The following is a 57,548-nucleotide window of genomic DNA, read 5'->3' as shown; positions in this document are numbered from 1 at the left end:
GCATTGCTTTAATCACACGGCCGCGAGTGTAAACTTTTTTGCCATCTGCGAAGTACGGAGCTTCTTTACCTCGCATCACAATGACCATATCACCCTTTTTGATGTGCATACCGGGCACCTCCTTACCTGCAGAAGTGTTCTGTTTTCATCTTCATGAAATCCTTAGAGTACTTCCGGTGCTAAAGAGATGATTTTCATGAAGTCGCGGTCACGCAACTCACGGGCAACGGGTCCAAAAATCCGTGTACCGCGAGGGCTTTTATCATCTTTGATCACAACCGCGGCGTTTTCGTCAAAGCGGATGTAAGAACCGTCCGGACGACGTACGGAACGGACCGTGCGTACCACCACGCACTTCACGACATCCCCTTTCTTGACAACGCCACCGGGTGTAGCTTGTTTTACAGAAGCCACAATCACATCACCGATACCGGCCGATGATTTTTTCGATCCACCAAGTACACGAATGCACATTACTTCCTTCGCACCAGAGTTATCTGCCACACGCAAACGTGTTTGAGGTTGAATCATGACATTCCCTCCTTCCCGCTTCAATCATGCGCTTGTCATTAAACAATCACTGCTTCTTCAACGATTTCAACCAAACGCCAGCGCTTATCTTTTGAAAGCGGACGTGTTTCCATGATTCGTACAACATCTCCGACTTTTGCACGGTTTTCTTCATCATGCGCTTTGAACTTTTTGGTGTATTTCACGCGTTTTCCGTACAATGGATGCTTTTTGTAGGTTTCAACAGCGACGACGATCGTTTTATCCATTTTATCGCTGACCACTTTGCCGACACGTACTTTACGGCGACTTGTGCGCTCGTTCATCCCTGTTTCCTCCTTTCAATCCCTAGTTCGCGCTCCCGCAATACGGTTTTACAACGGGCAATATCCTTGCGAACCTGACGCAACCGGGCCGGGTTTTCCAATTGACCGGTTGCCGATTGGAAGCGGAGGTTAAACAGCTCTTCTTTGTACTGTGCGAGCTTTTGCTCGATTTCGGCGGTGGTCAATTCGATCAGCTCTTTTGCTTTCATTCGTTACCACCCGCTTCTTCACGTTTTACAAATTTGGTTTTGATCGGAAGTTTGTGAGCTGCAAGACGAATCGCTTCACGGGCCACTTCTTCCGGAACCCCTGCTACTTCAAACATCACTTTGCCAGGTTTCACAACCGCCACCCACTTTTCGGGCGAACCTTTCCCGCTTCCCATCCGTACTTCGAGGGGTTTTTGAGTGATCGGTTGATCCGGGAAAATTTTAATCCACACTTTCCCGCCACGTTTCATGTAACGGGTCATGGCAATACGGGCAGCTTCGATTTGACGGTTGGTGATCCAAGCCGGTTCAAGCGCTTGTAAACCAAATTCACCGAAAGCGACTTCCGTACCGCCTTTTGCCCTCCCTTTCAAACTGGGGCGATGTGGACGGCGGAACTTCACGCGTTTTGGCATCAGCATAGGTTACTCGCCTCCTTCCGCTGCTCCTTCTTTATTTTTTTGCGGCAAAACTTCGCCACGATAAATCCATACCTTCACACCGATCCGGCCGTATGTGGTATGTGCTTCGGCAAAACCGTAGTCAATATCAGCACGCAATGTGTGAAGCGGAACCGTTCCTTCGCTGTAACCTTCACTGCGTGCAATGTCTGCACCGCCAAGACGGCCGCTCACCAAAGTGCGAACCCCTTTTGCTCCGGCACGAACCGAACGCTGAATGGCTTGTTTCATCGCACGACGGAATGAAACACGGCGTTCCAGTTGTTGTGCAATGTTTTCAGCTACCAGATATGCATCAAGCTCCGGGTTTTTCACTTCGCTGATGTTGATGTGAACTTTCTTGCCGGTCAATTTGGTAAGAGCCTGACGAAGTGCTTCCACCTCAGCTCCACCTTTACCGATCACCATTCCGGGTTTCGCGGTATGAAGGGTGATGTTAATGCGATTTGCAGCACGTTCAATCTCAATTCCAGACACCGCTGCGTCTTTCAGGCGTTTTTTGATATACTCACGGACTCGAATGTCTTCGTGCAAGAGATCTGCATAGTCTTTATCCGCATACCATTTGGATTCCCAGTCGCGGATCACGCCGACACGCAGACCCACCGGATTTACCTTTTGACCCAAAGCTTCATCCCTCCTTATTCAATCATTCTTTTTCAGAAACAACTACCGTAATGTGGCTTGTGCGTTTGTTGATACGGCCCGCGCCACCCCGAGCACGTGCAATGTAACGCTTCATCGTCGGCCCCTCATCTACGAAAGCTTGCTCTACATAAAGACGATTGGTGTCCATATTGTAGTTATGCTCCGCATTCGCTACGGCGGAGTTCAACACTTTCTCAATAATCGGAGAGGCGGCACGAGGAGTAAAGCGTAAAATGGCAAGTGCCTCTTCTACAGATTTGCCGCGAATCAAGTCAATCACCAGACGTGCTTTACGGGGAGCGATCCGCACGTAACGAGCAACTGCTTTTGCTTTCATCATTTAACCTCCTCTCTTAACCGAAACCTCTACCGTCTTTTCGTTTTCTTGTCATCACCGGCATGCCCTCTGAAGGTCCGGGTCGGTACGAATTCACCCAATTTGTGGCCCACCATGTCTTCTGTCACATAAACCGGCACATGTTTGCGCCCGTCATGCACAGCAAACGTATGACCCACAAATTCGGGGAAAATGGTGGAACGACGAGACCATGTTTTGATCACACGTTTTTCGTCTTTTTTGTTCAGTTCTTCCACTTTTTTCAAAAGATGTGCATCGGCAAATGGCCCTTTTTTCAAGCTGCGGCCCATAAGTTCGACCTCCCTTCGAGTGAGGCTATTTCACAGCCTTTATTTACCTTTACGGCGACGAATAATATATTTGTCAGACTGCTTGTTTTTCTTGCGGGTTTTGTAACCCAGCGTCGGTTTTCCCCACGGGGTAACCGGAGATTTGCGTCCGATCGGTGCACGACCTTCCCCACCACCATGCGGGTGATCCACCGGGTTCATCACCGAACCGCGAACCGTCGGCCGTTTACCCATCCAACGGGAACGTCCGGCTTTCCCCACACGGATCAATTCATGATCAATGTTTCCGACTTGACCAATCGTTGCACGACAGGTGAGAAGGATCATCCGGGTTTCGCCGGAAGCCAGGCGAATGATCGCATATTTTCCTTCTTTCCCGAGCAGTTGTGCAGAAGCACCTGCAGCACGCACCAATTGACCGCCGCGGCCCGGTTTCATTTCGATGTTGTGAATCACCGTACCCACCGGGATGTTTTTCAGCGGCAAGGCGTTTCCGACACGAATGTCCGCATCCGGACCGGAAACCACGGTCATTCCGACTTTCAATCCGTGCGGTGCCAAGATGTAGCGTTTTTCACCATCTTTATAATGGATCAGTGCAATGTTTGCAGAACGGTTCGGGTCGTACTCGATTGTGGCAACTTTGCCTGGAATGCCATCTTTATCACGTTTAAAGTCAATGATACGGTATTTCCGTTTATGTCCCCCACCTTGATGGCGGACCGTTAATTTCCCTTGATTGTTGCGGCCGGCTTTTCTCACCAGCGGAACAACCAATGACTTTTCCGGCTTATCCGTCGTAATCTCATCAAATGCCGAAACGGTCATATGACGACGGGACGGGGTCGTTGGCTTAAAAGATTTAATAGCCACTGCTCTTTCCCTCCTTCTTGCTTAATATCAAACCTCAAATACTTCGATGGCCTTGCTGTCTTCCGTGAGCGTTACAATCGCTTTTTTCCGTTCGGGTCTGCGACCGCTGTAACGACCGTAACGTTTCACTTTTCCTTTTACGCGCATTGTGTTTACTTTATCCACTTTCACGCCGAAGATCTCTTCGATCGCTTTTTTCACTTCCACTTTGTTTGCGCGGGGATCGACTTCAAATACATATTTCTTTTCTTCCATCAGGTCTGTGGACTCTTCGGTGATGACCGGTCGACGAATAATGTCACGTGGGTTTTTCACTGGCCAAACACCTCCTCAATGCGATTCACAGCCCCGCGGGTGAGAATGAGTTTGTCATGATAAAGCACATCAAGAACATTCAAGCCTTCAGCCGGGATCACTTTCACTCCCGGAATGTTACGGGCGGAAAGCTCTGCATTTTCTTCCACTTGATCTGCAACGATCAACGCTTTGCGATCCACACCCAGATTTTTGAGGACTTGAACCATCTCACGGGTTTTGGGCTGTTCCATTTTCAATTCATCCAGAACGATCAGCTCGCTGTCGTTCACTTTGGAAGAAAGCGCCGATTTAATGGCAAGACGCCGTACTTTTTTCGGCAATTTGTAAGCATAGCTCCGTGGTTGCGGACCAAACACGGTGCCACCGCCAACCCACAACGGGGAACGAATGCTGCCGTGACGTGCGCGTCCGGTTCCTTTTTGTCTCCAGGGTTTTTTACCGCCACCGCTCACAGCCGCACGATTTTTGGTTGCATGGGTACCGCGGCGCAAGGATGCTTGTTGCATGACAACGGCTTCGTGCAACACAGCTTCATTCGGGGTGATGCCAAAAACATTTTCAGAAAGCTCAATGTCCCCGACTTGCTTACCGCTCATATCTAAGACCGTTAACTTTGGCATGGATGCTCCTCCTTTCTTCACTCAATCAGTTGCCTGCTTTCACAGCAGATTTGATCACTACATAACCGTTTTTCGGTCCCGGAATGGCGCCTTTGATCAAGAGCAGATTTTTCTCGGCATCAACACGAACCACTTGCAGGTTTTGTGTTGTCACCTTGTCTCCGCCCATGCGTCCGGGCAATGTTTGTCCTTTGAACACACGGCTCGGACCAACCGCACCCAAAGAACCGGGTCTGCGATGATAACGGGAACCGTGACTCATCGGACCGCGGGATTGGTTATGCCGTTTAATGGCACCGGCAAATCCTTTCCCTTTGGATGTTCCAGTGACATCCACGATGTCCCCTTCAGAGAAAATATCCGCTTTGATGGTGCTTCCCAATTCATACTCATCCAAGTTCACACCGCGGATCTCTTTGATGAATTTTTGGGGTTTGACGCCGGCTTTTTTCGCATGACCGAGTTCCGGCTTGTTTGCACGATGTTCTTTCTTTTCGTCAAAACCGAGTTGAACGGCCTCATATCCGTCGGTTGCGACTTCCTTTTTCTGCAACACGACACAGGGACCTGCTTCAACCACCGTAACCGGAGTGACCACTCCGTCTTCATTGAAGACCTGAGTCATCCCGAGTTTTCTACCGAGAATCCCTTTCACTTTGCACACCTCCTGCCATTACAGAATCAGAGATTACAATTTGATTTCAATGTCGACACCAGACGGAAGATCCAATCTCATCAACGCATCCACGGTTTGCTGAGTTGGATTCATGATGTCAATGAGACGTTTATGAGTGCGCATTTCGAATTGCTCACGAGAATCTTTGTATTTGTGAACCGCGCGCAAAATCGTATAAACCGATTTTTCCGTCGGCAGCGGGATCGGGCCGGAAACGCTGGCACCTGTCCGCTTGGCGGTATCCACGATTTTAACCGCAGATTGGTCCAAAATGCGGTGATCGTAAGCTTTCAACCGAATGCGAATCTTTTGTTTTGCCATCTTTACCCCTCCTTCTCGCCCATTTTGAAAATGAACTTCTCCACGAAAATTTCCCGCCCGGCCATGGCAAAGGGGCCGGGTGTGTCGGCAACCTTTCGCTTCATCGCGTTCATGACAACATTCACGATTATAAAGAAAAAACAATAGATATGCAAGTTTTTTTCTTGTTTTGATTGCATCGGGGAGCCATTGTCGCATTTTTGATGAAAAAGCTCCCGGAATAAAAGAGTACGGGAACCGCATGGCGATTTCCTGCCGGACGTCACGGATTGACTTTTTCCGCTTCCCGTGCACGCCGGAGGAATGCCGCAATCCGGCCGGCAGCCTGCTCCGTGTCTTTCCGGTTCGTGATGGCAATGCTTGCATGATTCAATGCATACTGACGCCTTCTTTCAAAAAACAACCGTTTGATCTCTTCCATCGTTTTGTCTTGCAAAACCGGACGGTTGTCGCGGATCCGCGGATAACGTTCCTCTTTCCAATATTCCCAGGATACATCAAGGAAAACGACCAGCCCGTGCTTGAGACAGACACGGCGCACCTCTTCCTGCAAATACGCACCGCCGCCAAGGGAGAGCACCTTCCTCTGCTCCCCCGCACACAACCTGACGATCAAATCCCGTTCCTGCCGCCGGAACCAGGCTTCTCCTTTGCGGGCAAACATTTGCGGGACAGACATGTGATGCACTTTTTCCAATTCCCGGTCCGTATCCGCAAAATCAAAGCCCAACATCCCGGCCACCTGCTCCCCGACCGTCGTCTTTCCCGCTCCCATAAAACCAATCAGTACAAGATTTTGTTCCTGACACGAAAGACCATCCGGCACTTTCATCTCCGCTTTCACCCTTTTTCCGCCAGCTTATAAACCCGTCAAAAGGAAGACCGGCACAAATTGGCCAAACCACATCCATCTTCTTCCATCCGGGCCCTTTTTAATTAACTAAGAGTATAAAGCGCGCCCGCAAACCGTGTCAATCTTCGCCCCGGGTATACTTTTGAATGACTGGCAACAGATTTTGGACTTCTTCAACCGGCATCTGTCCCGGAGCTGAACTTCGGGATCCGGAGGCAAACGTGACGGCGGACCCGTATGCCCAACCCGCCAGCCGGGTAATCGTACCCAATCCGCCCATCGACATGGTGATTAAGGGAATTCGCACATGATGCCGCGCTTCTTCGGTTGCTTCCATTAAAACGATCACATCTTTGAAAGTGGCGGGCATCACGGCCACTTTGGCAATATCCGCCCCGAACTCAACGGCTTTGAAGATTTTATCAACCAGTACTTCTTTTGCCGGCGTCTGATCAAAATCATGGAAAGACAAAATCAAGCGGACCCCGTATGCTTTGGAAACGTTGCGGATAACCGGGATGTTCCGCTCGTCCCGCAACTCGTGGTCGATCAGATCCACCTGACGGGTTTGACAGACCCGCTTCATCAGGCGGATTTTATCGCCATCCGTCAACGGGATGGGTTGCCCCCCTTCTTTTTCGGAACGAATCGTGAACAAAAGCGGAATCTCCCCGACAATCCCCCTCATCTGATGAACAACATCCAACACCTTTTCCGGATCGCCGATCTCTTGAAAAAAATCCGCCCTCCACTCGATCAGATCCGGCTTTTTCCGACAAAGTTCACTTGTCTGATTTCGGATCTCATCCGCATCTTTGCCGACCACCGGGGCACAAATACAAGGCTGTCCGCCCCCGATTTCAACCTTTCGGACCGTGACGACGGTTGGCGAAATCTTCATTCTCCCCTCACACTCCTCTCCGCTTCTTTCAGGATGGATGCATGCGTATTGAATTTACTATACTATATCCACTCTGAAGAGAAAAACTTGCATACTGATGGTACTGCTCCGGCCGGTATGAAACCGCCCCCGCCTGCATCATCGATTCCCGTGAAACACGCCGGTCATCCACACACTCCGCCTTTCAAAAATTCCTCATGAAACACACCAGTCCCCCACACGCTCCACCTTTTAAAAAACACCGTCCCACGCAACCATTTCCCCGTGTATCCCAAAGCCGGGTGCCGCATATCCGCTCCTTTCGGCCCATAAAAAAACCGCTGCCTGAAATCAGGCAGCGGTTGTGCCAAATTCACCATTGATCTTACTCAATGATTTCGGTAACGGCACCTGCACCAACGGTACGTCCACCTTCACGGATAGCGAAGCGGGTACCATCTTCAATAGCGATCGGTGCAATGAGTTCTACTTCCATTTCTACGTTGTCGCCAGGCATGCACATTTCAACGCCTTCCGGCAGTTTGATAACACCGGTTACGTCCGTGGTGCGGAAGTAGAATTGCGGACGATAGTTGGAGAAGAACGGGGTATGACGACCACCTTCTTCTTTGGACAATACGTAAACTTGTGCTTTAAATTTGGTGTGCGGGTTTACGCTTCCCGGTTTAGCGAGAACTTGACCACGTTGGATTTCTTTGCGGTCAATACCACGCAACAATGCACCGATGTTGTCACCAGCTTCAGCGCTGTCGAGCAACTTACGGAACATTTCAATTCCGGTTACAACCGTTTTACGGGTTTCATCCAAACCAACGATTTCCACTTCGTCACCTGTGTTCAAGATACCGCGTTCCACACGACCGGTAGCAACGGTACCACGACCGGTGATGGTGAACACGTCTTCCACAGGCATCAAGAAGGTTTTGTCGGTGTCGCGTTCCGGAGTCGGAACATATTCGTCGATGGCTTTCATGAGTTCATGAATCGGTTGAGCATCTTCTCCGGTCGGGTTTTCCAGAGCTTTCAATGCAGAACCGCGGATAACCGGAATGTCATCTCCCGGGAACTCGTACTCGCTGAGCAACTCGCGAACTTCCATTTCAACGAGCTCGAGAAGCTCTTCGTCGTCAACCATGTCGCATTTGTTCAAGAATACAACGATGTACGGAACGCCTACTTGGCGGGACAGCAAGATGTGTTCACGGGTTTGCGGCATCGGACCGTCAGCTGCGGATACAACCAGGATGGCTCCGTCCATTTGAGCAGCACCCGTGATCATGTTTTTCACGTAGTCGGCGTGACCCGGGCAGTCAACGTGAGCATAGTGACGATTTTCGGTTTCGTACTCAACGTGAGCGGTGGAGATGGTGATTCCACGTTCTCTTTCTTCCGGAGCTTTGTCGATTTGATCGTAAGCTTGTGCTTCAGCACCACCGGATTGAGAAAGAACGGTTGTGATTGCAGCGGTCAAAGTGGTTTTACCATGGTCTACGTGACCGATTGTTCCGATATTTACGTGCGGTTTCGTACGCTCGAATTTGGCTTTAGACATATCGAATAATCCTCCCTTTGCTTAGGAATCAGTAATATTTTAATAGATTTATTGGAATCAGGGAAGCGGACATTTTTCCGCTTCTCCAGGTAGTTTAGCAGGGTTTGCCATTAAGCGCCAGTTGCTTTTTTGACAATTTCATCCGCGATGTTTTTCGGCACTTCTTCATAATGGTCAAACACCATTGTGAAAACACCGCGTCCTTGTGTGCGGGAACGCAATGTGTTTACGTAACCGAACATCTCGGCAAGCGGAACCATCGCACGGATGACTTGGCCTCCGGAACGGGATTCCATTCCTTCCACACGTCCGCGGCGCGAGTTGATGTCACCCATGACATCTCCCATGTATTCCTCCGGAACCACGACTTCCACTTTCATGATGGGTTCGAGAAGTACCGGGTTACATTTGTCCTTGGCTGCTTTCAACGCCATGGAACCTGCGATTTTAAAGGCCATTTCCGACGAGTCCACATCGTGGTAAGATCCGTCGAAGAGTGTTGCACGGATGTCCACCAACGGATAACCCGCCAACACACCGTTTTGCATGGCTTCTTCGATACCGCTTTGTACGGCCGGGATGTATTCTTTCGGTACAACCCCACCGACAATTTTGTTGACAAATTCGAAGCCGGCGCCTTCTTCCAGCGGCTCGAATTCGATCCATACGTGACCGTATTGACCGCGTCCACCGGACTGACGCACGAATTTCCCTTCCACTTTCGCGGAAGAACGGAAGGTTTCCTTGTAGGCAACCTGAGGTGCACCCACATTCGCTTCCACTTTGAATTCGCGTTTCAGACGGTCAACGATGATGTCCAGGTGAAGCTCTCCCATTCCGCTGATGATGGTTTGACCCGTTTCTTCATCCATTCTCGTTTTGAAGGTCGGGTCTTCTTCAGCCAGTTTGGAAAGAGCCACTGCCATTTTATCCTGGTCGCTTTTGGACTTCGGTTCAATGGCAATGGAGATCACCGGTTCCGGGAATTCCATCGATTCGAGAATGATGGGGTGTTTTTCATCGCACAGGGTTTCACCGGTGGTGGTGTCTTTGAGTCCCACCCCTGCAGCGATGTCACCGGCATAAACGGTGCTGATCTCTTCACGGTGGTTTGCGTGCATCTGCAGGATACGACCGATGCGTTCACGTTTTCCTTTGGTTGAGTTCAGTACATAGGAACCGGATTCCAATGTACCGGAATACACACGGAAGAACGTCAATTTACCTACATACGGATCTGTCATGACTTTGAACGCCAACGCTGCAAACGGCTCGTCATCCCCGGATTTGCGGGTGGCTTCGGTGCCATCCGGCAAGGTTCCTTGGATGTCCGGCACGTCGAGCGGGGACGGCAAATAATCAACGACAGCATCCAGCAACAATTGAACCCCTTTGTTTTTGTAGGAAGAACCGCAAAGAACCGGTGTGATTTCCACGTTACATGTTCCTTTGCGAAGTGCCGCTTTGATTTCATCAACGGTCAATTCTTCCCCTTCGAGGTACTTCATCATCAACTCTTCATCCAACTCAGCAACCGCTTCGATCAATGCCGTACGGTATTCTTCCGCTTTTTCCTTATACTCTTCAGGGATCTCGCGGGCCTCGGACCGGGTTCCCAGGTCATCGAGGTAAAAGACCGCTTTCATGTTGATGAGGTCGATGATGCCTTCAAACGTGTCTTCAGCGCCGATCGGCAACTGAATCGGAACGGCATTGGCGTTCAAACGTTCACGCATTTGCTCCACGGCGCCGTAGAAGTCAGCACCGATGATATCCATTTTGTTTACGTAAGCAATGCGCGGAACACCATAGGTGTCAGCCTGACGCCATACCGTTTCGGATTGCGGCTCAACGCCACCTTTCGCACAAAAAACCCCTACAGCTCCATCCAATACACGCAGGGAACGCTCAACTTCCACGGTAAAATCAACGTGACCCGGAGTATCGATGATGTTAATCCGATGTCCTTTCCACTGAGCCGTGGTTGCAGCGGAAGTAATGGTGATTCCGCGTTCCTGCTCTTGTTCCATCCAGTCCATCGTGGCGGCACCTTCATGGGTTTCCCCGATTTTGTGCACACGACCGGTATAGAACAGAATCCGCTCGGTGGTCGTTGTTTTACCCGCATCAATGTGAGCCATGATTCCAATGTTACGTGTATTTTTTAAGGAGAATTCACGGGCCATCGGAAATTTCTCCTTTCATGTCGGCAAATTTAAATTACCAGCGATAATGTGCAAAAGCACGGTTTGCTTCTGCCATGCGGTGAGTATCTTCTTTCTTCTTCACTGCAGCTCCTGTGTTGTTTGCTGCATCCATGATTTCGTTGGCCAAACGCTCTTCCATGGTCTTCTCACTGCGAAGACGGGCATAGTTCACGAGCCAACGCAAACCAAGGCTGGTACGACGCTCCGGCTTGACTTCAACCGGCACCTGGTAGTTGGCACCCCCAACACGACGTGCCTTTACTTCCAATACTGGCATTACGTTTTTCAGTGCTTGTTCAAACACTTCCATCGGATCATTTCCGGAACGCTCGCGGATGATATCAAAAGCATTGTACAAAATGCGCTGAGCAACTCCTTTTTTACCGTCATACATCAGCCGGTTGATCAGACGGGTAACCAGTTTGCTGTTGTAAATCGGATCCGGCAGCGCATCCCGACGAGGTACTGGTCCTTTACGCGGCATGCTTCTCCCTCCTTTTTATCCCATTTTGTCAAATCTTATGCTTCATTATTTTTTCGGACGTTTGGTACCGTATTTGGAACGGCCTTGTTTCCGGTCGGTCACCCCGGCCGTGTCCAAAGCGCCACGCACAATGTGATAACGCACACCAGGCAAGTCTTTAACACGTCCGCCACGAACCAGAACCACGGAGTGTTCTTGCAGGTTATGGCCGATTCCTGGAATGTACGCCGTCACCTCGGTTCCGTTTGTCAAACGGACACGGGCATATTTACGCAAAGCGGAGTTCGGCTTTTTCGGCGTCATCGTGCCCACACGGGTACATACTCCGCGTTTTTGCGGTGCACTTTGGCGTACAACCTCTTTTCTCAGCGTGTTGTAGGTGTATTGAAGCGCTGGTGATTTGGATTGAGATTTTTTGCTTTTACGACCTTTACGCACGAGCTGGTTAATTGTCGGCATTCTTCAGGCACCTCCCTTTGGCGCGGATTTAACTTGTTTACAAGACCACAGATCCAGGTGTTCCATCTGTGGTTATAAAAATGGGAACGACTTATATTTCAGGAGGCCGGCCGCGCAATCACCATACGCGGCCAACCGTTGATATCGTCGCTCACACTTCTTTTAAAATCGCTGCCGTCGCCGCGCCGACTTCAATCCCGCAAGCTTTTCCGAGCTTTTTCATGGAGTCGACATGCTCCGCAGCAATTCCTTTCTCTTTGCAAAGCGTAACAATCGGTTCTGTGATTCGCGGATCCGCATCATCAGCCACAAACACCCGGGTGGCAATGCCCTGTTCAATGGCTTTTTTCGTTTGCTTGGCACCAATCGTTAACGAATTTGCTTGTTTCACTTTTTCATAAGACATGCTTGCTGCCCTCCAAAGTGAATGATTTACATCCAAGCACACGAGGATATATTACCACCATGAATGAGCAAAGTCAATAAAAATCACTACTCAATCGTTACCTTTTCCTTCTCCTGTTTGTCGCTGCCCCCGACTTCATTCGCCAACTTGTATCCCATGGAACGGTAACGGTCCATACCGGTACCGGCCGGGATCAATTTCCCGATAATCACGTTTTCTTTCAATCCCAACAGACGATCCACTTTTCCTTTGATGGCGGCATCGGTCAAGACGCGGGTGGTTTCTTGGAACGACGCTGCCGACAGGAAGGAATCGGTCTCCAGTGAAGCCTTGGTGATCCCGAGCAAAACCGGACGACCCACTGCCGGATCCCCGCCCGACAACAGTTCTTTCCGGTTGGCATCTTCATAATCGTGAATATCCACGATGGACCCCGGTAACAAATCCGTCGTACCGGCATCGGTGATCCGGACTTTGCGCATCATTTGGCGCACCATGACCTCAACGTGTTTGTCATTAATTTCCACCCCTTGCAAGCGGTATACTTTTTGTACCTCACGCAAGATATAATTTTGAACTCCGCGGGCGCCTTTGATGCGGAGCAGATCTTTCGGATCCACCGAACCTTCGGTCAGTTCCATACCGGCTTCCACGACATCGCCCACGTCCACTTTCAGCCGTGCGCCGTATGGTACGACATGAACTTTGGATTCCACCGCTCCTTCGATTTCAATTTCACGGCGATCCTTGGTTTCGCGGATGTCTTTCACCGTACCGGCAATTTCACTGATGACGGCCTGACCTTTCGGATTCTGGGCTTCAAACAGCTCTTGAATCCGCGGCAAACCTTGGGTGATGTCGTCTCCGGCCACCCCGCCTGTATGGAAAGTACGCATCGTCAGCTGGGTACCGGGTTCACCGATCGATTGGGCGGCAATGATTCCGACGGCTTCACCGACTTCCACCGGCGTACCCAAGGCCAGGTTGCGACCGTAACATTTTTTGCACACCCCGTGCCGGGTCCGGCATGTCAGCACCGAACGGATGACCACTTCTTCGATCCCCGCATCCACAATTTCTTTGGCGATGTCTTCATCGATCAATTCATTCCGGCGGACAATCACTTCACCTGTTTCAGGATGACGAACCGTTTGGAAAGCAACCCGTCCCACGATCCGGTCATACAGTTCCTCAATCACTTCATTGCCTTCGGCCAGTTTGGTCACGGAAATTCCTTTATCCGTGCCGCAGTCGTCTTCACGGACAATCACATCTTGGGCCACGTCGACCAGACGGCGGGTCAAATAACCGGAGTCTGCCGTTCTGAGAGCGGTATCCGCCAAACCTTTCCGCGCACCGTGTGTTGAAATAAAGTACTCCAACACGGTCAAACCTTCACGGAAGTTCGTGCGAATCGGCTGCTCAATGATTTTACCGGCCGGGTTCGCCATCAGACCGCGCATTCCGGCCAGCTGGGTGATTTGCGACACGTTCCCCCGCGCACCGGAGTTGGCCATCATGTAAATGGGGTTAAATTTGCCCATTTTCTTCATCAGGACGTCCGTGATTTGGTCTTTGGCCTGGCTCCAGATCGAAATGACGCGTTCATACCGTTCATCGTCGGTGATCAAACCGCGACGGTATTGCTTGAGGACTTTTTGGACCTCTTCGTCTGCTTTGGCCAAAATGTCTTTCTTTTCTTCCGGAACCGTGACATCGGAAACGGAAATCGTGATTCCCGCTTTGGTGGAATACTTATATCCCAACTCTTTGATTTTGTCCAGAACCTGGGAGGTGACCGTGGTTCCAAAACGGCGGAAACACTCGGCAATGATCGTTCCGAGGTGTCCTTTTTTCAAAGCAGACGGTTCCTCTATGTTCTGGATGAACTCTTTCACGTTGGTTCCTTTTTCGAAAATGAAATACTTGTCCGGAGTGCGTACCATGTTTTCTTTGGACGGTTCATTGATATACGGGAAATCTGCCGGGAAAATTTCGTTGAAAATCAATTTCCCGACGGTTGTCACCAAGAGCGCGTTCTTTTGTTTTTCCGTAAAGACGTTTTTGCCCACGTTTTTCGCCGGAATCGCAATCCGCGAATGCAACGTGACATAACCGTGATCGTATGCGTTGATCGCTTCGGAAATGGAGTAGAACACACTTCCTTCTCCGGGATCGTTTCGTTTTTCCAGCGTCAAATAGTAAGAACCAAGAACCATGTCTTGAGAAGGCGTGACAACCGGCTTGCCGTCTTTCGGGTTCAAAATGTTTTGCGCCGCCAGCATCAACAGCCGGGCTTCCGCTTGCGCCTCGGCCGAAAGGGGCACGTGAACCGCCATTTGGTCCCCGTCAAAGTCCGCGTTATAAGCCGTACATACGAGCGGGTGCAGACGGATGGCACGCCCTTCCACCAAGACCGGCTCAAACGCTTGGATCCCCAAACGGTGCAACGTCGGAGCACGGTTTAACAGAACCGGATGTTCCTTGATGACGTCTTCCAGGACGTCCCAAACTTCGGGATGGACGCGTTCCACTTTCCGTTTTGCACTTTTGATGTTGTGGGCCAGCCCTCTTGCCACCAGCTCTTTCATGACAAATGGTTTAAAGAGCTCCAAAGCCATTTCTTTGGGCAAGCCGCATTGGTACATTTTCAAGTGAGGACCGACGACGATTACCGAACGGCCGGAATAGTCGACCCGTTTTCCGAGCAGGTTTTGACGGAAACGTCCTTGTTTCCCTTTCAACATGTGCGACAACGACTTCAGCGGGCGGTTTCCCGGACCGGTCACCGGACGACCGCGCCGGCCGTTATCGATCAAAGCGTCGACCGCTTCCTGCAACATCCTTTTCTCGTTTTGTACGATGATGTCCGGAGCACCCAAATCCAACAAACGTTTTAAGCGGTTGTTCCGGTTAATCACCCGGCGGTACAAATCGTTCAGGTCGGAAGTGGCAAACCGTCCGCCGTCCAGTTGGACCATCGGTCTCAATTCCGGAGGAATCACCGGCAAAACATCCAAAACCATCCATGCCGGATCATTTCCGGAGGTGCGGAATGCTTCCAGCACTTCCAAACGTTTGATCGCACGGTTGCGTCTTTGTCCTTGTGCCGTTTGCAGTTCCTCTTTCAGTGCCTCGACTTCTTTATCCAGATCAATTTCGGAAAGCAACCGTTTGATCGCTTCGGCCCCCATCATGGCCGTAAATGCGGAGCCGTATTTTTCGCGGTAAGTACGGTATTCTTTTTCCGACAACAATTGTTTTTTCTCCAACGGGGTCGATCCCGGGTCCACAACCACGTAGGAAACGAAGTAAATCACTTCTTCCAGCGAACGGGGAGACATATCCAGAACCAGACCCATCCGGCTGGGAATTCCTTTGAAGTACCAAATATGGGAGACGGGTGCGGCCAATTCGATATGCCCCATGCGTTCGCGGCGCACTTTCGAACGGGTTACTTCCACACCGCACCGGTCACAAACAACCCCTTTGTACCGGACCCGTTTGTACTTTCCACAGTGACACTCCCAGTCCTTGGTCGGACCAAAGATTTTTTCACAAAACAAGCCTTCTTTTTCCGGCTTTAACGTACGATAGTTGATCGTTTCGGGTTTTTTCACCTCACCGCGGGACCAGGAACGGATCTTTTCGGGCGAGGCGAGACCAATTTTCATAAATTCAAAGTTATTTACATCGAGCATTGGGCGATTCCTCCCTCAGGATTCATCCCGTTGTGCGTAAGGAGAGCGTTTCTCACGCTCCCCCTTTCGCACTACGAAGAAGAGTTGGATTTATTGCCTTCATCGACCGACAAATCAAATCCTAACTTTTCATTGGCCGGTTCATCTTCTTCATCCAGTTCGCGCATCTCAATTTCCTGCTCATCGCCGGCAAGGATCTTGACATCCATTCCCAGACTTTGCAGTTCTTTGATGAGAACTTTGAATGATTCGGGAACACCCGGCTCTGGCACATTTTCGCCTTTGACAATCGCTTCATACGTTTTCACGCGACCGACGACATCGTCCGACTTCACAGTGAGAATTTCCTGCAAGGTGTGGGCTGCACCGTAAGCTTCCAGCGCCCATACCTCCATCTCACCGAACCGCTGACCGCCGAACTGCGCTTTACCGCCGAGCGGTTGCTGGGTAACCAGCGAGTACGGTCCGGTTGAACGGGCGTGAATTTTATCGTCAACCATGTGGGCCAGTTTGATCATATACATGACCCCGACCGTGACACGGTTTTCAAACGGTTCACCCGTCCGGCCATCGTACAGGATGGTTTTTCCGTCCCGGCTGAGTCCGGCTTCTTCCAACGTGTCAAAGACATCGTTCTCGGTCGCGCCGTCAAAGACCGGTGTCGCCATATGAAGCCCCAGCGCTTTCGCGGCCATGCCGAGGTGGACCTCCAGAACCTGTCCGATATTCATCCGCGACGGAACCCCGAGCGGGTTCAGCACCACTTCAACCGGCGTGCCGTCGGGCAAAAACGGCATGTCTTCTTCCGGCAGAACTTTTGCGATAACCCCTTTGTTTCCGTGGCGTCCTGCCATTTTGTCCCCTTCGGAAATCTTCCGTTTTTGAGCGATGTACACGCGAACCAGTTGGTTGACGCCAGGCGGCAACTCATCTCCGTTTTCCCTGGTAAACACTTTTACATCGACAACGATTCCGGATTCCCCATGGGGAACGCGCAGTGAGGTGTCGCGAACTTCCCGCGCTTTTTCACCAAAGATGGCGTGCAACAGGCGCTCTTCCGCAGTCAGTTCGGTCATTCCTTTCGGAGTGACTTTCCCCACGAGGATGTCGCCGGGTTTGATTTCAGCCCCCACGCGGATGATTCCGCGTTCATCCAGGTTTTTCAGCGCATCTTCCCCGACATTGGGAATATCCCGTGTGATTTCTTCCGGACCCAATTTGGTATCCCGTGCTTCGCTTTCGTATTTTTCAATGTGAATCGATGTGTAGACATCTTCTTTCACAAGCTTTTCACTTAACAGGATCGCGTCCTCGTAGTTGTAACCTTCCCATGTCATGAACGCGACCACCACGTTTTGTCCCAGTGCCAATTCCCCTTGTTCGGTGGAAGGACCGTCTGCCAGCGTGTCACCGGCTTTCACTTTCTCCCCGTACTTGACAACCGGACGCTGGTTGATACAGGTTCCCTGGTTGGAACGGGCAAACTTCGTCAACTTGTACTTGTCGATGTCCCCTTCAACCACGCGGCCGTCTACTTCTTCCTCATGGCGGACCCAAACTTCATCCGCCGTCACCCGCACAACGGTGCCGGGCCGTTTGGCACGAACCATGACCCCCGAATCCCGGGCGGCAATATGCTCCATGCCGGTCCCGACATACGGCGCTCTCGGGCGGAGCAACGGAACGGCTTGACGCTGCATGTTCGATCCCATCAACGCACGGTTGGAGTCGTCGTTTTCCAAGAACGGAATACATGCCGTTGCCACCGACACGACCTGTTTCGGGGAAACGTCCATGTAGTCGACCCGATCCCGCGGAACGGTAATCGTTTCATCTTGGTAACGGACGGTCACCGTTTCATGGGCAAAGGTTCCGTCTTCGTTTAATTCAGCGTTGGCTTGGGCAACGTAAAAATGGTCTTCTTCATCCGCAGTCAGATAATCGATTTGATCCGTGACCCTTCCGGTTTCGGGATCGACCCGGCGGTACGGCGTCTCAATAAATCCGTACTCATTGACCCGTGCATATGTCGATAACGAGTTGATCAGCCCGATGTTCGGACCCTCAGGAGTTTCGATCGGACACATCCGACCATAGTGTGAGTGGTGAACGTCACGCACTTCCATCCCTGCGCGCTCCCGGGTCAAACCACCGGGACCCAATGCTGACAAACGGCGTTTGTGCGTCAACTCAGCCAGCGGGTTGGTCTGATCCATGAATTGGGACAACTGGCTGCTGCCGAAAAATTCTTTGATCGCGGCAATCACCGGACGAATATTAATCAGCGCTTGCGGTGTGATGGCATTGGCATCCTGGATGGACATCCGTTCACGCACAACACGCTCCATCCTGGACAAACCGATCCGGAATTGGTTTTGCAACAATTCCCCGACGGAACGCAGACGGCGGTTTCCGAGATGGTCAATGTCATCCGTTGAGCCAACCCCGTGCAACAAGTTGATAAAGTAGTTAATGGAAGCCAAAATATCCGCAGCGGTAATGTGTTTGACCGAGTCGTCCACTTCCCCGTTCGAAATGACTTTGATCACTTTTCCGTCTTCCGTCGGGGAGAAAATATTAATGGATTGCAACTCAATCGTTCCGTCTTCCGGCACGCCACCACGCACTTTGTAAGACTTGTAACCGTATGCCTTTTCCCCGGTGAGATAAGGCATCAACTTGTCCAACACGCGGCGTTCCAGAACTTGTCCGGCTTCGGCCAAAATTTCACCGGTTTCAGCATCCACAATGGGTTCAGCCAGTTTTTGATTGATCAAACGATTTTTGATATGCAGTTTTTTATTGATTTTATAGCGTCCGACACTTGCCAAGTCGTAACGTTTCGGGTCAAAAAATCTCGCATAAAGCAGACTGCGGGCATTTTCCGCGGTTGGCGGTTCTCCCGGACGCAAACGTTCATAAATTTCAATCAGCGCTTTTTCAGTATTCCCCGTGTTGTCTTTGTCCAGGGTGTTACGGATGTATTCGTCATCCCCCAACAAATCGAGGATTTCCGCATCGCTGCTGAATCCAAGCGCACGCAAAAGAACCGTCACCGGAATTTTCCGTGTACGATCAATGCGAACATAAATGATATCTTTGGCATCGGTTTCCAACTCAAGCCAAGCGCCACGATTTGGAATTACTGTGGCAGTATAAGTCGGCTTCCCGTTTTTGTCCACTTTCGTGTTATAATACACACTGGGCGAACGAACCAATTGGCTTACAATGACTCGTTCCGCGCCGTTGATGATAAAGGTTCCGGTTTCCGTCATGAGCGGGAAGTCACCCATAAACACTTCCTGTTCCTTGACTTCACCGGTCTCTTTATTGATCAGGCGAACTTTCACACGCAACGGTGCTGCATAGGTAACCTGGTGATCTTTTGCTTCCTCCACAGTATACTTGGGTTCCCCCAAGCTGTAATCGATAAATTCCAACACCAGATTCCCCGTGAAATCTTCGATGGGCGAAATGTCGCGGAACATTTCCCGCAAACCTTCGTCCAAAAACCATTGGTATGACTTCAGCTGAATCTCGATCAGATTCGGTAATTCCAAAACCTCGTTAATGCGAGCATAACTACGACGTTGCCGACGACCACACGGGATCATTTTACCAGCCAAATAAACTCCCCCCTCGCACCCAGTCAAAACCGCTTTCCAGATGCGGTTGTCAAAGTAAAAAAAGAAAATGAGTGATATTGAACCTCATTTTTACCTAGAAGCAGTCTATTTACCTATTTTATCCAGTTGGATCGCGCAATAAACCAACCGGTTTTCACACAACCGTTTTCAATGATTCTATGAGTTCAAAGACACTTTCTGCAATTTAATACACTATCATAACGAAAATTTAGTGTCAATCTTTTCGTGAGCGGATAATGACATACCCTTTTTTCTTCCGGACCACTTCGACATCTGCAAATAATTGTTCCAACTCTTTTTTGGCCGATTCCGCTCCCTGTTGTTTGCGGATGACGATCCACAAAGATCCCCCTGGATGAAGGGCATCAGACGCTTCTTTAAACAGACGGTAAATCGTTGATTTCCCCGCGCGAATGGGCGGGTTCAGCAAAATATGGTCAAACTTCCTGCCTTGCAGTTGAGAGAACCCGTCACTGACCAAAATTTCCACACGGCCATCCGCCTGATTCAAAGCTGCATTCGCTTTTGCCAGCTGAACAGCCCGTTCATTCACATCCACCATAGTCACTTTGACATCCGGTACCGTTTTGCTCACCGCAATTCCAACCGGTCCGTAGCCGCAGCCCAAATCAAGAACGGCCGATTCCGGTTCGATCTCGGCGCTTTCAATCAAAAGGCGGGAGCCAAAATCAATTCCCTTTTTCGAGAACACACCGGCATCCGTTTGAAAACGGAAGGATATGCCCGACAAAACGGCTTGGATTTCGCGCTCTTCACTTTTCGACTCAGGTTGACGGGAAAAATAGTGATCAGCCATGGATAACGGATCTCCTTTTTTGAAGAGAAGACCAGTCCTTCTCATCTCAAATTTCGGATCGTCTGCTTTAAAAAGAGAACCCGCCGACCGTATGACGACGGGTTAGCCGGATCCAAACGATTACTTCACTTCTACAGTAGCACCGGCTTCTTCGAGTTCTGCTTTGATTTTGTCTGCTTCTTCTTTGGAAACTCCTTCTTTGATCGGGGACGGAGCGTTGTCAACAAGTGCTTTTGCTTCTTTCAAGCCGAGGCCGGTAATACCGCGAACGGCTTTAATGACGTTGATTTTGGAGGAGCCTGCATTGGCAAGCACAACATCGAATTCAGTTTTTTCTTCAGCAGCATCTCCGCCGCCGGCAGCACCAGCCACTGCAACCGGAGCCGCAGCCGTTACACCGAATTCTTCTTCAATTGCTTTTACAAGATCGTTCAGTTCGAGAACGCTCATTTCTTTAATCGCTTGAATGATTTCTTCTTTAGACATAAAGGAAACCTCCTTGCATTCTGTTAGATATCAATAATTTTTTAAGCTTCGGCAGCTTCTCCATCTTTGTCAGCCACTGCTTTGACAGCCAGTGCAAAGTTGCGCACAGGCGCTTGCAACACGCTAAGCAACATGGAGAGCAAACCTTCGTAGGACGGAAGTTCTGCCAGTTCCTTGATTTCATCAAGGCTGACGGCTTTCCCTTCCACCAAACCGCCTTTGATTTCCAGCTCTTTGTTCTCTTTGGCAAAGCCATGGAGAATTTTGGCCGGAGCCACTACATCTTCGTAGCTGAATGCAACTGCGGTCGGCCCGGTCAGATGCTCGGTCAGGTCGTTGGCGCCGACTTGTTCGCAAGCACGGCGGGTCAGCGTATTTTTGAGCACCTTGAATTCAACGCCGGCTTCGCGCAATTGTTTGCGCAGCTCGTTCATTTGTTTTACATCCAAACCGCGATAGTCAGCTACAATGGTGCTTTTGCTCTTTTCCAGTTTTTCTGCGATTTCTGCGACAACTTGTTTTTTTCTTTCAATCGCTTTGGACACGCGGCACACCTCCTCATCAGGAGTTTTTAAAAATAGAAAAAGCCTCCGTAGACAGTCGAAGGCTTCAGTTACTCATATGGATTCCGCGGCACACACCACATCCATGCATGTATCCTTACCTCGGTAGGATATTAAGCAGCAACTTGGCACCTACTGTCTACGGTAAAAAGCTATATCCAATTATTGCGGATTCACCACATTCGCGGCAGACCCCCCTGCCGCCGGCGAATCACATCATGACTCGGATTATATCAAAAAAGTCATCACCGGGCAATACTTGTTCTCTTCATTGCCCCGTGCAAAAGATTTCCAGATGCAAAAATTAACGACCGACCAATTGTTGTGCGCTGACGGCAACGCCAGGTCCCATGGTCGAAGAAACGGTCACGCTCTTCATGTAGGTTCCTTTGGCAGCAGCCGGTTTGGCTTTCATCAAAGCTTCAGCCAACACTTGCAAGTTTTCACGCAATTGATCTGTCGTAAAGGAAACTTTACCGATCGCAGCGTGAACAATACCGGCTTTGTCGGCACGGTATTCAATTTTACCGGCTTTGATTTCTTTGACGGCTTTCTCGATTTCAAAGGTAACCGTACCGGTTTTCGGGTTGGGCATTAATCCTTTCGGTCCCAGGATCCGTCCCAAACGTCCGACTTGTCCCATCATGTCGGGAGTGGCCACAACCACGTCAAAATCGAGCCAACCTTGGCTGACTTTGTTGATCGTCTCTTCATCTCCGACATAATCGGCACCGGCAGCTTCAGCTTCTTTTGCTTTCTCCCCTTTGGCAAAGACGAGAACGCGTTTGGTTTTCCCGGTACCATGCGGCAACACCACCGCACCTCTTACTTGCTGGTCAGCTTTTTTGGTGTCGATTCCCAGACGGAACGCTGCTTCGACCGTTTCATCAAACTTCGCAGTGGAAATTTCTTTCACAAGTTCCAAAGCTTCTTGAGGGCTGTAGAGTTTTTCGCGGTCCACTTTTTTAAGCGCCTCAAGATATTTTTTGCCGTGTTTTGCCACGTTCATTTCCTCCTTTCGTGGTCTTAGCGGAAGATCCTCCCACAAGCTTCAAGCTGCTCGTGGCAGAGCAGCCCGGCTCTTCGCCCGATCAGTCTTCAATCTGAATGCCCATGCTTTTTGCCGTGCCTTCCACCATGCGCATGGCGGCTTCCACGCTTGCGGCATTCAAATCGGGCATTTTCATTTCAGCGATCTCACGCACTTTATCCCGTTTAATGGTCGCTACTTTGTTCCGGTTCGGTTCACCGGATCCGGATTCAATTCCGGCTGCTTTCTTCAAGAGAACGGCAGCTGGAGGAGTTTTGGTGATAAATGTAAAGGAACGGTCCTCATAAACCGTGATTTCAACCGGAATGATCAGTCCGGCTTGTTCAGCCGTGCGGGCATTGAACTCTTTACAAAATCCCATGATGTTCACACCAGCTTGACCCAATGCCGGACCCACAGGCGGTGCCGGATTGGCTTTCCCAGCCGGAATCTGCAGCTTGACCACTTTAATGACTTTTTTGGCCACGCGAATCCAACCTCCTTCAAACATGTGGTTTTCTCGGGTATTACCCTCCCACGGAAAGGCAAGCTCCCTTTCAGTCAGGCTTGCGCTCGCCCCAAAGATGGGGGTAACATACAACAAACAGTTATACTTTACCACACACAAAAAAGAAACGAAAGCTTTCGGTTCGCTAAATTTTTTCCACTTGGTCAAAATCCAGTTCAACCGGCGTCTCCCGGCCGAACATATTGACCATTACTTTGATTTTTGAACGGCTGGCATCAATTTCGTCAATTCTTCCGACAAAATTAGCGAACGGTCCTTCCTTCACTTTGACATTTTCGCCAATCGAAAAATCAACCGTCACCTTAGACTCTTCCATGCCCATTTGACGCAGGATGGCATCAACCTCATCCGGCATAAGGGGAGTTGGCTTGGACCCTGCCCCTGATGAACCCACGAATCCTGTCACTCCTGGTGTGTTTCGCACGACATACCACGAGTCGTCGGTCATAACCATCTCTACCAACACATAACCCGGAAAGACTTTTCGCATTACCGTTTTCTTTTTTCCGTCTTTGTGCTCGATTCCTTCTTCCATTGGTACAAGAACGCGGAAGATCTTATCTTGCATGTCCATGGAATGGACACGCTTTTCCAGGTTGGTTTTCACTTTGTTCTCGTAGCCGGAATACGTGTGAACCACATACCAATTCTTCTCCATTGCTCATCAGGGTTTGACCCCTGTCCCCCCCTTAAAAAATGACTGCTATTTAGTAATCAGTTTCACCAACTGATAAATCCCAGCATCCACGACAAAGAAAAAGACAGCCAAGAGTATCACAATCAGCAAAACCACAACGGTGTAGTTAAACATTTCCTGCCGGTTTGGCCAGCGAACTTTTTTCAGTTCCTGAATGCTTCCCCGGAAAAAGCCGGCTGTACCGGAAACGCTTTTCCGGACTCCACGTCTAAGGCCTTGAAAAGCAGCCATATTGTCACCCCCATCTTCTATCAAGCAGCTAAAACCTGATTACTTGGTTTCACGATGGATTTGATGCGAATTGCAACGCGGACAATATTTGCGTAACTCCATGCGATCCGGATGTTTGCTTTTGTTTTTGGTCAACGCATAGTTGCGCGAACGACACACGGTGCAAGCCAGTGTAATGTTCACCCGCATCTTCCGACACCTCCTCTTCATCATGTCGCCGTTCAAACGGAAGGAAACGATAGAAAATACCCAAATTACATTATCACACTGGCTCCCTGCTGTCAATGTAAAGCCGTTTGTAAAACCATTATTGACACAAATTGCGGCGATCAATAACCAGCCTGTTTTTATCCATGAATCAAAATCCCCTTATTTTAAATAATGATAAACCGGTCCGTCCCCTGCTTTTTTCCATCTGCTGCCTTCAGCGGGCCCACTTTTTCGTAATCAGCCGATAATGCTTCTTTGGATTTGCGATCAAGCAACCGGAATCTGTCTTCAATTTGTTTTTTTCTAAGCGGCGCAACGATCAACGAGTCATCATAAGTCCCCTACACAACCCATTTCTCTTTTTTTCCATTTTCACCGCATAAAAATAAGTCTGGTTTTGTGCCGTATACAAACCGGTTTTATAGGCAAATAAGATGATAATCAGCGATAACAGAACTATCATTCAAAGCATTTGAGCCGTACTTGGAAAATACCGATAAAACTCAAAAACGGTTCTTTGCTCTTTTACAATGCGAAGATAAAGCTTTTTATACCGTTGCCATCGGTATTTCCATGGTATTGGGGGGTTGAAAGAAAAAATGACTTTTTTTATCATGCTTTGCAACCGAATGACTCCCTTGTGAAAATAGAAAAATATTGAAATGAGAAAAGGGACAACATACTGATTATCGCCAACCACCCGAAACATCCCCACGACACTATACAAAATAAAATAACGATAAATAACGGACATCAATGTTTTAGCCGATTGATAATTCCGCTCATTATAAAACTTCGCCCGACGCACAGACCGGAGCACTCCATCCTGGATCCCACCCGACCAAACGGTCGCGATAATCACAATCATCATGATCGGAATCATAATGGCAGATTACAAATAATAATCCAAAGTGAATTCCGAGTAGTAAACAGGGATGTGAAAGTACAATTTATAGGCAGTATCCGTAAAGAAGCTGATAACATAGAGCAGAAGAGTGAAATAAGAAACGGTCAGAGCATCTCCCAATTTTCGTTCTTGCTCATCTTTGTGTTCCATGAGATCCCTCTCAGTAATCATCAGGGCTTTTGGTTTTATTATAATACGAATACTCTGCCATGATCTAAAAATTCAATGTATTAAGAATAGGAGAACCGGAAATCTTCCGGCACTTTCCAACACCTCTTTTGCAATCCCCTTTATTCACCGGATACAACGGGCATAAAATAGATTCCCAAGGCATTCAAACTGCGAAACCAAATACAATCAGTACAAATTTTTAATACAATTTATCTTAAACGAAAAGGAATCATGATGTTTTTTGTCGAACCCAAACAAAAGAACAGGTACGAAACCTGTTCTTTTGTGAACCGGTGCTTTTTTGCATCATAAAGAAAGTTCACGCACTTCAAGGTATCTTTCTAATTTCCGTTTCACTCTCTGCAAGGCATTGTCGATCGACTTCACATGTCGATTTAAGTCGACCGCGATTTCCTGATAAGAACGTCCGTCCAGATACAACATCAATACTTTCCGTTCCAAATCACTAAGAATTTTCGCTATTTTATCTTCAATATCATTATATTCTTCCTGGCTGATGTAGATCTCCTCAGGGTTTGATAGACTTCCGGGGATTTTATCCAGCAACGTCCTGTCCGTATCGTCATCGTAAGCAGGCTTGTCCAATGACACATAAGAGTTGAGCGGAATGTGTTTTTGTCGGGTAGCCGTTTTGATCGCTGTGATGATCTGGCGCGTGATGCATAATTCGGCAAATGCTTTAAACGAAGCCAGCTTGTCCCCCTTAAAGTCCCGAATCGCTTTAAATAGCCCAATCATCCCCTCCTGCACGATATCTTCGTGATCGGCTCCGATGAGAAAATAGGATCTCGCTTTCGCCCTGACGAAATTTTTGTACTTATTAATCAAATATTCCAGAGCCTGATGATCTCCCACGCGTACGCCATAAACCAGCTCTTCGTCGGCCATGTTTTTGTAATCAGCATTTCTGTCGTAAGTGACAAAATTACTGGATTGAAGATTTACACTCACCGCTTTCCCTCCCGACCAAGTAGCCTATAAACCCTTATATTAACCCACAGTAATGTTATTATATCCGAAGTGAAACAAAAACGTCAAATTTTAACCTATTTTTTCCTTCTCCATTTTTCAAATATCTGTTTGAGATCGATACTTATTCTTTCTTCCAAGGTGTTTCTTTGCTTTTGTTGCTTCTCCCGTTTCAATTTTTTGTTTAATTTCTCCTTGGCGATCCGGATCTCCTCCAACAGCTCCCTGGAAGAGATGCGGTAGGCCCCTTGCCCAAAAACCATCCGTTGCTCCAGATAATCTGACGTTGCCACATAAATGGAACGGTGCGGGTTTTTATGCTTCTTGACAAAGCGTTCGATAAACTCATCCGCGGTTTCGTCGCGGCGGGTGTAGTAAACCAAAATTTTCTCTTCGTCGGTTTTCACATCAATCCCTGGTGTGGAATGCGCATCAAACACAAGATGGACCTGCCGTCCGGTCATCGCCTGATATTCAGACAAATCGCGAATCAGCTGAACCCGTTCCTCCTCAATTGAAACCGGATTCCAGTGCACCCCCGACTTGGCACCGATCACGTTATACCCATCCACCACCAGCCATTCTTCATGCTTAACCATCGTTCATCCGGCAGCGCATGACTTCATACATGAGAATTCCCGCCGCAACCGATGCATTTAACGATGAAACCTTCCCTCTCATCGGGAGCTTCACCAAATAATCGCATTTCTTTTTCAACAACGAATGAATCCCGCGCCCTTCGTTCCCGATCACCATGGCAACCGGCATTTTGTAATCGACCCGGGTATACTCCTGTTCGGCCGATCCGTCGCTTCCGACGAGCCAGACTCCCCGCTCTTTCAACTCATCGGCAACACGGTTCAAATTGGTCACCCGGACAACCGGCACATGTTGCACCGCACCAGCCGAAGTTTTTGCCACCACGGAAGTCACCCCTGCCGCCCTCCGCTTCGGAATGATGACCCCATGCACCCCCGAGGCATCAGCTGAACGCAAAATCGATCCGAGGTTGTGGGGATCTTCAATGCTGTCCAAAAGCAAAAAAAAGGGTGCCTCCTGTTTCTGCTCCGCCCGCTCAAAAAGGTCTTCCAGCGAAGCGTACTCAAAGGCAGCGACTTGGGCAACGACTCCTTGATGGTTATTCCCTTCCGCCAATTGATCCAAACGGGTACGGGGCACCCATTGGAACGGAACGTTTTGTTTTTTGGCGTGTTCAATGATCTCATTCACGCTGAATTTGTTGATGTTTTTTGCCAAAAGAATTTTTTCCACCGGGCGCCCGGACTTCAAAGTTTCCAAAACGGCGTGTTTCCCGTATATCCAGTCAATCATTTTTCTTGTACCCCTTTTCGACAATCTCTATCGCTGAATTCATTAATTCATGCAAACGTTGTTCATCTTTTTTCAAATACAGGTAGCCCATCAACGCTTCCAATCCGGTGCTTTGCCTGTAATCCGTCACCTTGGCGTTTTTGGGGACACTTCCCGACTTGGCATTGCGGCCGCGTCTTAAGATGTCCCGCTCTTCTTCCGTCAAATCATTTTCAATCGCTTTGTACACTTTGGCCTGGGCCAAAGCAGAAACAAACTTGGACGCCTCTTTTTGCAAGTCCTGAGGCCGGGCAATGCCGCGGGCCACCAGGTGATGCCGGATAAAAATCTCATACACGGCATCACCCAGATAAGCCAGCAACAACGGATTATATTCCCGCGGGGTTTTGGTCAGCGGTCGAAGCATTCCGAACATGTTTTCACTCATTTTCTTCTCCATCGAACTCCTTGTGGTGTGTCTTCCAGCACAATTCCGCGGGCCAAAAGCTGGTCCCGGATCGCGTCAGCTTTGGCAAAATCCCGGGCTTTGCGCGCTTTTTGCCTTTCTTCGATCAAGGCTTCCAGCTCCTGCTCCAGGCGGTCTTCCGATTCGGTTGTGACAAGGCCCAAAATTTCTTCTCCATGCGTTTTCAGCCAATCCAGGATTGCTTGGACCGTTTCCTTGGACACGACCGGTTTTGCCACCGTTTCATTCGCCAATTTGACCACTTCAAACAGCACACTGATGGCATTGGCTGTATTGAAATCATCGTTCATCTCGGCTTCAAACTGCTCTTTGTACCTTGACAGCTTCGCGGCCGTTTCCGGATCTTCTTCGCCGGGAAGAGCCGAATCCAACCGGTGTTTTAAATTTTCCACCGCGGTTTGGATCCGTTCAATGCTTCCTTCCGCCTGCCTCATTACTTCGTCGCTGAAGGAAATCGGATGCCGGTAATGGGCGGATAAAAGGAAATACCGGATCGCCTCCGGGGAATAGGTCTTACGCAATTCAACCACGCGTTTGACATTCCCGAGCGATTTTGACATCTTTTCATTTCCCATATTAATATACCCGTTATGCAGCCAATAACGCACAAATGTTTTGCCCGTCCATGCCTCGCTTTGTGCGATTTCGTTTTCGTGATGGGGGAAGCAGAGATCGGCTCCGCCTGCATGGATATCCAACGTGTCCCCCAGGTATTTGCGCGCCATCACGGAACATTCGATGTGCCAGCCGGGCCGCCCGCGTCCCCAAGGCGTTTCCCAGCTGATTTCCCCGGGCTTGGCAGCTTTCCACAATGCAAAATCCAACGGATGTTCCTTTTGTTCATTGATTTCGATCCTGGCCCCCGCCTTCAATTCCTCCAGCGATTGATGGGACAGTTTTCCGTAATCTTTTTTGCGCAAGGAGCGGAAGTAAACATCCCCGTTCTTTTCATACGCATATCCTTTGTCGATCAGATCCTGAATCGCTTCAATCATCTCCTGAATATGCTCGGTTGCCCGCGGATGCACGTCCGCCCGTTGCACCCCCAACGTATCCATATCCTCAAAATAAGCTTGGATGTATTGTTCGGCGATTTCCGGCACCGGTTTTCCCGTTTCTTGGGAGGCCCGGATCAACTTGTCGTCGACATCGGTGAAATTCTGCACATAGGTCACACGATAACCCCGGGAACGCAAGTACCGACGCACCACGTCAAAAAAGACAAAGACACGGGCGTTCCCGATATGAATAAAGTTATATACCGTCGGTCCGCACACATAGATGCGAACCTCATTATTTTGTACTTGAAGCACTTCTTTCTTTCTGGTCAGCGTGTTGTAAAGCCGTATTGTCATCGTCGGTTGTTCCTCCCTGATCCACTGGATTTTCCGTGCACTTTAACTTCGCTTCCAACTCACTCAACCGGGCTTTTAACGCATCCATTTCCACATGCATGGATCGCAATGTTTCCGCAACCGGGTCGGGCAGGTTCACCTGATCCAAATCATCTTTCACCCGTACGCCGTCCTGGATCACCACCCGTCCCGGCACTCCGACAACGGTGGAATTTGGCGGCACATCCCGCAAGACCACCGAGCCGGCTCCGATTTTGGCAAAGCGTCCGACACGAATGGAACCCAAAACTTTTGCCCCGGACGCAATCATCACATGATCCTCGATCGTCGGATGCCGTTTTCCTTTTTCTTTGCCGGTCCCGCCCAATGTGACGCCTTGATAAATCGTCACATAATCACCGATTTCACACGTTTCTCCGATGACCACGCCCATTCCGTGATCAATGAAGACCCCCCGGCCGATTTTGGCACCGGGATGAATCTCAATCCCGGTAAAAAATCGGTTTAACTGGGATATTATACGCGCAATGAGCAACAAACGTTTTTTGTAGAACCAATGTGCCAACCGGTGAGCCCATAATGCATGCAATCCGGAATAAGTCAACACCACTTCCAAAGTGCTCCGAGCCGCCGGATCCCGGTCAAACACCGCTTGAATATCTGCCTGCAGAGTTTGGCGAATTCCACTTTTCTTACTCCACAGCATATCAGGTTTCCCCCTCTTATCGCCGATTTGGAAATAGGAAATAAAAAATCTCTGCAGCACGCAAGCTACAGAGACGGTATATCCGCGGTTCCACTCTGTTTGGGCCTGACAGGCCCCACTTTTTCCCGATAACGGCGGGTGGCCGGATCCTCCTACTCCGGACCGCATCCGTTTCAGAGGTCAGCTCCCGGGTGCATATCAGATGTTCAGGAATGGAGCTTCGCACCAGCCAGCTCCTCTCTGGAATTCCTTTAACATCTGACTCTCCCGATCACAGCCTTGTTACTCGTTTCTGTCTATATTATTTTGGCGGCTTTACAAAACATTGTCAATGACTTGATGCAAACGTTTTATCACTCGGTCCCGGCCGATCAAAGAAAGGCTTCCGCGCAGATCGGGACCGTGTTCCAACCCGGTGACAGCCACCCGGACCGGCATGAACAATTTTTTTCCTTTATAACCGGTTTCTTTTTGCACCTGTTTAAACATTTTCTTGATATCATCCGGTTCAAAGGATGCGCTTTGCTGAACTAGTTCCAAAAAAGCCTTCAAAACGACGGGAACTTGCTCTTCCGCAAGCACTTGCCGGGCTTGTTCGGAATAACTGATTTCATCTTGGAAGAACAAATCCGACAACTCAACAATTTCCGCCGCATACTCCATTTGCTCTTGATACAAAGCGACCAGGCGGGTCACCCAGGCTTTCTGTTCCTCATCGAGCGGCGTTTGGATGCGTCCGGCTTTTTCCAAATGGGGAATGGCCAGCTCGACGATCCGTTCCAAAGGTGCTTTTTTGATATATTGCCCGTTCATCCATTTTAATTTTCCGGTGTCAAAAATCGCCGGCGCTTTGGACACCCGCTCAAGCGAAAACACGTCAACCAGCTCTTGCGGTGTAAACATCTCTTCTTCCCCTTCCGGCGACCAACCGAGAAGCGAAATAAAGTTGACAATCGCCTCGGGCAAATAACCCAATTCCTTATACTGATCGATGAATTGGATGATGCTTTCATCCCGTTTGCTCATTTTCTTTCCTTCGCCGTTTAAAATGAGCGGAATATGGGCAAAGACCGGCGGTTTGAAACCGAGGGCTTCATAAATCATGATTTGTTTCGGGGTGTTGGATAGATGCTCTTCCCCCCGGATCACATGACTGATTTTCATCAAGGCATCATCGACAACCACGGCAAAATTGTAAGTGGGGCGTCCGTCCGGCCGGCGAATGACAAAATCCCCGATGCCGTCGGATTCAAATTTCACCGTTCCGCGAATTTCATCCTCGATGACAATGGTTTTCCCTTCCGGCACACGAAAGCGGACACTGGGAACCCGTCCTTCCGCTTCAAACTTCGCCCGCTGTTCCGGAGTCAAATCCCGGTCCCATCCGCTGTATTTGGGAACTTCTCCCCGGGCAATCTGCTCCTCGCGCTCTTTTTCCAGCTCTTCTTTGGTGGTATAGCTCAAATAAGCTTTTCCCTCTTTGAGAAGCTGGTCAATGTACCGGTTGTAAATTTCCGTTCTCTCCATGCAACGATAAGGACCGTAAGGACCGCCGACATCCACGCCTTCGTCCCACTTGATGCCCAGCCATTTCAGCATGGCCATCTGTTTTTCATCGGCACCCTCCACGTTCCTTTCCGTGTCTGTATCTTCGATCCGGACGATAAAATCACCGCCATGTCGTTTGGCATGCAAGTAACTGAATAAAGCCGTTCTTGCACCGCCGATATGCAAATGCCCCGTGGGGCTGGGTGCATAACGTGTGCGAACCCTGTCCATTGTTTACTCTCTCCTTTTATGCCAGATTCCATTCTTCATCGATTTTGCACGAGACAAACCACCGCCATGGATGCCATTCCTTCTTCGCGTCCGGTGAAACCCAGCTGCTCCGTGGTGGTGGCTTTCACATTCACCTGAGAGGTTTCCGCTTCCAAAATCTCTGCAATTCTTTGCGCCATTTGAGGAATGTACGGAGCCATCTTCGGTTTTTGGGCAATGATCACGGAATCCAGATTCCCCAATGCGTATCCTTTTTCTTTCACTTGCTTCCAAACCTCTTTTAACAACACCGCACTGTCGGCATCTTTGTAAGCATCATCCGTGTCCGGAAAGATTTTTCCGATATCCCCCATCCCTGCGGCACCCAAAATCGCATCCGTAATGGCATGCAATAAAACATCCGCATCCGAATGGCCCATCAACCCTTTTTCGTATGGAATGGTGACGCCGCCGACAATCAGCGGTCTTCCATCAGCAAACTGGTGAACGTCAAATCCTTGTCCAATGCGAATCATTTCTTCTTTCCCCTCATCTGATAAATCGCTTCTGCCAAATATAAATCATCGGGTGTGGTCAGCTTGATATTTGTATATTCCCCTTGAACCACACGCACATCCACGCCCATTTCTTCGACCAGCATAGAATCATCCGTTGCCACCGTTTCCCGGCCGGCAAAATGCTCATGCGCCGACAACAGGACTTCGCGCCGGAAAGCCTGAGGCGTTTGCACCGCCCACAGGCGCTTCCGGTCCGGGGTGTTTTCAACAATGCCCGCATCATCGACCACTTTGACCGTATCCTTCACCGGCACAGCCAATATGGCGGCTCCGTGCATGCGGGCTTCCTCCAGCAAACGGGAAATCGCTTCATGACTGACAAAAGGACGGACCGCATCATGCACCATGACCCAGTCCGTCGAAATCTTTTTCAATCCCAGATAAACACTTTCTTGCCGTTCTTTTCCCCCGGGGACGACATGCGTCACTTTTTGCAGCCCTGCTTCCCTGATCATCTTTTGCGTCCGCCCTATTTCTTTGTGATCAGCGACAACCACCATCTCATCAATTTCGGGAAAAGATTCAAACAAGGTCAAAGTATGTATCAAGATGGGTTGCCCGTGAAAGGTTAAAAACTGCTTCGGTTCACGGGTCCCCATTCTTTTTCCCATCCCTGCGGCAGGAACCACAACTCCAACACTCAAACACCTGTCTCCTTTCGCTTTCCAACAAAATATGCCCGTCCTTGGTTTAGAATATAAACCAATCACGGGCCTCAAGCAACGGCAATTTCATTTTTTCCTTAAAGATTTAAAAAGCCTATAACGCCTTTTCCAAAAGTTTCGGTTTGGCGAAAATCATCCGACCCGCAGATGTTTGCAACACACTGGTGACCAAAACATCAATCCGTTCCCCGATGTATTCACGCCCGCCTTCGATCACGATCATGGTTCCGTCATCCAGGTATGCCACGCCTTGACCATGTTCTTTTCCGTCTTTGATCACTTGCACATTGATCTCTTCCCCGGGCAACACAACGGGCTTCACGGCATTGGCCAGGTCATTGATGTTGAGCACGCTGACTCCCTGTAACTCGCAAACTTTGTTCAGGTTGAAATCATTGGTGACCACTTTTCCTGACAAGACTTTGGCCAATTTGACCAGCTTGCTGTCCACTTCCTGAATTTCTTCAAAGTCACCTTCATAAATCAGGACATCGACATCCAGCTCTTTTTGAATCTTGTTCAGGATATCCAATCCGCGACGTCCCCGGTTCCGTTTCAGCACATCGGAGGAATCGGCGATATGTTGCAATTCTTCGAGCACGAAGCTCGGAATCACCAACGTCCCCTCCAAAAAGCCCGTGCGGCAAATATCAGCAATGCGCCCGTCAATAATCACGCTGGTGTCCAGAATTTTATGCTCAACATAAGGCTTTTCTTCGTTTTTCTGTTTTCCTTCTTTATTTTGACGCCCAAGCGTAAAAACCGAGATCAGTTCATCCCGCTTTTTGTATCCCACTCTGAATCCAAGATAACCGAACAAACCGGAAAAGATAAAAGGCAACACACGGTTTACGCCCGGTATCGGCAGCTGTGCCAACGGTTGTTGAATTAAAAATGCAACAATCAATCCGAAAATTAAACCAAGAGCCCCGAAAAGTCCATCCGCAGCCGGTATTTTAACCAAACGCTCTTCGCTCCAGCGAATCCACTTCACCACATTATTCGACAACCAAAATGTTGCGACAAACATGATGACCGCTCCAAGAACCGCGCCAATATAATGCGGTCCCGGCACTTTGCCAAAATTCAGAGGAGACTCTTGAAGCAACCCGAAAAACTCAGGACCTAAATAGTAGCCAGCGGATGCTCCGACCAAGGTGAAAGCAAGTTCGACAAAACGTTTCAACACGGGGCTTCACCTCCTCCCAAAACGATGCTCGTAATAATCATTATAGACATTCTGCAAAAATGAAAACCTGATATCAAAAATTTTTCTTATGACCTTTTTGTTACAACAGAAAATAGAAACGATTATGAGTCCTTATCAGAAAAGATGCCGTCAATCAACTCCATTGCCTTCTCCTCATTCATGTCCCTTGCCAGCACCAGTTCGCTGATCAAAATCTGCCTGGCATTGTCCAACATTTTCCTCTCTCCGGTGGATAATCCTTTTTCTTCATCGCGGAGCATCAGCGAACAGACCACTTCCGCCACTTCATAAATATCTCCGCTTTTGATTTTGTCCATATTGGCACGATAGCGTCGGTTCCAATTGAGTGTATCATGGTTGTCCCTTTGCCTCATTTGTTTCAGCACTTTGTCAACGGTCGACTCATCGACCACTTCGCGCAAACCGATTTTCTCCACATTACTCATGGGAACCATGACCTTCATATCTCCAATGGGCATCCTCATGACATAGTACTTCTTCCGCTCACCCAAGATCTCCTTCTCTTCAATCGATTCTATGACACCTGCACCATGCATGGGATATACCACTTTATCGCCAACATTGAACAAAAGATCCACCTCCAGAGGCAATATCTGTTTCCAAGATATCACAAAACTTCAACACAGTCAATAAAATAAAAATCATTATCTTAGCATACAAAACTAATTATCGTCAATCCCTTTTTCCATTTGTCCTTTTGTTCCGTCTTGTCAAAAAATTGACACTATAATTCCGCTCCCTATATAATAAAACTGACTTCCATTCCGACCACAAGGCTGATGACACAGGTCATCCCCCGAAGTCTTTCTATAAATCTGCCGTCTCTATCCGAAAAAAGAGGTGAAAGGCATGAGCGAAAACCCTTTTTCTTCCTTTCAGGAACAAGTCGATGAATTACTCATCCGGCATCGCAGTTTTTTAGATGTGACATCAAAATTTCAAGAATCCGGCACACGGATCAACCGGTCTCTCACCAAAGCCGTCACGGAATGCGGTTGCATCCGGATCGATGCACAGAAACAGCCTTACCCCACCGACGCCCCCCGCGGAGAATGGAGAAAACACTTCAAAACACATTTATCCGGCAGGTTGTGCGAACAATGCCTGGAAACCGTTCAGACCGAAATCGGAAAAAACCTCTTCTATCTCACAGCTTTATGCAATCTGTTGGAGATCTCCCTGCCCGAAGTGATGGAAAAAGAATCAAAAAAACTCACAACACTCGGAGTATTCAATCTCCGTTGAGGATTCAAAGGAAAACAACCCTTTTAAAAAAGGGTTGTTTATTTTCCTATTTCCACTCTTCAATCGCTTTTTTACCATCTTCTTCACGTTTTAAGCTCACGGCTTTTTTCACACCATACAAAGCATACAAAAACAAGGGAATAAACAGGACTTTTGGCAATTCGCGCGGGTATAACACGGCTGTCGCCGCAATCACGATCAAAAAAAGCGGGGCCATCCATACGGCAGATTTCGGAATGCCCACCTTTTTAAACGTCGGATATTTGATTTGACTGACCATCAGGAAGGATAAAAAGAGCATGGCCACCATGAGGAAATACGCATTGGGCACATGATTATGATACAAAGCCATGGTCGCAAGAATCCCGCCTGCAGCCGTGATCGGCAATCCGATGAAATACCCCGGTTCACCAGGGTGTACGTTAAAACGTGCCAGCCTCAAAGCTCCGCAAATGGGAAATATTGCTGTCACCAACCAACCTTCCATCCCCATATGTTGAAACGAAGATACATACATGATGACTGCAGGAGCCACGCCAAATGAAATAACATCCGATAATGAGTCCAACTCTTTTCCAAATTCGCTTTGCGTATTCAGCATCCGGGCCACCCGGCCGTCCAAGCCATCCAGGATCATTCCGAAAATCACCATGATCGCCGCATATTCCCACGAATCTTGAAATGCCAAAAGGATTGACACAATCCCGAGTAATAAGTTCCCAACCGTTAAACAACTAGGTAATGCTCTGGCAATCATAAAGGGAACCTCCTAATCAGAAATACCGAAACATCTTTCAAAGTTTTCTAATTTGATGTTCTTTGTAATTTTTTAAAGTGGTTTCATTATAGTCTAGGTTATTTATATATGTCTGTCAATAAATACTTGTTCCTGAATTCGCTTCAATCCTTCTTTGATCATCTTTGCACGCACACTTCCGATCCCTTCGACCTCATCCAGTTCATCGATGGTTGCCACCATGATTCTCGATAAATTTTCAAAGCGCTCAACTAATTTATAAATCACATGGCTTGGCAAGCGCGGGATCTTATGAAGAATCCGGTATCCGCGCGGCAAAACGGCTTCCTCTTCAATGTTGATGGAGGACGGATATCCCAAAATCCGCACCAGATTGGCATGTTCCAACAAATCATCCGACGACAGCTTCTGCAACTCCTCGAAAACCACTTCCGGAGAAACACACGGATCAATGCAATAGTCTTCAATCAACAACTTCGCTTCATCTTCCGTGTCGGCCACCAGTTCCTCCAATTGCATACTGACCAGTCGGCCTTCCGTTCCCAATTCATGAATATATGTTTCGATCTCGCGTTTGATTCTGAGCACCATTTCAACCCGTTGCAAAACCAGTGCCACTTCGCTCAAGGTGACCAACTCTTCAAACTCCAGCGCTGTCAGGTTCGTGGTGGTTTGATCCAAAACGGATTTGTATTTCTCCAGGGTTTGGATGGCTTGGTTGGCCTTGGTCAAAATCACACCCATATCTTTCAGGGCGTAACGAAAGTTTCCTTTATACAAGGTGATAATATTTCTGCGCTGGGAAATCGAAACCACCAATTTCCCGGTCTGCCTTGCCGTTCGCTGCGCCGTGCGATGACGGATGCCCGTTTCCGTGGAAGGGATTGCGGAATCAGGAACCAATTGTGCGTTTGCATACAAAATCCTTTTCCCGTCGTTACTTAAAATAATCGCTCCGTCCATTTTGGCCAATTCATAAAGGTAAGCAGGCGTAAACGGACAATCGATATGAAAACCGCCATCCACGATTTCGCGAACTCCCTCGTCATAACCGATCACGATCAGAGCGCCTGTTTTAGCCCCCAGGACGTTGTCCAATCCTTCTCTCAAGGGAGTTCCCGGAGCGATCATCTGTAAAATACTACTGCTTCCTTGATGTCTGTCGTTTTTCACACCCTACCCTCCCAACGCCACTTCTAATGCTTCTTCCAACGTATTGACCCCGATCAGTTCGATCCCCTTCGGAGGCGTCCATCCCTGACCATTTTTCTCGGGGAGAATGACTCTTTTAAAACCCATGTTATGCGCTTCGGCCACACGTTGTTCAATCCGTGAGACTCCTCTCACTTCCCCGGTCAGTCCCACTTCGCCGATAAACAGATCAAACGGCGAGACGGCCACGTCCCGGAAACTGGAAGCCAGACTGACGGCCACGCTGAGATCGACGGCCGGTTCGTCAATGCGAACGCCTCCGACGACGTTGATATAAGCATCATAGTTTTGCAAGAAAAGCCCCAATCGCTTTTCCAAAACCGCCATGATCATCGTAACCCGGTTATAATCGATGCCGGCTGCCATCCGTTTGGGGGTGGCAAAACTCGTCGGCGCCACCAATGCCTGCAATTCGACCAATACCGGGCGGGTTCCTTCCATGCTTGCCGTCACCGCCGTCCCCGGCGCTCCCACCGGACGCCCCGACAAAAACAACTCCGAAGGATTTTCGACTTCCGCCAATCCTTCTTCCTTCATTTCAAAAACACCAATTTCATTCGTGGAACCAAAGCGGTTTTTGACCGCACGCAAAACCCGGTATGTGTGATGGCGTTCCCCCTCAAAATATAAAACGCAGTCCACCATATGTTCAAGCATCCTCGGACCGGCCAGTGACCCCGATTTGGTCACATGCCCCACGATGATGATCGTAATGTTTTGCTCCTTGGCCCACCGCATCAATTGTCCGGTGCATTCGCGAACCTGGGCGACACTTCCCGGCGCCGAAGCAATATCCGGATGAAACATGGTTTGAATCGAGTCGATCACCATCAATTTCGGCCGCACTTCATCCATCAACAATTCAACAGCCGTCAAATCAGTTTCAGACACCACCAACAAACGTTCGCTCAACGCATCCAGCCGGTCGGCACGCAACCGGATCTGTTCCGCGGACTCTTCTCCGGACACATATAAAACGGACAATCCCCGCTTGGCCAGTTCATGCGTCGCCTGCAAAAGCAATGTTGACTTTCCGATTCCCGGATCTCCACCCACCAAAACAAAAGAACCCGGCACCAATCCTCCGCCCAATACCCGGTTCAACTCTCTGATCCCGGTATCTGAACGAGGCTGATCCAGCTTCTCCACTTGTGTAATCGGAATGGCTTTTTCCCGTTTGCTCTTTCTGTGCATTCCGGTACCGGGAACGGTTGAACTTTCGCTGTTGAGCTCTTCCACCATGGTATTCCATTCATGACAGCCAGGGCACCGGCCCATCCATTTCGGCGTTTCATAGCCGCATTCCTGACAAACAAACTTTGTTTTTTTCTTCGCCATGGCTTTTTCTCCCACTTACAATGAATCATGATCTTCAAACATTATAACAAATCACTCTTTAAAAATTTATGGAGACTTTTTCACCGGCAAAATCTCTTCCTATTAAGGAATTTTTTCCCTATCCGGGCAAATTTCAACCTCTTTTTAAAAAAATAGTGACAAACAAAAGCACCCGGCCGCTGATACAGCCGGGTGCTGTTTGTTGATCATTGGGTTGCGGACCGGGCATCTTCTTTTTCGACGACCAATTTCCCGTCTTTCACATCGATGACCACCGAATTTCCGCGTGCGACATTGCCGCGCAACAACTCTTCGGACAAACGGTCTTCGATGTTTTTCTGGATGGCCCGGCGCAACGGGCGGGCGCCGTAGCTCGGGTCAAATCCTTCTTTCGCCAAGTACCGTTTGGCTTCATCCGTCAACCGGAATTCGATTCCCTGTTCGGACAGGCGTTTGCGCAATTGGTTCACCATCAGGGAAACGATCTCTTCCAGATGCTCTTCTTTCAAAGGATGGAAGACGATCACGTCGTCGATCCGGTTCAAAAATTCGGGACGGAACGTTTTCTTCAGCTCTTCCATGACATTTTGCTTCATGTGTTCATAGTCATCTTCCGATTGATTGCCGCCAACGTTAAATCCGAGGCGTGACGTTTTCTTGATGGTGGATGCCCCCACGTTGGAAGTCATGATGATGATGGTGTTGCGGAAATCCACCACCCGGCCTTTTCCGTCCGTCAACCGGCCGTCTTCCAGCACTTGCAACAGGATGTTGAACACTTCCGGGTGAGCTTTTTCGATTTCGTCAAACAGGACGACCGAATAGGGTTTCCGGCGGACTTTTTCCGTTAATTGTCCTCCTTCTTCATATCCCACGTATCCCGGCGGCGAACCGACAAGGCGGCTCGTCGCATGTTTTTCCATATACTCGGACATGTCAATCCGGGTCATCGCATCTTCGTCACCAAACATGGCTTCTGCCAAAGCCCGGGCCAATTCGGTTTTTCCGACTCCGGTCGGTCCCAGGAAGATGAAGGAACCGATCGGCCGCTTCGGATCTTTCAATCCGGCACGGGCCCGGCGGATGGCACGGGAAACGGAACGGACCGCTTCCTCTTGGCCGATGACGCGGTTATGCAGGATGGACTCCATATTCAACAAGCGTTCTGATTCTTCTTCCGCCAACTTCTTCACGGGAATTCCCGTCCAGCTCGAAACGACATCGGCAATATCTTCGGCAGTGACTTCGGAATCGGTTTTTCCTTGGTGTTGTTTCCAGGAATTCCGGTTGATCTCGATTTCCTCGCGCAGTTTTTGCTCCGTATCCCTCAAAGAAGCCGCTTTTTCAAATTCCTGGCTTTGCACGGCCGCGTCTTTTTCTTTTTTCACTTCTTCCAGCTTTTGTTCCAGTTTTTTCAGTTCCGGCGGCATCATGTAAGATTTCAACCGCACTTTGGATGCCGCTTCGTCGATCAGGTCAATCGCTTTATCCGGCAAATACCGGTCCGAAATATAGCGGTCGGATAATCTCACCGCTTGTTCAATCGCTTCATCGGTGATTTTCACCCGGTGATGGGCTTCATAGCGATCCCGCAATCCTTTCAGGATCAACACCGCTTCCTCAGTGCTCGGCTCTTCCACCAAAATCGGTTGGAAACGGCGCTCCAAAGCAGCATCTTTCTCGATGTATTTCCGGTATTCATCCAAGGTTGTCGCACCGATGCATTGCAATTCCCCGCGGGCCAGCGCCGGTTTCAGGATATTGGATGCGTCAATCGCGCCTTCGGCACCTCCCGCCCCGATCAATGTGTGCAACTCATCGATAAACAAGATGATGTTTCCGGCTTGGCGGATTTCATCCATGATTTTTTTCAACCGGTCTTCAAACTCACCGCGATATTTCGTTCCGGCCACCACAGTTCCCATATCCAGGGTCATGACCCGCTTGTTGCGCAAAGTTTCCGGAATTTCCCCGTCCACAATGCGCTGGGCCAAACCTTCGGCAACCGCCGTTTTTCCGACTCCCGGCTCTCCGATCAAAACCGGGTTGTTTTTAGTCCGGCGGGACAACACTTGAATCACCCGTTCAATCTCTTTGCTGCGTCCGATCACCGGATCCAGGTTGCCATCATGCGCAGCGGCCGTCAAGTCGCGGGCCAAGCCGTCCAATGTGGGCGTGTTGACCTGATGATGGGGGCTGGAGTGGTTGGAAAAGGTTTCGCTGTTTCCCAAGAGTTGCAAAACTTGCTGGCGGGCTTTGTTCAAGCTCACACCCAGATTGTTGAGAACGCGGGCCGCCACGCCTTCCCCCTCGCGAATCAAACCGAGAAGAATGTGCTCGGTGCCGACATAGGTGTGCCCCAACTTGCGGGCTTCATCCATGGACAATTCGATCACTTTTTTCGCCCGTGGCGTATAAGCAATATTTATGGGTTGACCCTGTCCCCGTCCAATCAAATTCTCAACTTCTTTTTGGATTTTTTCCAATCCCAGGCCCAAACCGATCAAAGCCTTGGCTGCAATCCCTTCCCCTTCGCGGACCAATCCAAGCAAAACATGTTCCGTTCCGATGTTGGTATGTCCCAGACGCACGGCTTCTTCCTGAGCAAGGGCGAGAACTTTTTGCGCCCGTTCTGTAAAACGTCCAAACATCATAATCCCTCACACCTCACTTATGCATGGATTTGTCAGGACTTCTGTTCCATGGCCAAACGTTCGCGAATCAACCGGGCCCGGCGGATGTCCCTTTGTTCGGCATTCAACCGTTCCCCGGCATACTGTTGCAAAAATCCGGGTTGAATCATTACCATCAATTCATTCATGACACTGGCCGAAACGCCACGGATAAATCCCAAATCAATTCCCAACCGGACATCGGAGAGAAGGCTCATCGCTTCTTTGGAATCAATGATGCGGCAATGGGCCAAAGTGCCGTATGAGCGATGGACACGGTCTTCCAGCTGAATCAAAGAAACCTCCTGGAGCCGTCCGCGGGCCGTATGTTCATGTTCAATCATTTGCCGGACTACCCCTTGCAGGTTTTCCAAAATCTCATTCTCATCCAACCCCAACGTTACTTGGTTGGACACCTGGTACAATTGCCCCAAAGCCTCACTGCCTTCGCCGTAAATTCCGCGGACCGCAAGCCCGACTTGCGTGATCGCCGGCAACAGCCGGTTTAACTGCTGGGTCATGGCCAACGCCGGCAAGTGAAGCATCACCGAAGCCCGGATTCCCGTACCAACATTGGTCGGGCAACTGGTCAAATAGCCGCACTTTTCATCAAAGGCAAAATTCAAGTGGCTTTCCAACCAATCATCAATCTCATTGGCCAGTTCCCAGGCTTGCTTCATTTGCAATCCGGGGAATAACACCTGGATACGGATGTGATCTTCTTCATTGATCATAATGCTGACAGATTCATCCTTATTGAGCAAAACGGCGCCATGCCGCGATTCTTCCGCCAACATCGGACTGATCAAATGCTTCTCGACCAACACGCTTTTTTCCAAATCGGACAGGTCCTTCATGCGGATCAATTCAGCACCTGCCAGGAAGGAATACTTCGACTGATCTTGTTTCAATGCCTGCTCGACTTTGCGAATCACTTCTTCCGCCTGGGATGCGGTACTCAGCATGGGAAACGGAAATCCGTCCAAATTCCTTGCGACCCTGATCCGGCTGGAGAATACCACATCGGACAGAGGACCTTTCACCCGCATCCATTCACTGATGGCATGGTTCATGAAATGTTCGAGTGACATGGTGTTTCCTCCCTATTTCTTGAGTCGATCCTGTAATTCTCGGATTTGGTCACGCAAACGGGCCGCTTCTTCAAACTCTTCCGCCTGAACTTTCTGCGCCAATTGTTCACGCAGCTGTTCCAATTGTCTCTGCAGTTTTAATTCACCTTTGGCACGGGACGGGATTTTCCCGTTATGCGATGTATGGCCGTGTATCCTTCTCAACAAAGGTTCCAAACGGTCTTGGAACGTATGATAACAATCACCGCATCCAAAGCGACCGACTTTGCTGAATTGATTATAAGTCAACCCACATGTGGGACAGCGGAGCAAATTCGTTTCATATCCTTCATGTCCGCCGGAAGAAGAAGAATCAAAGTTCAACAGCCCGGATAAGAGCTGATGGAAAGAAAACCCGTTGTCAAAGCCGGGCATGTGTTCTCCTTTTTCCTGTGCACAAACTTCACATAAATGAAACTCGGACTTTTCGCCGTTGACAATCTTGGTGTAGTGAATCGTTGCCGGCCGTTTACCACACTCGGGACAGAGCATCGGCCGTCACTCTCCTTTGCTGGTTAATAATGTGGTCAGTAAAACTTTCATCATCCTTGCCCTTACCGGATCCCGGAGCGGAATCGGCAACTGCAAGGTTTCGCGGGAAATCAACCGCTTCATGAGCAACCCTTCCCGCTTTGTCATCAAATCTTCTTCCATCAATCTGAAAATCACATGTTCCGCCGTCATCTGGGTGACGGCATCCCCGATATATGACAACATTTCGTCAAAAATTTCGTGACGATTCTTATAACGTACTTTCTGGATACGGATAAATCCTCCTCCCCCTCTTTTGCTTTCCACGATGTACCCTTTTTCCACCGTGAAGCGGGTACTGATCACATAATTGATCTGAGAGGGGACACATTGGAAAATATCCGCCAATTCACTGCGCTTGATCTCAATCACGCCGTCTTCGCTTTCATTGATTATTTTTTTTAAATAGCGTTCAATTATGTCCGAAATACTACTCATTCGGACAACCTCCTGCTGACCTTGACTAACTTTGACCTTCTGATATTCATTATAAGAAAAAAACTGCCATTTGCCAAGTCCCTTGCGTTCATTTTCAGTATTGACCAATCTTTACCTTGACATGTACCGTTTGTTTTTAATCCGCACGAACCGATTTGACCCCGTCAAGCTGACGGACTTCCTCCACCAATTGGGGAATGGGGACGTTTTCATGGATGCGGATGGTGAAAGTGATCTCCAACAGACGTCCCTCATCCTCTTCTTCCTGTTCCTCCATGTGCACCCGCCGGATTTTTCCGCCAAACCGTCCGATCAGCGAAGCCAGCTCGCCCAGTTTGCCAGGTTCATCCTCGACAATGATGTGAAGCAGGCAAAGGCGTTTCTTTTTGATCCACATACTTTCCAACCGGTTTAAAAGCTCCAGGCTTACCAGAACCAAAATGGTGGTCAGGATGGCGCCGAAGATAAACCCGGTTCCGACCGCCAGCCCGATTCCCGAGACCACCCACAAAGAAGCCGCCGTCGTCAATCCCGTCACGGAAGCACGGTGGCGCATGATCGTTCCCGCTCCCAAAAAACCGATTCCACTCACCACCTGTGCACTTAACCGGGAAGGATCAAACCGGACATTCTGTTCCGCCATATAATCCTTAAAACCATAGATGGAAATCAACATAATCAAAGCCGAACCCACACTGACCAAAATATGTGTGCGAAAGCCTGCAGGATGGTTATGCCGTTCACGTTCCCAACCGACCAACCCTCCCAAAAGTGCCGCCATAAACAAACGAACCGCCACTTCCAGGTAAGAAACCATCCATACACTTTCTCCCATTTTTCACCCTCTTTTCTTTCGTGGTATCTCCCGGAACAAAAAGAGATTTCCTTCCTTTTGACTTCATTTTTCCCCGACTTGAAAATCAAAAGGTTGGAAACCTCATCCATCACTTTCACCTGTTCATTTTTTTAATGCTTCAACCACTTGCTTCAGTTCCGGAAAAGAATGAATGATTGCATCGGCTTCGTCCAATTCATTTTCTTGACCAAAACAGGGATATCCGGTATAACGGCATCCAACCGCAAACAGTTGATTCTCCTTGCCGGCTTTGATGTCTGAACTGCGATCCCCGACCATCCAACCGTCCGTCACCCCGTGATCATTTTTTAAAATGCGGACAAGATCCGATTTATCAGCCGTTTGATACTCTCCTGCTGTATAAATTCCCTTAAACAGAGAAATTAATCCTTTTGTTTCCAAAGCCGTGCGCACGTAATCACCGGCTCCGTTGCTGGCCACAAACAACGGCCATCCGTCTTCATAAAACTGCATCAATGTTTCCATGACCCCGGGAAAAATCTCCCCTTTCCCCTTCCGGAACAATTCCAGCTCTTTTTGCAGCATGAACCGATCCGCTTCTTCTTTGACAGCACGGTCAGCCCCCGGCAGCAAAACCTCCCACAATTCCTGATGCGTCAGTCCGAAAACGGATTGGATTTTTTCCTCATCGGGAATGTCTCCTTGAAACTTGCCCGTCGTCTGTAAATGGCGAAAAGTTTCTTGAAATGCGGGAACGGCCACTTTTTCGGTTTGAAATAATGTTCCATCCAAGTCAAAGATGATTGCTCTCATGATTCCCCTTCTTTCCAGTGATGTTCTTTTCATTTTACAAGATCGCAAAAAGGATGTTCGACAGTTTGTTCATTTTTTTTCATTTATTTTCGTGTAAAGTAAATTTTGAAATGGATTTTGGAGTGATCCCGTTGACTTATAAACAAATCAAATGGCTCATTTTGACGATCCCCACGATCGCGGTGGGGCTCTGGGAATATATCCGTCATAAATACCTGTTGCCTTATATCTCCATGGAATTGGGCAACTGGCTCACCCCTCTGATCGTTTTGGGGGTCACCTTAACCCTGCTGGTGCATTTATTTATGATTTATGAAGAAATCCAAGAAGCTTTAAAAAAAGAGCGGGAAGAAAATGCCGTTTTACAGGAACGGGAACGAATCGCCCGCGAATTGCATGACGGCATGGCCCAAACGTTGTTTTTGTGTTCGGTGGAATTGGAATCCCTGCGGGAAAAACACCCCGATCCTTCATTAAACCGGGTTCATCAACACTTGCAACAATTGCACGATGATGTCCGGCAAGCGATCGCCAGTTTAAAAAATCCGGAACCCCCCGCTCCTTTTCTTTTAAAGGATAAATTGATGCATTTGTTCCGCGAATTTGAAATCGATACCGGGATCCGCGTATCCGCCCGTTTTGACATGGAAACCGGCTCCCTTTCCGCCAAAGAAAAAGTGGAACTGTATGCCTGTATACAGGAAGCCCTGACCAACATCCGGAAACATGCGCAGGCCACTCAGGTCCAAGTCTCTTTCAAACCGTTCCGCCAAGGATGGCGATGCACGGTGGAAGACAACGGAATCGGGTTTGAAGGCGATGTGTTTTCCCACCCGGACCGATACGGGATGCGCATCATGCAAGAGCGGGTGAAAAGCATCGGCGCCGGACTTCAATTGACGCGACAGGACGGAAAAACCTTTCTGACCATCCAAAAAGGGAGGGAAAACGAGTGAATCCCCTTTATCGCATTGTCATCGGAGATGATCATGAACACGCGCGCCAAGCCATGCGTTTGATTATAGAGAGAGATCCCCGGTTTCAAATCGTGGGCGAAGCGGCTGACGGAAAGGAAGTAATCGAACTCGCCGAATCCACCCGCCCCGATCTTATCTTAATGGATATCAACATGCCAAAGGTCAACGGCCTTGCCGCCACCCGCATCATCAAAGAACAATTCCCGTCCGTCAAAATCGTCATCGTCACGGTTTCCGATGATGCTTCTGATCTGTTTGACGCTTTAAAACAGGGTGCTCAGGGATATCTGTTAAAAAACCTGAAGCCTTCCTTGTGGCTGGAATATTTGCAAGCTGTTGCCGCAGACGAAACTCCCATGCCCAAAGAAATTGCCCGCCGGATTTTGCATGAATTTCATACAACCCCCGTCCCTTGCAAACAATCCAATCTGACCCAACGGGAACAAGAAATCTTAACATGGGTGGCCCAAGGTTACAGCAATAAAGAAATCGCACGCCGGTGCCTGATATCGGAATACACCGTCAAAAACCATCTGAAAAATATTATGCAGAAGCTCCACTTGAATAATCGTGTCCAACTGACCCGCTATGCCTATGAACAAGGATGGATGGAAGGGAACAATCTGGGAGAGAATAGCTCCAAAGAGGGATAGTCATTCCTGCCGCTTTTGCTACAATGAGCATGATACAGACCGGAAGCTACGGAAGGAGTCCGCCATGATGAAGCGTTATTGGTTCTTTTTTCATTTGGTTCTTTTTATCCTTGTTGCCGCCGGATGCGGGCAGTTAAAACCCGAAACCAAGGAGCCGCACAACCAGCCAACTCCGGCCCGGTTGGATATCACTTTCCAATCGTCACCGGACCACCCCGGAAAAAATCAGCCGGTTGAGTTCAGTTCCGTGATAACAGCCGAAAACAAACCGTTTCCGAATGCCAATGTTGAATTTGAAGTCTGGCAACAAGGGAAAGAACACCAAACGATCAAAGCATCCCATCAGGCCGATGGAAAATACACCGCGGTACAGAAATTCCCTGAGGACGGGGAGTATCATGTGGTGGTCCATGTCACCGCCCCCGGCATCCACCAGATGATCAGTGGTTCGTTTACCGTCGGATCTGCCCAAAATGACTCCCACGCACACCATGATTCCGGGGTGCACATGCATCTGGAGCTACCGGACCCCGTCCAAGCCGGGCAAACCATTGAAGCATCGGCACACGTCGGGCTGGATCAAAAAGCTTTAAGCGGTGCCAATGTCCGGTTGGAGGTCTGGAAACAAGGCAACGGACAACATGAGTTTATCGAGACCTCTGAAAAGAAACCCGGCGAGTATGCTGCCACCTTGTCCTTTCCGGAAAAAGGAACGTATCATGTGAAATTGCATGTGGAAAAAGACAAGATTCACGATCACCAGGAAAAAACCGTAACCGTGCAGTAATTAAAAAAGGAGCCCGGATCCGGAGGCCCCTTTTTTTTACATCAATCCCATTTGTCCGATTTGATACATCATGAAGCCGATAAATACGGCCAGCCCCACGTAGACGGTTCCGTAAATCAACCGCAACTTTGGAGGCACGCTGTAATACTTCTCATCCTGTTTAATGCCTCCCACGCGAAGAGGCGTATAAACCCCTTTTATCTTCATTTTCACTTCCGGATCTTCCGGAGAAGGAGGAATCGTCTGCACCAACGTCATCTCGTGGATTTGCCCCATCATCTCAAACTGCAGGATCGTCCCGAGGCCGGGATAACCCACTTCCGCCATTTCCCGCTGGTCTTGGATGAAACAATATTGGCGAAACGGCAAGGAACGTTGGTGATATTCACCCGGAATCCACAACCCGGCTTCATCAAAACGACCCTTTTTCACCCTGGCTTCAATCACAAACTCTCTTTTTTTCGGCTTTTTCTTCCGGTAAGCCCCCCATAAATCAATCAAAAACATAATGTAAATAATTAACAGCAAAATACTTCTCAAATAAACGATCAAAAAAAGCCCCACAATCAAACCGACCACCCACAGCCAACGGGTAATCGCCACGACAATCCTTCCGCCATCCAAGGGATGAATGGGGATCAGGTTAAACAAATTTAAAAACAAGCCGATATAGGCGATGGCAATCAACAGATCCTGATCGAGCCAAATGCCCAAGCTGTAGGAGGCAACCGCCCCCAACGTGCCCACAAGGGGACCGCCCAAGGCGATAAAGGCTTCCGTCGCCGCATCGCTCGGCTGCTTTTTCATGGTGATCAACGCACCCACAAACGGAATGAAGGCCGGTGCCGACACAGGCAATCCCTTGAGCTTTGCCGCCCAGACATGTCCCATTTCATGGATGAAAATCATCACAACCAAACCGATGGCAAATTGATAAGGAAAAAGCAGCGCATATCCCCCGACAGAAATCGCCATGGTGATCAACGTGCCGCCGAACTTTCCAAATTTCAACAGGGGTAAGATCGCTTTCAACTTGGTTCCGATGCTGACCAAAAAAAGTCCGAGCCAACCCAAATTTCTGCGATTTTTCTGATTTGACTGTTCCTGCTCCACTCACAGAGCCTCCTTAACCCGTCTTAACTATATCTTTCACCGGCTGAAACCGGTCTCATTCCCATATCTTTAAGCAGATAAAACAATTCCCCTTACAATATACCATGAAACCCGTTCATCAAACAGTCTCGACATTGACAGCATTGTATACAATTTTGCCGCATTCCCCGGGACAGCCCATAAAAAAGGCTGCTGACCTTCCGGGGGTGTCAACAGCCTTTTGGGTGTGTCATCTTTTTTCAACCTGAATATCCAAAGGCAAAGGATCTTTCTCGATTTTATCCAGTTGCATCTCCAATTTCGGGGTCCGGACGATGATCGGAACGCCGGCTTTTTCATCATCCCCTCCAACCGCCCAAACGACCGCGCTGATCACGGCGACCAACAGGATGAACGAAATCAAGAGTTTACTTATTGGCTTCTTCATCTTCCGGTTTTGCCTCCTTATTTTGTGGTGTGGCCTGCATTTGTTGGGCTTTTTTGATCGCATCCTGATACAAAGCCTGGTTCGGATCCAACTGGTATGCGCGTTCAAAAGCTTTCAGCGCTCCTTCTTTGTCTCCCAGCCCCATGCAGGTGATTCCCAGTTGATAGTGGTAGAGAGGATTTTTCGGATCATATTTGGCGGCTTTTTCCGCTGTCTGATTGGCGGAGATGAAATATCCATACAAATAATAAGCCATGGAACGGTAATATTGCGCTCTCGGATATTTGGATTCTTCATCCACTGCGTCATTGAAAGCCCGGAAAGCGGATTTGGAGTAGTTGGCGAGTTCTTTTTTCTTCTCTTCGGCGCTCATGTTTTTGTCTTGATAAATTTGTTCCCATTTTTTCAAATAAAGGACACCCAGCGTCACATAATATTCTTCTTTTTTGCTGCTGGCCAATTTGGCCGCTTTTTTGGCTTGTTCGATCGCTTCATCAATTTTTCCCTGCTTGAAGAGATAAACCGCCAGGTCATGTTGGTAACGTGCATTTTTCTTTTTCAAATAGGTGGCAAACTTCAGGGATTGGACCGCTTGATCATAATCCCCCATGGCCCCGTAAATTTTTCCTTGATGGTAGTAAACTTCCGCTTCTTCGCTGGTCAGGGAAACCGCCTGATCCGATGCTTCCTTGGCCAGTTCATAATCCTTCAGATAGTAAGCGTACACCGACAAGGCATCTTGTAACTCATAATCTTTCGGGAATTTATCCGTTGCCGCTTTCAAAATCTGCAATCCGGTTTGATAATCTTCTTTCAATCCGTATAAGTTCGCCAAATGCAAGAAATACTCTTTTTGTTCCAAATCGGCGCTCAACGCCTTGCGGCCCAGGAGAATGGCCTGATCCAATTGCTTTTGGTCATAAGCTTGTGTCGATTGGCGGAAGTAATTGAAAGCTTCTTGCGGATTTTCTTCCACAGTCGGATCAATCACCCCGGCCAACGTTTCCCGGGTGTTGTCGCCAAACATCTGGATCACCACAAAAGCCAACACAACGGCGGCTGCCACCAATCCGAACCGCTTCCATCCTTTCCGGCTTTTGACCGGGTCTTTTTTCTCTTTCTTGGCGCTTTTCGCCTTTTCCTTTTGATCGGATGGAGCCGGCTTTTTTACTTTCTCCTCCGCCGGTTTTTCCTCCCGGTCATCCACAACCGATTTTTCATCCAAGGCTTTTGGTTTTTTCTCTTCATATTGATAAGCCCATTTCCAGAAATCATGGATGCGCGGACGTTTGATGGCGTCATTGGATAATGACCGCAACAACAGCCCTTCCAATTGCAACGGCAAATCCGACCGGGAAGAACGGATGGAATCGATCTGCGTGGTTTTGTCGTCAATCCGCTCTTTGGTCAGCATCAAATAGAGCAACTGACCCAATTTCTTCACATCTTCGGTCTCTTGGCGGTAGTGACCAAACAAGCGGTTGGGCCCCCCGTACAAAAAGCGGAGATGGCCGTCCGATTGCAGCACCATGTTTTGCGGGTCGATCAGGGCAAATTGCTCATCATCATAACACTGTAACAGATGGCTGGTGATGTTTTTCAACAAATTGGCCACTTCCGCCATGGGAAGAGGAGCGGAGCGCATCAAATAAACTCCCAGCAAGTCCCCCTCCATGCGCTCAAACACCTGATACAGGGTCCCGTCTTCGATGAACACATCCTGAACCGGAAAAAACACTTCGCTGTTTCGCTTTTTTAACTCTTCCAACTCATGCTCTTCCGGCTGGCTTTTCAGCTTTACTGCATGAATAAACCGGGTGGTGCCTTCTTCCGCCTCTTTTTTTACGGACGTAAAATACAAAACCCCTTCCACAAACGGAAATACACTTAAAACTTCATAACTTCCCCGAATTCGTTCACCTTTCTGTTTAAACTCACTCATTTTTCTCCTCCAACCTTTTTTCTAAACGTTCTGCCATCCAATCCAGGAAGTCGGCAATCTCTTCGATATGAGGCCGTTTATGGATATCAAAAGAGATCGATCGCTGCACAAATTCATCCAGTTCAGCCGGGCAGTCTCGACGGTACTGAGAAACAGAGGGAATCGTGAGTCCTTGTGCCGTGGGATTCTTTCCAGTCAACATCTGATATAACAATGCGCCAACGGTATACGTATCATAAATCCGGTCCGCGCTGGTGTTTCCTGAAACAGATCCTGCGAATCCTTTGGGCAATTCTCCTTTATTTCCCCCATATAAAAACCGCAAAGACCGGCCTGATGTCAGCACCATATTTTGCGGATGGACAAGTGTGAACTGGCCTATTTCATAAAGCCGGAGTAAATGCTGTATGACTTTGCGGCCTAAATTTACGGTTTCTTTCAAAGACAATGGTGCATGCGTTCCCAGATAATGCGCCAGAAGCGTTCCTTCCAAGCGCCGGAAAACCTGGAAAAGCAACCCCTTGGTTTCATCGGCAAAAACCTCACGGATTGGGAAAAACACATGTTCATCCCGGTGAAGAAGTGACTTCGGATCAAAATCAGCATTCACCAAATGAAGGTCAAGGGCATGAACAAAGCGGGTATGTACCTCATCCTGACCACAATGATATTCCGTATAGTATAAGGTGCCAATCACAAAAGGAAATCCTTTTAATACTCGGTATCTTTCTTGAATCCATTCACCCTCTTGCACTTTCCTCAATCATCCATTCCCTCCTTCCCTCCGATCCGTGCTGCTTGCCCATCTGCCATGCACTCGAATTATTTTCTACGCTTCATTCTATCATGATTATGGAAAAGAGAGTAGAACCTTGACGGATGGATTGCCTGATCCGTCCAAACGTTCAAATTTCTTTCACCGAAAAAATTTTCCTGTGTTAAAATAAATGAAAAGAAAGGAGAACCGCATGAACAAGCAAGCCGTTTTTGGCTGGGTGATGTATGACTGGGCCAACTCAGCTTATGCCACGATCATTATGACCACCGTGATGCCGATTTTTTACTCGGAAGAGGCCGGAAAAAACCTGGCTCCCTCCGCCTCCACCGCCTATTGGGGATACACACAGTCCATTTCCCTCATCCTGGTGGTGCTCATCACACCGGTTCTCGGAGCCATTGCGGACAGCATGCACAATAAAAAAAGTTTCCTTGCCTTTTTTACTGGTCTGGGTATCTCATCCACTCTGTGCATGTTCACGATCGATGAAGGGGAATGGTTGTGGGCATCGGTCACGGTGATTCTGGGAACCGTTGCTTTTTCCGGAGCCAACATCTTTTATGACGCCTTTTTAAACGATATTGCCCCGGAACACGAGCGGGACCGCATTTCTTCACGCGGATATGCATTGGGTTATCTTGGCGGGGGCCTCTTGCTTGCTTTGAATTTATTTCTGATCCAATTTCACAATATTTTTTCTTTTACAAGAACTTTTGCCACACAGGTCTCCTTTTTAACCGTGGCCGTCTGGTGGTGGGTTTTCTCCATCCCGATGTTTCGTCATGTTCATGAAAAAAAGCAACCTTCCCCTCCCATCTCCGTCTTCCGCTTGACTCAAAAAGGCATCCGTTCCGTCACCGGCACCTTCAGAAGCATGAGGAAATACCCGGAACTCCTGAAATTTCTGATCGCTTTTTGGTTTTACAGCGACGGGATCAACACCATCATCAAAATGGCAACCATTTATGGTGTGGAAATCGGCATTCATCAGACCGATCTCATCATCGCTTTGCTCTTGACGCAATTCGTCGGGATCCCCTGCACGTTCCTTTTCGGGAAACTGGCCGTCCGCCGGGGTTCCAAACCCACATTGATCTTCACTTTGGCTGTTTACCTCGTCATTGTCATCTTCGGTTATTTTATGCAAACGGCTTTGCACTTTTATCTCCTGGCGATCATGGTCGGAGGGGTGCAGGGAGGAAGCCAGGCGTTGAGCCGGGCCATATTCAGCCGGCTGATTCCACGGGGGCGGCAGGCGGAATTTTTCAGTTTGTACAGTTTGTCCGGCAAATTTGCCTCCATTTTCGGGCCGGCGGTGTTTGGTCTGACGGGGCAATGGATGGGATCGGGCCGGGCTGGCATTGCCTCGTTAATCCTTTTCTTCATCATCGGGATTGCATTGCTTTTCACCGTCAATGAAGAAAAAGGCCGGGCCGAATCTGCACGGGATCCCTCCTTCACTGAATAACAACATTTATTCCATTGACGAAGTAATTTTATTTTAATAGCATAGGACTTAGTCTGATAGGAGGTTGGGTTCAATGAGGATTGTCCCATTCCTTTTGGCATCTGCCTTATCTTTCAGCCTGTTAACAGGTTGTGAAACTTCCACCGGTGCAGATCCGGCCCCGGAAGATCCCATCGATCTTTCAGAGGCACAACCTGCACAGGAAACCTATGAAGAAATTCCGTTTACGTTGATCAATTGGAAAGAAGGCGAACCCGAACGGCAACCGCATGGAGGCGTATGGGTGTATACGAAGGAAAAGCATCCCGCCATGTTTGAGGATACCCTTGATTGGGACAAAAAAGACATGCTGTTGGTTCAAATCAAAGACGAATCCTACATGGGAAAAGGGTTGAAAATCAAGGCCCTGCAAAAAATCCGGCCCAATGTGACCCGCATTCTGGTTGAATTTGATGAGGAAGGCGGAAAAGACGGAAAAGCTCCCCGGCGCTATGCGGAAATTCCGAAAGGTTCCGTCGGCCCGCAAAACCAATTCGTCATTCAGACCGTCGATGGAAAAACGCTCCAATAACGAGGCTGAAAAATCCATTCCCTGGCATCCGTCCCCACGGAATGGATTTTTTTATGCCCTTTCCCACAAAAAAAGCTTGGTTTCCCAAGCTTCATTGTTTCATGAAAGATAAAATAAGTGCTCTTGTCATGAATCCCGTTTTCTGTCTGTTTATTATGTACAAAAGATGCCAACCGGTCAGCCGATCGCCAGCTTTTTCATCCGCTCTTGTTTTTGCAAAACTTCTTCTTCCGTCAAGTTGGACTTCCGCTCAATGTTCAATTCTCCCAGCAATTTTCCCGCTGTGGAGTCAATCACCGAGATATGGATGATTCCATCACTGTCATACTCAAAAATAACCTCAAGGGGAGCACCTTTGGGGTATTTCGGCAAGTCGATCATGCCTTCCCCCACGATTTTTACATAATCCAGATCCATGTCTTCCCCTTCCGTCACTTGCAAATGCAATTGGGCCTGTTGGTCAACGGTGGTTTCGTAATGGCCGCTCACTTTGCTGGGGATCACGGTGTCTTTTTTGAGTACGATGGAGTTAAATTCTTGCCCGGATTCATCCAGCGCCACAACGCCCATGCTGTGGGAATTGACATCCTGCACTTCAACCACCGGGAAAGACTGGCTGAGTGAGAGGTCGGCATTTCCTTCCTTAATTTGCAGGATCGCGCCTTGGATGGCAGCTCCCAAAGCCACCACTTCATCCGGATTGACATCCAATGACGGCTTGATTCCCGTGACACGCTCGATCATGGCAGGAACTTGTTTCATCCGGGTCGAGCCGCCGACCAATAGGACTTTGTCAATGTCTTTCCATTCAATGTTTGCGTCTTCCAAAACGAATTCCATGATTTTTTGGGTCCGGTTCAGGAGAGGAGCGGTTAATTTATCAAAAATCTCTCTTGTCAAGGTGATGGATGCGTTGATTCCGTTGGCAGACAGGAATACATTGGTGCGGTCACGGACAGAAAGGGTTTTCTTGGCAATTTCCGCTTTATCACGCAAGTCCTGTTCCAGCATGGGGTCTTCCAGCAAATCGATGCCACCTTGCTTTTGAAACTCTTCATTCAGGTAGTTCATCACCACATTGTCCCAGTCAAAACCGCCGAGGTTTTTGGCACCCCCGGTGGACAACACCCTCAACCCGCTTGGAGACAAGTGCATGATGGTCACATCAAAGGTACCGCCACCCAAATCATAAACCAGAATGTTTTGCTCCATATGCATCTTGTCCAATCCGTATGCCAGTGCCGCCGCGGTGGGTTCGTTAATGATGCGGAGAACATTGAGACCTGCAATTCTTCCCGCGTCTTGCGTCGCTTTCCGTTGTGCATCGTCAAAATAAGCGGGGACGGTGATGACGGCATCTTCCACTTTTTCCCCCAGCAGGGTTTCCGCATCTTCTTTCAGGCGCCGGAGAATCATCGCCGAAATTTCTTCGGGGGTAAAGTCTTCGTTTTGTTCCGTGGTGAATTTCCATGCTTTGTCGCCAATCTGTCTTTTTACAAATTGAACAACATTGAAAGGACTTGCAACAGCAGAACGTTTCGCAATACTGCCCACAACCACATCCGAACCATCAAAGAGAACGACAGAAGGAGTAATCCGTTCCCCTTCCCGGTTTACCATTATTTCCGGTTTCCCGTATTTATTTACAACAGAGATCGCCGAATAGGTTGTTCCCAGGTCGATCCCAACGACTCTTCCCATCTTTTTTCACTCCTTCGATCACTTATAACCCATGGTTTACGGGAAAGCTCCCATATACTACCCTCTTTCACGCAAAATGGCAAAATCTATGTAGTGTAAAAAACGGTTGGCAAAAAAACGCGACTCCCACCCCGCTCCCCAAATGTTCATGAAAAGGGTTCAATGATGAAAGATTAGCCAACATCATGGCTAATCCTCGTTTGTTGTCATATTCCGTTCAATCAGGGATTATATTTTTTTATCACCACTTCTTCAGGTCTGAGAACCACGTCTCCATATCTAAAGCCATGGCGGATCATATGAACAACCATATTATCTTCTGCAGGGTTATTGGTGGGAATCACTTCAACCACTTGTTGAATTTTGGGATCAAATTTATTGGACGGGGCAACAATCAATTCAACGCCGCGACGGTACAAAATTTCCAGCACTTCATGGCTCAAGGTTTGCAGAATGTCAATTAATTCGGGATTTTGTCCCCCGACATCCAGCTGATCATTATAAATGTTGTTCATCCGGTCAATCAGCAGAATCAAATCAATGTAAAGCGGACGGAGTTGTTGAAGTTCCTGGTCCTGCTTCAACTCTTCCATCTCTTTGTAAAGCCGGTCAAACGCCATTTCTTTCGTTTTGTCATAACTGAGCCGGTTGGTAACCACATTCAACAGCGATGTGAAATTTTGTTGCAATGCACTGAGCATGTTCAAAACTTGCTGTTGGGAACGAGATTCGCTTTTGCTTTCTTTGATCGGACTCGGAGTCACGTTTTCTTTCTTTGTCAATCCAAAACGCGCTTCAGGAAATGAAAGTTGGTTACCCTGTTCTAAGAATCTATGGTTCTCTTTCCTGGAACCCATAGCTTAACCTCCCTGGTGTACACTATTTTCATTTTCTGTGATATATATCAAGGCCAACTATCCATCATTCTCTGTATATTGAATGATTTGCCTCTTTTTGTAAACTGAACGGAACAGTACTGCTCCTACCATTTTACTAATAACCTCATTCATGTCGCAAGTGGATGAATTCAAAAAGAATATCAATTATTCACATCAAAAAATGTTTTTCTCGCCGGACCAACGAAAATGAAGTAAATCACGTGGTAATGCCGGAGAATATTGCAAAACTTGATAGATTTCATGATATCATGATGCAACCTAGGGCAATTATAGACGTTTTGAAGTTTTTATACAAGGCGATTTTTATAAACTATTCCAAGATATTCCCGTTTCCTTTCATTTCTGAAGTTTTTTGGTCCGGCAAAACGCCATGGCTGAATTTCCCCATACAACTTCGCAGTTGTCCCTGAAAACTCCTTCTTCAAAGAAAAATGCCCGTTCAGGGCATCCGGGTGATGACGAGATTGGTCTTTTTTTTGTCAGTTTGTTGAAGACATTCGGTATAACACATCCGGCAATAATACTTGCCATTGAATTGAAAAAATTGAATGTATAAGGACTTTGCGCCGCATTTGGCACAGGTGCATTTATCCACGTGCTCCCAACCTCCCTTTTCCAAGCTGCCAAGGTTGTCTATATTTTTCAACATCCAGGCAAAATTTACCTTTTTATTCCGGATATTTATTGATATTTTCTTTTTTTGGAAGATCGGGGTTATTTTTTCACAAGTTATCCAC

At 48.6% G+C, this 57,548-nt stretch carries 63 protein-coding genes and 2 other annotated features (1 of these 65 running past the window's edge); of the genes, 6 read left to right on the top strand and 57 right to left on the bottom strand.

The window, feature by feature from the left end:
- The 42 genes from rplX to H1R82_RS11590 all read right to left on the bottom strand — a co-directional run.
- A protein-coding gene (rplX, locus tag H1R82_RS11795; RefSeq protein WP_037997839.1) for a 50S ribosomal protein L24 crosses the window boundary here: on the bottom strand, window positions 1-109 show its start. 245 nt of this gene lie to the left of the window's left edge; the window shows 109 of its 354 coding nt (coding positions 1-109); it begins with the start codon at window positions 107-109; the stop codon falls past the left edge of the window.
- Between the two features lie 53 nt (window positions 110-162).
- Window positions 163-531, bottom strand: a complete 369-nt coding sequence (gene rplN, locus H1R82_RS11790; RefSeq protein WP_181732417.1) for a 50S ribosomal protein L14 — start codon at window positions 529-531, stop codon at window positions 163-165.
- A gap of 38 nt (window positions 532-569) precedes the next feature.
- Window positions 570-836 carry a 30S ribosomal protein S17 gene (rpsQ, locus tag H1R82_RS11785; RefSeq protein ID WP_037997846.1) on the bottom strand — a complete coding sequence of 89 codons (267 nt, stop codon included), beginning with the start codon at window positions 834-836 and terminating at the stop codon, window positions 570-572.
- Entirely contained in the window at window positions 833-1,045 is a 213-nt protein-coding gene (gene rpmC / locus H1R82_RS11780; protein ID WP_037997849.1) for a 50S ribosomal protein L29, read from the bottom strand. The genes rpsQ and rpmC overlap by 4 nt, the downstream gene beginning before the upstream one ends.
- Window positions 1,042-1,467, bottom strand: a complete 426-nt coding sequence (gene rplP / locus H1R82_RS11775; RefSeq protein WP_181732416.1) for a 50S ribosomal protein L16 — start codon at window positions 1,465-1,467, stop codon at window positions 1,042-1,044. The genes rpmC and rplP overlap by 4 nt, the downstream gene beginning before the upstream one ends.
- A gap of 3 nt (window positions 1,468-1,470) precedes the next feature.
- On the bottom strand, window positions 1,471-2,133 hold the full coding sequence (gene rpsC / locus H1R82_RS11770) for a 30S ribosomal protein S3 (protein WP_037997062.1): 663 nt from the start codon (window positions 2,131-2,133) through the stop codon (window positions 1,471-1,473).
- A 22-nt stretch (window positions 2,134-2,155) separates the two neighbouring features.
- On the bottom strand, window positions 2,156-2,491 hold the full coding sequence (rplV, locus tag H1R82_RS11765; protein ID WP_181732415.1) for a 50S ribosomal protein L22: 336 nt from the start codon (window positions 2,489-2,491) through the stop codon (window positions 2,156-2,158).
- 29 nt (window positions 2,492-2,520) lie between these two features.
- On the bottom strand, window positions 2,521-2,802 hold the full coding sequence (gene rpsS / locus H1R82_RS11760; RefSeq protein ID WP_037997058.1) for a 30S ribosomal protein S19: 282 nt from the start codon (window positions 2,800-2,802) through the stop codon (window positions 2,521-2,523).
- A 39-nt stretch (window positions 2,803-2,841) separates the two neighbouring features.
- Window positions 2,842-3,675, bottom strand: a complete 834-nt coding sequence (rplB, locus tag H1R82_RS11755) for a 50S ribosomal protein L2 (protein WP_181732414.1) — start codon at window positions 3,673-3,675, stop codon at window positions 2,842-2,844.
- Between the two features lie 27 nt (window positions 3,676-3,702).
- Window positions 3,703-3,990, bottom strand: a complete 288-nt coding sequence (gene rplW / locus H1R82_RS11750) for a 50S ribosomal protein L23 (RefSeq protein ID WP_037997053.1) — start codon at window positions 3,988-3,990, stop codon at window positions 3,703-3,705.
- Window positions 3,987-4,613: a 50S ribosomal protein L4 gene (rplD, locus tag H1R82_RS11745; RefSeq protein ID WP_181732413.1), complete on the bottom strand. Its 627-nt coding sequence runs from the start codon at window positions 4,611-4,613 to the stop codon at window positions 3,987-3,989. Before rplD ends, rplW begins: the two co-directional genes overlap by 4 nt.
- A gap of 25 nt (window positions 4,614-4,638) precedes the next feature.
- Window positions 4,639-5,268, bottom strand: a complete 630-nt coding sequence (rplC, locus tag H1R82_RS11740; protein WP_181732412.1) for a 50S ribosomal protein L3 — start codon at window positions 5,266-5,268, stop codon at window positions 4,639-4,641.
- Between the two features lie 33 nt (window positions 5,269-5,301).
- Window positions 5,302-5,610 (bottom strand): 30S ribosomal protein S10, encoded by a 309-nt coding sequence (rpsJ, locus tag H1R82_RS11735; protein WP_037997048.1) that lies wholly within the window; start codon window positions 5,608-5,610, stop codon window positions 5,302-5,304.
- A 262-nt stretch (window positions 5,611-5,872) separates the two neighbouring features.
- On the bottom strand, window positions 5,873-6,442 hold the full coding sequence (locus H1R82_RS11730; RefSeq protein WP_181732411.1) for a shikimate kinase: 570 nt from the start codon (window positions 6,440-6,442) through the stop codon (window positions 5,873-5,875).
- 139 nt (window positions 6,443-6,581) lie between these two features.
- Window positions 6,582-7,364, bottom strand: coding sequence for a type I 3-dehydroquinate dehydratase (gene aroD, locus H1R82_RS11725; protein ID WP_181732410.1), 783 nt, complete (start codon window positions 7,362-7,364; stop codon window positions 6,582-6,584).
- 364 nt (window positions 7,365-7,728) lie between these two features.
- The gene (tuf, locus tag H1R82_RS11720) at window positions 7,729-8,916 is read right to left on the bottom strand and encodes an elongation factor Tu (RefSeq protein ID WP_181732409.1); all 1,188 of its coding nucleotides are present in this window, start codon (window positions 8,914-8,916) and stop codon (window positions 7,729-7,731) included.
- A gap of 110 nt (window positions 8,917-9,026) precedes the next feature.
- Window positions 9,027-11,102, bottom strand: a complete 2,076-nt coding sequence (gene fusA / locus H1R82_RS11715; RefSeq protein ID WP_181732408.1) for an elongation factor G — start codon at window positions 11,100-11,102, stop codon at window positions 9,027-9,029.
- 34 nt (window positions 11,103-11,136) lie between these two features.
- Entirely contained in the window at window positions 11,137-11,607 is a 471-nt protein-coding gene (gene rpsG / locus H1R82_RS11710) for a 30S ribosomal protein S7 (protein WP_037997036.1), read from the bottom strand.
- Between the two features lie 45 nt (window positions 11,608-11,652).
- A complete protein-coding gene (gene rpsL / locus H1R82_RS11705) occupies window positions 11,653-12,066 on the bottom strand; it encodes a 30S ribosomal protein S12 (protein WP_181732407.1) in 414 nt (137 codons plus the stop codon).
- A 151-nt stretch (window positions 12,067-12,217) separates the two neighbouring features.
- The gene (locus tag H1R82_RS11700) at window positions 12,218-12,472 is read right to left on the bottom strand and encodes a 50S ribosomal protein L7ae-like protein (RefSeq protein WP_181732406.1); all 255 of its coding nucleotides are present in this window, start codon (window positions 12,470-12,472) and stop codon (window positions 12,218-12,220) included.
- A gap of 86 nt (window positions 12,473-12,558) precedes the next feature.
- The gene (rpoC, locus tag H1R82_RS11695) at window positions 12,559-16,173 is read right to left on the bottom strand and encodes a DNA-directed RNA polymerase subunit beta' (RefSeq protein ID WP_181732405.1); all 3,615 of its coding nucleotides are present in this window, start codon (window positions 16,171-16,173) and stop codon (window positions 12,559-12,561) included.
- A gap of 71 nt (window positions 16,174-16,244) precedes the next feature.
- On the bottom strand, window positions 16,245-19,799 hold the full coding sequence (rpoB, locus tag H1R82_RS11690) for a DNA-directed RNA polymerase subunit beta (RefSeq protein WP_181732404.1): 3,555 nt from the start codon (window positions 19,797-19,799) through the stop codon (window positions 16,245-16,247).
- Window positions 19,800-20,034: 235 nt separating this feature from the next.
- Window positions 20,035-20,637 (bottom strand): class I SAM-dependent methyltransferase, encoded by a 603-nt coding sequence (locus tag H1R82_RS11685; RefSeq protein WP_181732403.1) that lies wholly within the window; start codon window positions 20,635-20,637, stop codon window positions 20,035-20,037.
- Between the two features lie 120 nt (window positions 20,638-20,757).
- Window positions 20,758-21,123, bottom strand: coding sequence for a 50S ribosomal protein L7/L12 (rplL, locus tag H1R82_RS11680; RefSeq protein WP_181732402.1), 366 nt, complete (start codon window positions 21,121-21,123; stop codon window positions 20,758-20,760).
- A 41-nt stretch (window positions 21,124-21,164) separates the two neighbouring features.
- On the bottom strand, window positions 21,165-21,668 hold the full coding sequence (rplJ, locus tag H1R82_RS11675; RefSeq protein ID WP_037997020.1) for a 50S ribosomal protein L10: 504 nt from the start codon (window positions 21,666-21,668) through the stop codon (window positions 21,165-21,167).
- Between the two features lie 26 nt (window positions 21,669-21,694).
- Window positions 21,695-21,849 (bottom strand) — a sequence feature (ribosomal protein L10 leader region).
- A 141-nt stretch (window positions 21,850-21,990) separates the two neighbouring features.
- Window positions 21,991-22,689, bottom strand: a complete 699-nt coding sequence (rplA, locus tag H1R82_RS11670) for a 50S ribosomal protein L1 (RefSeq protein WP_181732401.1) — start codon at window positions 22,687-22,689, stop codon at window positions 21,991-21,993.
- 88 nt (window positions 22,690-22,777) lie between these two features.
- Window positions 22,778-23,203 (bottom strand): 50S ribosomal protein L11, encoded by a 426-nt coding sequence (rplK, locus tag H1R82_RS11665; RefSeq protein ID WP_037997076.1) that lies wholly within the window; start codon window positions 23,201-23,203, stop codon window positions 22,778-22,780.
- 166 nt (window positions 23,204-23,369) lie between these two features.
- Window positions 23,370-23,903, bottom strand: a complete 534-nt coding sequence (nusG, locus tag H1R82_RS11660; protein ID WP_037997016.1) for a transcription termination/antitermination protein NusG — start codon at window positions 23,901-23,903, stop codon at window positions 23,370-23,372.
- Between the two features lie 45 nt (window positions 23,904-23,948).
- Window positions 23,949-24,173, bottom strand: a complete 225-nt coding sequence (gene secE, locus H1R82_RS11655; protein WP_037997014.1) for a preprotein translocase subunit SecE — start codon at window positions 24,171-24,173, stop codon at window positions 23,949-23,951.
- Window positions 24,174-24,212: 39 nt separating this feature from the next.
- Window positions 24,213-24,362: a 50S ribosomal protein L33 gene (rpmG, locus tag H1R82_RS11650; protein ID WP_037997011.1), complete on the bottom strand. Its 150-nt coding sequence runs from the start codon at window positions 24,360-24,362 to the stop codon at window positions 24,213-24,215.
- Window positions 24,363-25,275: 913 nt separating this feature from the next.
- Window positions 25,276-25,440 (bottom strand): hypothetical protein, encoded by a 165-nt coding sequence (locus H1R82_RS11645; protein WP_181732400.1) that lies wholly within the window; start codon window positions 25,438-25,440, stop codon window positions 25,276-25,278.
- A gap of 327 nt (window positions 25,441-25,767) precedes the next feature.
- Window positions 25,768-26,433: an RNA polymerase sporulation sigma factor SigH gene (sigH, locus tag H1R82_RS11640; protein ID WP_037997009.1), complete on the bottom strand. Its 666-nt coding sequence runs from the start codon at window positions 26,431-26,433 to the stop codon at window positions 25,768-25,770.
- A 95-nt stretch (window positions 26,434-26,528) separates the two neighbouring features.
- The gene (locus H1R82_RS11635; protein WP_181732399.1) at window positions 26,529-27,050 is read right to left on the bottom strand and encodes an NYN domain-containing protein; all 522 of its coding nucleotides are present in this window, start codon (window positions 27,048-27,050) and stop codon (window positions 26,529-26,531) included.
- Window positions 27,043-27,783 (bottom strand): 23S rRNA (guanosine(2251)-2'-O)-methyltransferase RlmB, encoded by a 741-nt coding sequence (gene rlmB / locus H1R82_RS11630; protein ID WP_181732398.1) that lies wholly within the window; start codon window positions 27,781-27,783, stop codon window positions 27,043-27,045. The genes H1R82_RS11635 and rlmB overlap by 8 nt, the downstream gene beginning before the upstream one ends.
- Window positions 27,776-28,210, bottom strand: a complete 435-nt coding sequence (locus H1R82_RS11625) for a Mini-ribonuclease 3 (RefSeq protein WP_232333981.1) — start codon at window positions 28,208-28,210, stop codon at window positions 27,776-27,778. Before H1R82_RS11625 ends, rlmB begins: the two co-directional genes overlap by 8 nt.
- Window positions 28,207-29,604 carry a cysteine--tRNA ligase gene (gene cysS, locus H1R82_RS11620; protein WP_181732397.1) on the bottom strand — a complete coding sequence of 466 codons (1,398 nt, stop codon included), beginning with the start codon at window positions 29,602-29,604 and terminating at the stop codon, window positions 28,207-28,209. The genes H1R82_RS11625 and cysS overlap by 4 nt, the downstream gene beginning before the upstream one ends.
- The gene (gene cysE / locus H1R82_RS11615) at window positions 29,543-30,286 is read right to left on the bottom strand and encodes a serine O-acetyltransferase (protein ID WP_181732450.1); all 744 of its coding nucleotides are present in this window, start codon (window positions 30,284-30,286) and stop codon (window positions 29,543-29,545) included. The genes cysS and cysE overlap by 62 nt, the downstream gene beginning before the upstream one ends.
- 90 nt (window positions 30,287-30,376) lie before the next feature.
- Window positions 30,377-30,594, bottom strand: a binding site (T-box leader).
- A gap of 31 nt (window positions 30,595-30,625) precedes the next feature.
- Window positions 30,626-32,089 (bottom strand): glutamate--tRNA ligase, encoded by a 1,464-nt coding sequence (gene gltX, locus H1R82_RS11610; RefSeq protein WP_181732396.1) that lies wholly within the window; start codon window positions 32,087-32,089, stop codon window positions 30,626-30,628.
- A gap of 35 nt (window positions 32,090-32,124) precedes the next feature.
- The gene (ispF, locus tag H1R82_RS11605; RefSeq protein WP_181732395.1) at window positions 32,125-32,604 is read right to left on the bottom strand and encodes a 2-C-methyl-D-erythritol 2,4-cyclodiphosphate synthase; all 480 of its coding nucleotides are present in this window, start codon (window positions 32,602-32,604) and stop codon (window positions 32,125-32,127) included.
- Window positions 32,601-33,290, bottom strand: a complete 690-nt coding sequence (ispD, locus tag H1R82_RS11600; RefSeq protein ID WP_232333980.1) for a 2-C-methyl-D-erythritol 4-phosphate cytidylyltransferase — start codon at window positions 33,288-33,290, stop codon at window positions 32,601-32,603. The genes ispF and ispD overlap by 4 nt, the downstream gene beginning before the upstream one ends.
- A 115-nt stretch (window positions 33,291-33,405) precedes the next feature.
- On the bottom strand, window positions 33,406-34,500 hold the full coding sequence (locus H1R82_RS11595) for a PIN/TRAM domain-containing protein (RefSeq protein WP_181732394.1): 1,095 nt from the start codon (window positions 34,498-34,500) through the stop codon (window positions 33,406-33,408).
- Window positions 34,501-34,622: 122 nt separating this feature from the next.
- Window positions 34,623-35,120, bottom strand: coding sequence for a CarD family transcriptional regulator (locus H1R82_RS11590; RefSeq protein WP_231564634.1), 498 nt, complete (start codon window positions 35,118-35,120; stop codon window positions 34,623-34,625).
- Window positions 35,121-35,391: 271 nt separating this feature from the next.
- Here H1R82_RS11590 and H1R82_RS11585 point away from each other — a divergent pair, with 271 nt between their 5' ends.
- Window positions 35,392-35,787 carry a nucleoside triphosphate pyrophosphohydrolase family protein gene (locus H1R82_RS11585; RefSeq protein ID WP_181732393.1) on the top strand — a complete coding sequence of 132 codons (396 nt, stop codon included), beginning with the start codon at window positions 35,392-35,394 and terminating at the stop codon, window positions 35,785-35,787.
- Between the two features lie 46 nt (window positions 35,788-35,833).
- Here the strand turns inward: H1R82_RS11585 and pssA are convergent, their stop codons facing one another.
- The 9 genes from pssA to H1R82_RS11540 all read right to left on the bottom strand — a co-directional run bounded on the left by pssA (window position 35,834) and on the right by H1R82_RS11540 (window position 45,495).
- Complete coding sequence (gene pssA, locus H1R82_RS11580; RefSeq protein ID WP_181732392.1) at window positions 35,834-36,544, bottom strand: CDP-diacylglycerol--serine O-phosphatidyltransferase; 711 nt, start codon at window positions 36,542-36,544, stop codon at window positions 35,834-35,836.
- A 102-nt stretch (window positions 36,545-36,646) separates the two neighbouring features.
- The gene (gene disA, locus H1R82_RS11575) at window positions 36,647-37,675 is read right to left on the bottom strand and encodes a DNA integrity scanning diadenylate cyclase DisA (protein WP_181732448.1); all 1,029 of its coding nucleotides are present in this window, start codon (window positions 37,673-37,675) and stop codon (window positions 36,647-36,649) included.
- A gap of 45 nt (window positions 37,676-37,720) precedes the next feature.
- Complete coding sequence (radA, locus tag H1R82_RS11570) at window positions 37,721-39,094, bottom strand: DNA repair protein RadA (protein WP_181732391.1); 1,374 nt, start codon at window positions 39,092-39,094, stop codon at window positions 37,721-37,723.
- Between the two features lie 206 nt (window positions 39,095-39,300).
- Window positions 39,301-41,748: an ATP-dependent Clp protease ATP-binding subunit gene (locus H1R82_RS11565; RefSeq protein WP_220215040.1), complete on the bottom strand. Its 2,448-nt coding sequence runs from the start codon at window positions 41,746-41,748 to the stop codon at window positions 39,301-39,303.
- Between the two features lie 32 nt (window positions 41,749-41,780).
- Complete coding sequence (gene mcsB, locus H1R82_RS11560) at window positions 41,781-42,857, bottom strand: protein-arginine kinase McsB (RefSeq protein ID WP_181732390.1); 1,077 nt, start codon at window positions 42,855-42,857, stop codon at window positions 41,781-41,783.
- A 12-nt stretch (window positions 42,858-42,869) separates the two neighbouring features.
- On the bottom strand, window positions 42,870-43,388 hold the full coding sequence (gene mcsA, locus H1R82_RS11555; RefSeq protein ID WP_181732389.1) for a protein-arginine kinase activator protein McsA: 519 nt from the start codon (window positions 43,386-43,388) through the stop codon (window positions 42,870-42,872).
- A gap of 6 nt (window positions 43,389-43,394) precedes the next feature.
- Window positions 43,395-43,865, bottom strand: coding sequence for a CtsR family transcriptional regulator (locus H1R82_RS11550; protein WP_181732388.1), 471 nt, complete (start codon window positions 43,863-43,865; stop codon window positions 43,395-43,397).
- 136 nt (window positions 43,866-44,001) lie between these two features.
- On the bottom strand, window positions 44,002-44,700 hold the full coding sequence (locus tag H1R82_RS11545; protein WP_181732387.1) for an MgtC/SapB family protein: 699 nt from the start codon (window positions 44,698-44,700) through the stop codon (window positions 44,002-44,004).
- A 123-nt stretch (window positions 44,701-44,823) separates the two neighbouring features.
- A complete protein-coding gene (locus H1R82_RS11540; protein ID WP_181732386.1) occupies window positions 44,824-45,495 on the bottom strand; it encodes an HAD hydrolase-like protein in 672 nt (223 codons plus the stop codon).
- Window positions 45,496-45,626: 131 nt separating this feature from the next.
- On the opposite strand from H1R82_RS11540, the gene H1R82_RS11535 reads away from it, so the two are divergent.
- From H1R82_RS11535 to H1R82_RS11525, 3 genes are all read left to right on the top strand, one after another.
- The gene (locus H1R82_RS11535) at window positions 45,627-46,451 is read left to right on the top strand and encodes a sensor histidine kinase (protein WP_181732385.1); all 825 of its coding nucleotides are present in this window, start codon (window positions 45,627-45,629) and stop codon (window positions 46,449-46,451) included.
- Window positions 46,448-47,125 carry a response regulator gene (locus H1R82_RS11530; RefSeq protein WP_181732384.1) on the top strand — a complete coding sequence of 226 codons (678 nt, stop codon included), beginning with the start codon at window positions 46,448-46,450 and terminating at the stop codon, window positions 47,123-47,125. Before H1R82_RS11535 ends, H1R82_RS11530 begins: the two co-directional genes overlap by 4 nt.
- Before the next feature lie 67 nt (window positions 47,126-47,192).
- Window positions 47,193-47,912: a FixH family protein gene (locus H1R82_RS11525; protein ID WP_181732383.1), complete on the top strand. Its 720-nt coding sequence runs from the start codon at window positions 47,193-47,195 to the stop codon at window positions 47,910-47,912.
- 36 nt (window positions 47,913-47,948) lie between these two features.
- On the opposite strand, the gene H1R82_RS11520 is transcribed toward H1R82_RS11525, so the two are convergent.
- The 4 genes from H1R82_RS11520 to H1R82_RS11505 all read right to left on the bottom strand — a co-directional run bounded on the left by H1R82_RS11520 (window position 47,949) and on the right by H1R82_RS11505 (window position 52,157).
- Window positions 47,949-49,025, bottom strand: coding sequence for a site-2 protease family protein (locus tag H1R82_RS11520; protein WP_181732382.1), 1,077 nt, complete (start codon window positions 49,023-49,025; stop codon window positions 47,949-47,951).
- 229 nt (window positions 49,026-49,254) lie between these two features.
- Window positions 49,255-49,452 (bottom strand): hypothetical protein, encoded by a 198-nt coding sequence (locus H1R82_RS11515; protein ID WP_181732381.1) that lies wholly within the window; start codon window positions 49,450-49,452, stop codon window positions 49,255-49,257.
- Window positions 49,433-51,394, bottom strand: a complete 1,962-nt coding sequence (locus H1R82_RS11510; RefSeq protein WP_181732380.1) for a tetratricopeptide repeat protein — start codon at window positions 51,392-51,394, stop codon at window positions 49,433-49,435. Before H1R82_RS11510 ends, H1R82_RS11515 begins: the two co-directional genes overlap by 20 nt.
- Window positions 51,387-52,157, bottom strand: coding sequence for a protein kinase family protein (locus H1R82_RS11505; protein WP_181732379.1), 771 nt, complete (start codon window positions 52,155-52,157; stop codon window positions 51,387-51,389). The genes H1R82_RS11510 and H1R82_RS11505 overlap by 8 nt, the downstream gene beginning before the upstream one ends.
- 205 nt (window positions 52,158-52,362) lie before the next feature.
- On the opposite strand from H1R82_RS11505, the gene H1R82_RS11500 reads away from it, so the two are divergent.
- A complete protein-coding gene (locus H1R82_RS11500) occupies window positions 52,363-53,640 on the top strand; it encodes an MFS transporter (RefSeq protein WP_181732378.1) in 1,278 nt (425 codons plus the stop codon).
- Window positions 53,641-53,713: 73 nt separating this feature from the next.
- Window positions 53,714-54,211 (top strand): hypothetical protein, encoded by a 498-nt coding sequence (locus H1R82_RS11495; protein ID WP_181732377.1) that lies wholly within the window; start codon window positions 53,714-53,716, stop codon window positions 54,209-54,211.
- Window positions 54,212-54,388: 177 nt separating this feature from the next.
- On the opposite strand, the gene H1R82_RS11490 is transcribed toward H1R82_RS11495, so the two are convergent.
- Together H1R82_RS11490 and H1R82_RS11485 are read right to left on the bottom strand one after the other, a co-directional pair.
- Window positions 54,389-55,912: an Hsp70 family protein gene (locus H1R82_RS11490; protein ID WP_181732376.1), complete on the bottom strand. Its 1,524-nt coding sequence runs from the start codon at window positions 55,910-55,912 to the stop codon at window positions 54,389-54,391.
- A 221-nt stretch (window positions 55,913-56,133) separates the two neighbouring features.
- Complete coding sequence (locus tag H1R82_RS11485; protein WP_181732375.1) at window positions 56,134-56,769, bottom strand: nucleotide exchange factor GrpE; 636 nt, start codon at window positions 56,767-56,769, stop codon at window positions 56,134-56,136.
- Window positions 56,770-57,548: the final 779 nt, after the last annotated feature.

Source organism: Thermoactinomyces intermedius (assembly GCF_013912365.1).
GTDB classification, from domain to species: Bacteria; Bacillota; Bacilli; order Thermoactinomycetales; family Thermoactinomycetaceae; genus Thermoactinomyces; species Thermoactinomyces intermedius.
The sequence above is the reverse complement of the archived record's forward strand: the minus strand, read 5'-3'. Positions and strand labels throughout refer to the sequence as shown.

Excerpts from the sequence above, each read along its gene's own strand:
- rplN (WP_181732417.1), bottom strand. The coding sequence starts at position 531 with ATGATTCAACCTCAAACACGTTTGCGTGTGGCAGATAACTCTGGTGCG.
- rpsQ (WP_037997846.1), bottom strand. The coding sequence starts at position 836 with ATGAACGAGCGCACAAGTCGCCGTAAAGTACGTGTCGGCAAAGTGGTC.
- rpmC (WP_037997849.1), bottom strand. The coding sequence starts at position 1,045 with ATGAAAGCAAAAGAGCTGATCGAATTGACCACCGCCGAAATCGAGCAA.
- rplP (WP_181732416.1), bottom strand. The coding sequence starts at position 1,467 with ATGCTGATGCCAAAACGCGTGAAGTTCCGCCGTCCACATCGCCCCAGT.
- rplV (WP_181732415.1), bottom strand. The coding sequence starts at position 2,491 with ATGAAAGCAAAAGCAGTTGCTCGTTACGTGCGGATCGCTCCCCGTAAA.
- rpsS (WP_037997058.1), bottom strand. The coding sequence starts at position 2,802 with ATGGGCCGCAGCTTGAAAAAAGGGCCATTTGCCGATGCACATCTTTTG.
- rplD (WP_181732413.1), bottom strand. The coding sequence starts at position 4,613 with ATGCCAAAGTTAACGGTCTTAGATATGAGCGGTAAGCAAGTCGGGGAC.
- rpsJ (WP_037997048.1), bottom strand. The coding sequence starts at position 5,610 with ATGGCAAAACAAAAGATTCGCATTCGGTTGAAAGCTTACGATCACCGC.
- H1R82_RS11730 (WP_181732411.1), bottom strand. The coding sequence starts at position 6,442 with ATGAAAGTGCCGGATGGTCTTTCGTGTCAGGAACAAAATCTTGTACTG.
- aroD (WP_181732410.1), bottom strand. The coding sequence starts at position 7,364 with ATGAAGATTTCGCCAACCGTCGTCACGGTCCGAAAGGTTGAAATCGGG.
- tuf (WP_181732409.1), bottom strand. The coding sequence starts at position 8,916 with ATGTCTAAAGCCAAATTCGAGCGTACGAAACCGCACGTAAATATCGGA.
- fusA (WP_181732408.1), bottom strand. The coding sequence starts at position 11,102 with ATGGCCCGTGAATTCTCCTTAAAAAATACACGTAACATTGGAATCATG.
- rpsG (WP_037997036.1), bottom strand. The coding sequence starts at position 11,607 with ATGCCGCGTAAAGGACCAGTACCTCGTCGGGATGCGCTGCCGGATCCG.
- rpsL (WP_181732407.1), bottom strand. The coding sequence starts at position 12,066 with ATGCCGACAATTAACCAGCTCGTGCGTAAAGGTCGTAAAAGCAAAAAA.
- H1R82_RS11700 (WP_181732406.1), bottom strand. The coding sequence starts at position 12,472 with ATGTCTTATGAAAAAGTGAAACAAGCAAATTCGTTAACGATTGGTGCC.
- rpoC (WP_181732405.1), bottom strand. The coding sequence starts at position 16,173 with ATGCTCGATGTAAATAACTTTGAATTTATGAAAATTGGTCTCGCCTCG.
- H1R82_RS11685 (WP_181732403.1), bottom strand. The coding sequence starts at position 20,637 with ATGGCTGATCACTATTTTTCCCGTCAACCTGAGTCGAAAAGTGAAGAG.
- rplL (WP_181732402.1), bottom strand. The coding sequence starts at position 21,123 with ATGTCTAAAGAAGAAATCATTCAAGCGATTAAAGAAATGAGCGTTCTC.
- nusG (WP_037997016.1), bottom strand. The coding sequence starts at position 23,903 with ATGGAGAAGAATTGGTATGTGGTTCACACGTATTCCGGCTACGAGAAC.
- secE (WP_037997014.1), bottom strand. The coding sequence starts at position 24,173 with ATGGCTGCTTTTCAAGGCCTTAGACGTGGAGTCCGGAAAAGCGTTTCC.
- rpmG (WP_037997011.1), bottom strand. The coding sequence starts at position 24,362 with ATGCGGGTGAACATTACACTGGCTTGCACCGTGTGTCGTTCGCGCAAC.
- H1R82_RS11645 (WP_181732400.1), bottom strand. The coding sequence starts at position 25,440 with ATGGAACACAAAGATGAGCAAGAACGAAAATTGGGAGATGCTCTGACC.
- H1R82_RS11635 (WP_181732399.1), bottom strand. The coding sequence starts at position 27,050 with ATGGTTAAGCATGAAGAATGGCTGGTGGTGGATGGGTATAACGTGATC.
- rlmB (WP_181732398.1), bottom strand. The coding sequence starts at position 27,783 with ATGATTGACTGGATATACGGGAAACACGCCGTTTTGGAAACTTTGAAG.
- H1R82_RS11625 (WP_232333981.1), bottom strand. The coding sequence starts at position 28,210 with ATGAGTGAAAACATGTTCGGAATGCTTCGACCGCTGACCAAAACCCCG.
- cysS (WP_181732397.1), bottom strand. The coding sequence starts at position 29,604 with ATGACAATACGGCTTTACAACACGCTGACCAGAAAGAAAGAAGTGCTT.
- gltX (WP_181732396.1), bottom strand. The coding sequence starts at position 32,089 with ATGGACAGGGTTCGCACACGTTATGCACCCAGCCCCACGGGGCATTTG.
- ispF (WP_181732395.1), bottom strand. The coding sequence starts at position 32,604 with ATGATTCGCATTGGACAAGGATTTGACGTTCACCAGTTTGCTGATGGA.
- H1R82_RS11585 (WP_181732393.1), top strand. The coding sequence starts at position 35,392 with ATGAGCGAAAACCCTTTTTCTTCCTTTCAGGAACAAGTCGATGAATTA.
- pssA (WP_181732392.1), bottom strand. The coding sequence starts at position 36,544 with ATGATTGCCAGAGCATTACCTAGTTGTTTAACGGTTGGGAACTTATTA.
- disA (WP_181732448.1), bottom strand. The coding sequence starts at position 37,675 with ATGATCGCTCCGGGAACTCCCTTGAGAGAAGGATTGGACAACGTCCTG.
- radA (WP_181732391.1), bottom strand. The coding sequence starts at position 39,094 with ATGGCGAAGAAAAAAACAAAGTTTGTTTGTCAGGAATGCGGCTATGAA.
- H1R82_RS11565 (WP_220215040.1), bottom strand. The coding sequence starts at position 41,748 with ATGATGTTTGGACGTTTTACAGAACGGGCGCAAAAAGTTCTCGCCCTT.
- mcsB (WP_181732390.1), bottom strand. The coding sequence starts at position 42,857 with ATGTCACTCGAACATTTCATGAACCATGCCATCAGTGAATGGATGCGG.
- mcsA (WP_181732389.1), bottom strand. The coding sequence starts at position 43,388 with ATGCTCTGTCCCGAGTGTGGTAAACGGCCGGCAACGATTCACTACACC.
- H1R82_RS11550 (WP_181732388.1), bottom strand. The coding sequence starts at position 43,865 with ATGAGTAGTATTTCGGACATAATTGAACGCTATTTAAAAAAAATAATC.
- H1R82_RS11545 (WP_181732387.1), bottom strand. The coding sequence starts at position 44,700 with ATGGGAGAAAGTGTATGGATGGTTTCTTACCTGGAAGTGGCGGTTCGT.
- H1R82_RS11540 (WP_181732386.1), bottom strand. The coding sequence starts at position 45,495 with ATGAGAGCAATCATCTTTGACTTGGATGGAACATTATTTCAAACCGAA.
- H1R82_RS11525 (WP_181732383.1), top strand. The coding sequence starts at position 47,193 with ATGAAGCGTTATTGGTTCTTTTTTCATTTGGTTCTTTTTATCCTTGTT.
- H1R82_RS11515 (WP_181732381.1), bottom strand. The coding sequence starts at position 49,452 with ATGAAGAAGCCAATAAGTAAACTCTTGATTTCGTTCATCCTGTTGGTC.
- H1R82_RS11510 (WP_181732380.1), bottom strand. The coding sequence starts at position 51,394 with ATGAGTGAGTTTAAACAGAAAGGTGAACGAATTCGGGGAAGTTATGAA.
- H1R82_RS11500 (WP_181732378.1), top strand. The coding sequence starts at position 52,363 with ATGAACAAGCAAGCCGTTTTTGGCTGGGTGATGTATGACTGGGCCAAC.
- H1R82_RS11495 (WP_181732377.1), top strand. The coding sequence starts at position 53,714 with ATGAGGATTGTCCCATTCCTTTTGGCATCTGCCTTATCTTTCAGCCTG.
- H1R82_RS11490 (WP_181732376.1), bottom strand. The coding sequence starts at position 55,912 with ATGGGAAGAGTCGTTGGGATCGACCTGGGAACAACCTATTCGGCGATC.
- H1R82_RS11485 (WP_181732375.1), bottom strand. The coding sequence starts at position 56,769 with ATGGGTTCCAGGAAAGAGAACCATAGATTCTTAGAACAGGGTAACCAA.